This is a genomic window from Dehalogenimonas sp. THU2, from assembly GCF_039749495.1.
Lineage (GTDB): Bacteria > Chloroflexota > Dehalococcoidia > Dehalococcoidales > Dehalococcoidaceae > Dehalogenimonas.
Map to the genome: position 1 here is coordinate 1 of NZ_JBDLLU010000008.1, position 55,756 is coordinate 55,756.

Below are 55,756 nucleotides of genomic sequence, written 5' to 3' on the forward strand. Positions count from 1 at the left end.
CACCAATGTACCGGTCAAACCGACGTTTGACTGGGCTGACGTCCCCGGTGCCGTCTCCTACGAAGTCTGGGTTGACACCAAGGCTGACTTCAGCACCGCCGTCAAGGCCACCACCCCGATCTCGGCTTACGCCTGGACCGGCGCTAACCTGGCCAACAACACCTCCTACTACTGGCAGGTACGCGCGGTAACTGGTTCCGGTACATCCGGATGGGTAACAAGCGTGTTCACTACTGAACTGGCTGCGCCTCCTGTGGTCACCGTGACCCAGCCAGCCCCCACTCAGACGAACATCACCCTGACCGTTCCCGCGACTGAGACCCCCAGCTACATCTGGATCATCGTCGGCATCGGCGCACTGCTGACCGTCCTGGTGATCGTGCTCATCGTCCGCACCCGCCGCGTAGTCTAACTCGTTAGACTAAACAGCAACGGATAACCAGAAGGCCCCCCGGGCAACCGGGGGGCCTTCTCTATTTTCCCCCCCACGTCATTGCGAGGCCTGTCCTGTGCTTGTCGAAGGGCTCCCGGCGAAGCGGTCTTGGTTTCTGGTTTTGACAATTAAGCCTTGGATAATGGATATTGTTCTAAGACGTTAGATATGAGGGATTGGATAATTCATGTCAACCGGTTACGTCCATCATCCCGCTTTCCTCACCCACGACGCCGGCCCTTCCCACCCGGAATCCCCGGATCGCCTGCGCGCGATAATGGGGCGCCTTGGAAGCGGCGGCATAGCTGACCGCCTGACATCCGTCGAGGCACGCCCCGCCACTCGTCTGGAACTTCTGGCCGTCCACGACGATACCTACCTGGAAGAATTGGAGAAAATGGCTGGTCAGGGCGGCGGATGGCTGGACGCGGATACGCACGTCTCGCCGGGGTCCTGGAAGGCAGCGTTATATGCTGCGGGAGGCTCTGTGGCGGCTGTAGAGGCGGTCATGGAGGGCAGGGTGTCTCATTGCATGGTATTGGCCCGCCCGCCCGGCCATCATGCCTTCAGAAATCGAGGCTCGGGTTTCTGTCTGTTGAACAACGTCGCCATCGCCGCCACCGCAGCGCGGCGAAAATACGGCCTCAACCGCGTCGCTATCATCGACTTTGACGTCCACCACGGCAACGGCACACAGGCCATCTTTGAAGGCGACCACGGCGCGTACTACGTTTCGACCCACCAGTACCCGCATTACCCGGGGACAGGGGGATTGGGGGGAGTTGATAGTTACCAGTTTCCACTTTCTAATCAATCGGAACGATCAACTATGAACTATAAACTATCAACCCCGCTAAACATCCCCCTGCCGTCCGCCTGCGGCGATAAGGAATATCTGCGAGTCTTCGACGAGATCATCCTGCCCGCCGTCCGCCGCTTCAATCCGGGCCTGATCCTCGTCTCCGCCGGCTACGACGGCCACTGGGCGGACCCTCTGGCGGGCATGAACCTGCCCGTCTCCGGCTTCGCTGCGATGGTCGGGAGGATCAAAAACCTGGCGGAAGACCTCTGTGGTGGCCGCCTGGTCTTATGCCTGGAAGGCGGCTACCACCTGGAAGCCCTGGCCGCGTCCGTCGCCGCCACCTTCCAAATCCTCCTCGGCGATTCCCAAATCGACGACCCACTCGACCCGCCCCCGGACAGGTTGAAGGCATCACCCGACATATCGACTCTCATCGCGGATCTGAAGAATATCCACTACCTCTAACTTCCAACCTCCCTCTCCCTTGATGGGAGAGGGAATGAGGGTGAGGGTGAAGGGGCGGAGGGTGCGTTTGGAGATTTAGGTTTGGAATTTGGAATCTATTTTGGATTTAGAAATTAGATATTAGGATTTCACCCGTCGCGTCTTTCCCCACACTCCATCTCGCACTCATCGCACTCCTCATCACAGGGCTCCACGTGCAGCGTGATCTCCAGCCGCGGCAGGCGCTCCCTGAGGTCAGCCTCCAGGTGGTCGCACATCCGGTGGGCTTCTTCGACGGAGGCGGCGCGCGGCATCACCAGGTGCAGTTCGGCGAAGCGCTGGGCGCCGGCCTTGCGGGTGCGCAGGCTGTGGAACCCGGTCAGTTGCGCCCGGTGCTCTCGCAGCACGTCGGCGATGAGCTTTTCCTCACCGTCGGGCAGTCCCGTATCGACGATGCCGCCGAAGGACTTTTTGAGGATGTCGTAGGCCGCCTTGATGATGATCAGGGCTACCGCCATGGCGATGATTGGGTCCAGGACGGTCAGGCCGGTGAATTGTACCAGCGCCAGGCCGGTTAGAACCCCCGCGGAGGTCATAACGTCAGTCCGCAGGTGCTGGGCGTCGGCCTCCAGGGCGACAGAATCGGTGGCTTTGGCGATCTTGAAGAGGTGGCGGCTGACCAGCGTGTTGGCGATGACGGAAACCAGCATCACGGCGATGCCCCAGCCCAGCAGTTCGACCTCGGCGCCGTGGAGAATCCGCTTGACCGCCTCGTAGATGATCCAGATCGCGGCCACAAAGATCAGCACGGCCTCGACAGTGCCGGAGACGTTCTCCCACTTGCCGTGACCGAAAGGGTGCTCCCGGTCGGCGGGTTTGTCGGCGGCACGTACACCGAAGAAGGCAATGATGGCGGCCACCAGGTCCAGCGCGGAGTGGATGGCCTCTGCCAGCACGCTGACCGCGCCGGTCAAGAGCCCCACCGTCACCTTGAGGACGATGAGCAGGGTGTTGGAAGCTACCGAAAGTGACGCGGCGCGGGTTTTAGTGTTTACCATCAGCGATAATTCCTAAGCCTAAGCGCAAAATCTTGGATAAAAACACCCGGACCAGTTTTGATATTTGGACTTTGGAATTTGGATATCAGGAATCGGTGATTAAGATTTGGCCCCGATGCGTTTCTTGTCGAAATTGTCCCAGATAACCAGTATCGCCGGCGCGACAAAGACCGAATCATAGGTGCCCACTATGATGCCGATGAGCATGACCACCGCCAGGTTCTGGATGGTGGCGCCCACGAAGAGCATCAGCGCCAGCACCACGATGATGGTGGTCAGGGAGGTATTGATGGAACGGATCAGCGTTTCGGCCACGCTGCGGTTGACCACGCCCTCGAAGGTCGGGGCCACGCCGCGCAGGGCGTTCTCCCGGATCCGGTCGAAGACGACCACCGTGTTGTTGACGCTGTAACCGATGACCGCCAGGATGCCGATGATGAAGACCAGGTTGATCTCCCAGCCGAAGGCGGCGGCCAGCACGGCGTAGATGCCCAGTACGGCCACGACATCATGCAGCACCGCCACCACGGCGCCGGTGCCGTAGTGCAGCGGTTTGGGCATGCGACGGAAGGCGTAAGTCAGGTACAGCAGGATGCCCACGGAAGCCAGTCCCACGGCGATCAGGGCGATCCGGGAGGTCTGGCTGGCGATGATGGGATCCACGGATTCGAAGCTGCGTTCGGTCAGAGCGCCGAAAGCTGTTTCCAGCCCGTCCTCGAGGGTGTTTTTCTGAGCGTCGGTGATGGAAGGCAGGCGGATGATGAAATCCTCGCTGCCGGTCTCCTGGATGATGGCGGTGCCGTAACCCAGGTCTGAAAGCTCACTTCTGAGGTCGGAAAGCTCAGGGGCCGAGTCGAAAGCGACAGTCAGCAGCGAACCACTGGAAAAGTCGATACCGGATTTCAGTCCGAAGGCGCCCAGGAAAATGAGCGAGAGGACGATCAGCGCCCCGGAAAGACTGAGAAAAAGTTTACGTTTACCGATGATATTAGGCATTCTGGTCCCCTGTTTCGGTGGTGAATAGTTTGAGATTTTTAGCAGCTTTGGAGCCGATGAGCGCCCGGAGGAAGGTGCGGGTGATGAACATGGCGGTAAACATACTGGCCAGGACGCCGACACCCAGCGTCAGGGCGAAGCCCTGTACCGGGGCTCCGGCGGCTACGCTGCCGCCGACCCAGACAAGGATGGCGCAAACGATGAGGGTGGTGACGTTGGCGTCCCAGATAGCACTCCAGGCGCGGGAGAAACCGGCCTCGATGGCGGCGCCCACGGTGCGGCGGGCCCGGAGTTCCTCTTTCATCCGCTCGAAGATAAGCACGTTGGCGTCCACCGCCATGCCGATGGACAGGATGAAGCCGCCGATGCCGGCCAGCGTCAGCGTCACCGGCACCAGTTTATAGATGGCCAGTACCAGCACGACATACACCAGGAGGGCCACGCTGGCCATCAGGCCGGGCAGGCGGTAGAAGACGGTCATGAAGATCATCACCAGGATGATGCCGATAATGCCGGCCAGCAGGCTGAGATCCACGAAATCGGCGCCCAATATCGGGGAGACGGTATTCTCATAGATGACTTCCAGCGGCACCGGCAGGCGTCCGGCATTGAGCTGACGCGACAGGAGCTGGGCTTCGTTGGTGGACAGCCCGGTGATAACGCCGGAATCCGTGATGACGGTGTTGACGGTGGGGGCGATGGGGAGACCGTCGTCGCCGATGAGCGCCGTGTCGCCTTCGAAGATGCCTAGCCTGTCACCTACCAGGCGAGTGGTGACTGCCTCGGAAATGGCGGAGCCTTCACCGTTCCACTCGAAGTTGAGTTCGATGCCGCCGAACTGCCCGGTGGTGACGAAGGTGTTTTCGTTGAAATAGCTGGAATTGAGTTCCTTGACTACGCCGTCGATCTCGGCGGTGGCCGGTTTCCAGCGGCCCAGTTCGTTCACCCAGGTGGCCTCTTCATCAGCCCCGGCGATCTCACCGAAGACCAGCAGGGCGGTGGAGCCGATGCGCTGTTTCTGGGCATCGGACAGTTCCGTGCCCGGCAGTTCCACGACGATGCGGTTCTCTCCCTGGCGGGCGATATTGGGTTCGCTGACGCCCAGGGGGTTGACCCGGTTATTGATGACGCCCAGGATGCCCTCGATGGTGGCGTCCTTGTCCTCGTCGGCCACGCCGGACAGGTCGGCTTCGTAGACCAGGTGGATGCCGCCCTGTAGGTCGAGGCCGAGCTGAACAGGCTTGCCGAACAGGATGCCGTCGCCCATCGGCAGGACCACCAGCGCCGATAAAATCAGGAGCACCAGGATGGTGATAAGTCCGGGAAGATGTTTTTTCATTCTTTATTCCGAATCCAGATTAAAATCGATATTTTAGTTGGCCACAGTTTACCAGAAAATGGCGGTCTGAGCAGCCGCCGCGATTTCCTATCAGGTTAAAGTTTCGTTATCGTGTCGCCGCTCTCTGTTTAATTATTGTTAAGACCCGTTCGCCCCGCGTTCGATCAACCGGCGAGCGAACTCGATGGCTTCCTCCGGCGTGCTGATCTCCCCGGTGGCCTGCGCTTCTCCGGCGGCGGTGAGAATCGTCCCCATTTCAGGCCCCGGTCTCAAGCCGAGGCGTGATTGTAAATCGGTTCCGGTCAGGAGCCGCGGCGTCCGGGATTTTTCCAGTTGCCGACCGCGTTCGGCCAGAACATAGTTCACTATTGTAACATGTTCACGAAAGTTATCAAGCGACAGCGTCGGGCCGCGGGCGGCCAGGTGGTCGGCCAGGCTGAGATAAAGGGTGGCGACAGCCGCCTCGCCGGTGTCCCGCAGGTAGCGATAGACCGCCTTGGGGGTGGGTAAAATCGCTTCTGGACCCATCTGGTTCGGCCGCATGTGGGACTCCACCATGGCGGCGACGAATTTGGTTTCTTTTTGTGAAAATCGCAGCCGTTTCAGCATTTCCTGCGCCGTCACCGCGCCGCGGCCGGCGTGGCCGTAGAAGCGGACGCGGCCGTTGGGCGCCAGGACCTTGGTCTCCGGTTTGGCGATGTCATGGATGAGCGCGGCCAAACGGGTGAGGGCCAGCCGGGTGGTGCCGCCGTTCAGCGGGGATTCGAAATATGCGGCGGTCGATGCATCCCAGGGGATGATGCTTTTCGCTTCAGGCATAGCGTATGACCAGTCACCTCGTCGTAATACCCAGTCCAGAGAGGATACCGTTTTAAGCTGGTGACCCAGTACGTCCCAGGTGTGTTCTTTAGGTTGATCGACGCCTCGCGACGGCTCCAGTTCCGGGAATATCCGGGTCAGGAGGGAGAGCCGGTCAAGGTACTCGAATACGGCGCCCGTCGAGGGCAGGGAAAGCAGTCTCACCAGTTCTTCCCGGGTTCTTTCGCCGGCGACATTTGCGACCGATTCGGCGTCGGCGGTGATGGCAACCTCGGTGGCCGGTTCGATGGTAAATCGGAGTTCGGCGGCCAGTCTCACCGCCCGGAGTAGGCGTGCCGGGTCCTTTTGGAAAACATCGGGAGAGACGGCGCGGATGAGTCGCTTTTCCAGGTCTCGCATCCCACCCCTGGGATCTATTACCGGCAGTTCCCCTGTCGCGATGTCGAAATTTTCGAGCGGGCAGGCCAAAGCGTCGATGGTGAAGTCCCGCCGGGCGAGGTCCTCTTCCATAGTACCCCAGGCATCGCCGATATCCACCTGGCTGAAGGCGCCGCCGGCCGGGAGGGTGATGCGGAACATGCCGGCTCCCTCGTCCAGCGCGAAACAGGCGCTGCCGAGCTTGTCCGCCAGGTCGGTTATTAGGGAGGCGGTATCGCCGGATACGGCGACATCCAGATCGCACACCGGTAATTTGAGCAAAGTATCGCGGATGAATCCGCCGGCGATGAACGCCTTGACGCCTTTGGTATGAATCACCGCCGCAATGGCGGCAATGACAGCCCGCTGGCCGGGATCGTTTACGCTGATGAACGAGGGTGTTGTATCTGCCATGACGAATGCTCTAACTATACAAGCATCGGCGGGGTGGGGCAAGGGTCTTCGGATTAATTCACGTATTTCGTGTCTCTCCTTTTCGTAAAGAGCCTGTCCTGAGCGAAGTCGAAGGAGAGACTAAGAGGGATTTCGTCTCTGCCGTGCCCGCCAGGTTAAATCAGACTTAGTCCAGACCCAGTGGATCGACATCGATACCGATCCCCGCGGGGAGTCCGGCGGTTGAAAGGAATTCGGATACGCCGCAGCCTTTCACCATCACCTGCCAGCGGTAACGGCCGCCGCGCCGCGGCACGAAAGCTGGCGCCGGGCCGAGAAAATCGATGCCGGTCAGACCCCGGGCATCCCGCTCCAGGGTCAATTTATTTTTCAAGGTGGCGGCTACGGCGCGGCCTGTGCCTTCATCGACATGTTGAATCGTCAGCACGGCCAGTTCACCGAAAGGCGGGTAGCCCAGCGTTCGCCGGAATTTGATCTCCTGTTGAAAGAAACTCGGGTAGTCATGTTTGACGGCGGCGATGACGGCGTAATGCTCCGGCTGGTAGCTTTGCACCACCACCCGGCCGGGGAATTCGCCGCGCCCGGCCCGTCCGGCTACCTGGGCCAGCAACTGGAAAGTGCGTTCACCGGCGCGGAAATCCGGTAGATTGAGCGCCGTATCGGCGTTGATCACGCCCACGAGCCCGACCCGGGGCAGATCCAGCCCGCGCGCCACCACCTGGGTGCCGATAAGGATATCTGCCCGTCCGGCGCGGAAATCGTCGAAGATCTGGTATCCGGCATCCTTGCCGCGAGTGGCGTCGGAATCCCAGCGCAGGATACGGGCTTCCGGGAATTCCCGCTGTGTCTCCTCCTCCAGTTTCTGGGTACCCAGGCCCAGGTACTTGATGCGGCGGCTGTGGCATACCGGGCAGATCTCCGGCACCCGGTAACCGGCGTTGCAATGATGGCAGACCAGCCGCTTCTCAACCGGGTGATAACCCAGCGGCAGCAGGCAGTTGCGGCATTTGAGCACCTCGCCGCAATCACGGCACTGGATGAAGGTGGCGCCGCCGCGGCGGTTGTAAAACAGGATGACCTGTTCCCTGTTCCTGAGGGCATCCGTGATTTCAGCCCGCAGCTTACGGCTGAAGATGGAGAGGTTGCCGCTTTTAAGTTCTTCCCGGAGATCGATCAGGGTGACCGCCGGCAGCGCTGCTCCGGGGTGGGGGGTGAGGCGGTCCGGTAGTTCCAACAGGGTGACTGTTCCGGTGGACACCTTATGATAGCTTTCGATATCCGGTGTCGCCGAACCCAGCAGCAAGGCGGCGCCTGACTCAGTCGCCAGACGTTCAGCGACGGTGCGGGCATGATACAGGGGAGGAGTGTCCTGCTGTTTGTAGGCCCACTCGTGTTCTTCGTCCATTACGATAAGGCCTAGTTGACTCACGGGGGCGAACAGGGCGCTCCTGGGGCCGATTACGATGTCGAAGACCCCTTCGGCGATAGCCCGCCACTGGTCGAAACGTTCGCCCAGGGACAGTTTGCTGTGCAAGACCGCCACACGGCCGGGGAATCGGGCGGTGAAGCGTTCTATGATCTGGTGGGTGAGGGCGATCTCCGGCACCAAGACGATGATCTGTTTCCCTTCTTTCAAGGCATGGGCGGTGGCGTGAAGATAGACCTCCGTTTTACCAGAGCCGGTCACCCCGTGCAACAAAAACGCGGGCGTTTTGCCGGGCATTGCCGTATCGATGCCTCGGATGACAGCTTCGACGGCGGTGGTTTGGGCGGGGGTTAGGGTGGGGGGCAGCGGCAGTTCCATCGCGGCGGGCAGGCGTGGGGCGCGCCGGGATTCTTCTTTGACGGTTTCGATCAGGCCTTTCCGGGTCAAGGCAGCCAGCGCCTCGGAAATATCGCCGATCTCATCGCGCAGTGCGGCGGCGGTGTTGTTGCCGCGGGAGTTGATCAATTGAGACAAGATTGATGCCTGTTTAGGGGCTTTCGCCATCAGTTTCCCGGCGATTGCCTGCGCGGCATCGAAATCGATGATAAGGCGGACCACTGTTTCCAACCGGGGTTTGATCTTGAGTGGCTGAAGCCGGTAGCGCCGGTCGATTAGATTGTTATCGAGGAGGTGCCGCAGCGCATTGCGCGCCGCCGTTTTTCCGAAGCGTTTTTCCAGCGTTTTTTGTTCGACGGTATCGTCAAGCCTGATGTCTTCTATGATGGCGCACTCGGTCGGGGATAGGGCGACATCGCAAGGGAGTTCTGTGGTTTTGAAGATGGCTTCCGCCTTTCGTTCGAAACCGGGAGGCAGCCACAGCGCCAGCGAGGGGAATAACGGCGCCAGGTAATGGCGGCTGATAAACAGACCCGTCGCCATTTGCGCCGGGGTGAGACAGACGAGAGGATCGGTGACTCCGGCCAGGAGGCGCGTCTCGGCGAAGCGGGGGATATCGCCTACTTCCACCACAATGCCCTGGAGAGTCTTCGGCCCGAAGGGTACCAGCACAGCCTGACCCGGCCGGATATTCAACCCGGCCGGTATTTCGTAGCTGTAAGAGTTACGACCGGCGGCCGGTGAATTGACACTGACCTCGGCGTAGCGCAAGCGTTTTCTCGCTGCTTCTATTCGGTGGCTTTAGGTTCGCGCTGTTCCTTGATGCGGGCGGCCTTGCCGGACAATCCGCGCAGGTAGTATAGCTTGGCGCGGCGGACCCGGCCGCGGCGAACCACTTCGATCTTATCGACCAGCGGAGAGGCGAAGGGGAAAACGCGCTCTACGCCCACGCCGTAGGTGACACGGCGCACGGTGAAATTGCCGCCGTCTCCGCCGTTACGGGTACGCAGCACAACACCCTGGAACATCTGGATGCGTTCTTTTTCGCCTTCGACGATCCTGACATGTACTTTAACGGTATCACCCGGGTTTACCTCGGGGAAATCGGTTTTGACCGCCGCCGGTACCAACTCTGAAACTTTCATATGGGACTCCTTGTCATACCGCGCCGGGTCAACACCCGCCGGAAAAATCAGCAATGTTACAGACTGAATAGTAAATCACAAAAGGGCATTGAATAGCAAGTCGGGCTTAATCGGTGCCGCTTTCGCCGCTATCGAATTCGGCTTTTAGCTCGATCAACGTCTTCCGGTCGGTTTTCGACAATTCTGCTATATCCAATAACTCCGGTCGTATCGCCAGGGTGCGTTTCAATGATTCCCGCCGCCGCCAGCGGGCGATCTCGGCGTGGTTTCCGGAAAGCAGCACCGGGGGCACCGCCATGCCGCGGAATTCCGGCGGGCGGGTATAGTGGGGATATTCCAACAGTCCCTGGCTGTGGGACTCATCGACTTGGGATTCGCTCGAACCCAGGACGCCGGGCAGCAGGCGCGCCACGGTGTCGGTCAACACCATGGCGGGCAGTTCTCCGCCGGAAAGGACATAATCGCCGATGCTTATCTCATCGTCGATGATCGCCCGCAACCGCTCATCGATGCCCTCGTAATGCCCGGCGATGAGGATGAGGCGCGGCTTTTGCGCCAGTTCGGCGGCGATGGCTTGGGTGAACAATCGACCCGCGGGTGAGAGCAGGATGACTGGAGCCCTGGCATCGTCCAAAGCCTGCACGGTCTCGACGGCCTCGAACACCGGCTCCGGCTTCAAGACCATGCCAGCACCGCCGCCGTAGGGCGTGTCATCGACGACATGATGGCGATCATGGGTGTAATCCCGGATGTTGTGGAGCTGCATATCGAGCAGGCCGCGGTCGATAGCCCTCTTCAGGATACTGGAACCGAACGGTCCGGCGAACATCTCCGGGAACAGGGTCAATATATCGATGCGCATCGGCTGATTTTAACATAAACGCAACCCGGAAGGCGTCCCTGTTCAGTCCGGGATCCATCGACCAAGGGTATTGCTACCTGAATCGGGCGAAATCTGGAGTTTTGAAGAGCCTGGGTGAGAGGCTGAAATACTATTGACAGGATTTACTGGCTGTAACAATGTCGCAGACCGCCGCTGGGCGCGGTTAACCTGTCTTGACCTAACCCGTATTTGAGAGTATATTGAAAATGTGAGTACCGGTACTAGTACTCGCAAGGATCGAAATAACGAAAAAGGAGGATGAATGGTAGAAAGGCAAGCCGTTCTTGGGATTTGGCTCTTTCCTCAGGCACACTCCTCGCTCGGAGATGGAAAATCCTAGGTGATGTCCATAGCGGGGAGTCAGAACGAAGGTTCTTGAGCTTTCCATAGGCTGGGTTGAAATCCATCTGGTCGTATGATCAGGACGGGAAAGTAAAGAGCGAAGCAGCACTAGAGGACCAAAAAGGATCCCAGGTAACGAGAAAAGAATAAGGTTTACCAAGGTTTACACGGGCGGGTGCCGATAGCGGACTAGCTAGGCACCCGCCCTTATTTTTATATCATCGCCGACCCGGGTGCTGCACAGGGCCGCGGCACTGCCGCCTTTCAAGGCGATCTCCAGGTATCCCGCGGAACCGATGACAGCCATCAGGCCGCTGCCGTCCGCGTAAGCGTGTTTCAAGCCCTGTACCAAATGGCCGCCGAGATCGATGCGCAGGTTGGTCCCGGCTGGGAGGTCTTCGGGGCGAACGTCGGTGATGACGTTGCCGAAGTTGTCGATGTGCAGGACGTGGCCGGTCACCCCGCCGCCCGCGAGAACTTCCGGCTGGGGCAGCTTCAGCATGTTCAACCGGTTGACCGTTTCGCCGAAGGCGTTTATCTGAAACCCCTGGGACAGGAGCGCCGCCACAGGGGCCATGATGTCCCGGCCGTGGAAGGTGTCCGATACCGGCTGGCGGAAGAAACGGCTGTTGGTGACTTCCACGGCATGCGCCTCCGGGTTCAGTTTGACCTGGCGGAGGCCGCCGCTGGCTTCGACGAAATCGCCCGAGGCATACTCCTGGATCGCGTAGGAGAGCACACCGTTGTCCGGCCCCACAAAGGTCCCTGACGGCGTCCGGAGAATGACGATACGCCGGGTGGTGCCGACGCCGGGGTCCACCACCACCAGGTGAATGGCGGAACGGGGGAAGTAAGGATAGACGGTGGATAGGACGAAAGCCGCCTGAAACACATTTTGGGGCGGGATTTCATGGCTGATATCTACCAGCAGGGCCTCCGGGTTGGTGTCCAGGATGACGCCCTTCATGGCGGCGACATAGCCGCCGGCGACGCCGAAGTCCGTGGTCAGGGTGATGACGGAGTTCATTTCGCCCCCGTTCGACAATCGTTCGGGATACTAGATTATCAGCAGCACCCAGATGGACACCAGGACGAACATGATCACCAGTGCGATGGTCAACTGGAAGAGCGATTTCTCGATGCCGCGCTTGGTGCGGAAGACCGTGTCCGACTGGCCGAATATGCCGCCCAGGCCGCCGCCCCGCACCTGCAGCAGGGTCGAAAGGCCGAGGGTCACGGCGATGATGATCTGGGCGATAAGTAAAAAGGTGAGCATTGTTTTAACCTTCCTTGAGCTTCTGTTGAATTATATCGGCGGCGAGGGCCGGATTAGCCCGGCCTTTGGACAGTTTCATCATCTGTCCGACCAGGAATTTGAGCGACTGTTCTTTACCGGCGTGATAATCAGCGACGGCGGCCGGATTGGCGGAGATGATGTCCGCGGCCATGTCTTTGAGGGCGGAGTCGTCGGAGATCTGGGCAAGTCCTTTATCCTTAATGATGTCCGCGGCGGACTTGCCGGAATTGTACATCTCCTCCAGCACGGTCTTGGCGGTGGCGCTGTTGATAGTGCCTTTGGCGGTGACGACGGCCAGGCCGGCCAGGGCGGCGGGGGGCACCTTTTCGCTGAAAGCGGCGATGTCGATGTTGGCCGCGTTCATGATGCGGGAGATCTCGCCGTTGACCCAGTTGGCGGCGTCCTTGGCGGTTGCCGCCATATCCGCGCTGAGGACGGCTTCGAAATAATCCGCCGTCTCGCGGGCGGAGGTCAGCAGGGAGGCGTCGTAATCGGACAGGCTGTAATCTCGCATGAAGCGGGCCTGGCGGGCTTCCGGTAGTTCGGGCAGCCGCGACCGGACATCCTCGATCCATTTGTCGTCGAACTTAAGCGGCGGCAGATCGGGTTCCGGGAAATAGCGGTAATCGTGGGCAAACTCCTTGGAGCGCTGCGAGACCGTCTCGCCCCGGTCGTCCAGCCAGCCGCGGGTCTCCTGCTTGGCGCTGATGCCCAGGTCATAATCTTTGGATTGCCGGCCGACCTCGTACTCCAGCGCCCGGAAAACGGCGCGGAATGAGTTCATGTTCTTGACTTCCACCTTGGGGTAGAACTTCGTCTCACCAGCCGGTCTGAGCGAGATGTTGGCGTCGCAGCGGAAGGATCCCTCGTCCATGTTGGCCACCGACACGCCTAGGTAGCGCAGGATGGTGCGGAGTTTCATCAGGTACTGGCGTGCCTCTTCCGGCTCCCGCATGTCCGGCTCACTGACGACCTCCATCAGCGGCACGCCGGAGCGGTTGACGTCCACCAGGGAGTGCCCGCCGCCGAGTTCATCGCGGTGGATGAGCTTGGACACGTCTTCCTCGAGGTGAACGCGGGTGATGCCGATACGCCGCACCTCACCGTTGACGGTGACATCCAGCCAGCCGTTACGGCCGATGGGCTCGTCGTATTGGGATATCTGGTAACCCTTCACAAGGTCAGGGTAGGGGTAGTTCTTGCGGTCGAACTTGGAGTGCGGCGCGATGGTGCAGTGGAGCGCCAGCGCCGTCATCATGGTGAACTCCACGGCGCGCTTGTTGATCACCGGCAGGACGCCGGGCAGGCCGAGGCATACCGGGCAGACGCGGGTATTGGGCGGCGCGTCGGCATAGTCCGAGGCGCAGCGGCAATACATCTTGCTGGCGGTGGCCAGTTGGGCGTGGACCTCCAGCCCGATGACCGTCTCGTATTTGGTAATCGTCGTCGTCATGAAATTAACCTTGTAAGTATAGCAATACAGCCGCAGAGCGGCAACAGGCGCTCAATCACTTGTCATGACCTAAAAATAAATATGCCAAACCCGCCAAAATCCTATTGACAGCCCAGGAGTGCCGGTGTGCTACAATGCACTCTCTGATAAGCGTGTTACAGGATGAACTTGCTGATTTTGCGTTGTTTTGCCGCCTCTCGGATTTCTTCGCGTGGTTCTCCCGGATCGTCGCCTGAATTGTTTGGATTGTTTTTACTTGTCACAACGAAACAATCTCACGTTTGGCGCCTCGGATTCCAATCGTGGAAAATCGGGATTGTTTCCGAAAATAGCATCGGCGAAAAAACAAAAACCGTCATTTGCTCTCCTATATCGGTCGGCCCGAAGCTGAAACTGAAAACACCTTATTCACCTCCCTTGAGAAAATTTACAAACATTTTACATTCGGCTAATACTTGGATAATACTGGGAGTGTAGTATGGGTGTCACAAGGAGGACGATATGTCAAAGACGATTTTGAGACTGGTTTCAGGTACCGTGGTTCTGGCCGTGCTGGCTACAGGCGCGGTGGGAGTGGCGGCGGCGGATAGGACCGCAAGGGAACCGGCGCCGGCGGTCGAACGGACACAGCGTCCGGACGCCAGTGTTGCGGCGACGATCGATCAGATCATCGAACGCATCATGGAGATGCGGAACCGCAGCAATGTGGTCGCGTTGCTCGACCGGCTGGTGAAGAACGACCGGATCACCCAGGGCGAAGCCAATCAGATCCTTAAAGACTGGGACGAAAAGCATCCGCCACCGTCCTTCGCGGACATCGAAGCCCGGATCATGGCGATGAAGAATCACAATAACGTAGTCGCCGTCCTCGACCGGCTGGTGGCCAACGGCATCATCACCCAGGGCGAGGCAAACCAGCTCCTCAAGGCATGGGAAGAGGCGAACCCGCCGCCGTCCTTCGAGGATATCGAAGCCCGGATCATGGCGATGAAGAACCACAATAACGTGGTCGCCGTCCTGGATCGGCTGGTGGCCAACGGCATCATCACCCAGGGCGAGGCCAACCAGCTCCTTAAGGTCTGGGAAGAGGCCAACCCGCCGCCGTCCTTCGAGGACATCGAAGCCCGGATTTTGGCGATGAAGAACCACGACAGAGTGATAACCGTCCTCGACCGGCTGGTGGCTAACGGTATCATCAGTCAGGGTGAGGCCAACCAGTTACTTAAGGCATGGGAAGACCAGCATCCTGACTGGCAGACCGCGCCGACTCCTCCTCTGCCTACCACGTCCGCACGGACAGCGTGACCGGTAATCGCGTAGAAAGAACAGGCCGGGAGGGGAACCTGCCGGCCTGTTTCATTTACCAATCCTGCCCGTTATAATGTCGCAAAAGCCAGATAATATTATGGAAACGATCTTCATCATCGACGACGAGCCCAATATCGTCGAACTGGCACGGCTTTACCTGGAACGCGATGGTTATAAGGTACTCTCCGCCGGGAAAGGCCGCGACGGCCTGGACCAGATCGCCGCTGCCGGTCCGAATCTGATAATACTGGACGTCATGCTGCCCGACATCGATGGGTTCGAGGTCTTGAAACGTATCCGAAAAGGCAGCCAGGTACCCGTGCTGATGCTGTCCGCCCGGCGTGAGGATGTGGATAAGATCGTCGGGCTGGAAATGGGAGCCGACGACTACCTTACCAAGCCGTTCAATCCCCACGAATTGCTGGCGCGGGTCAGAGCGGTGCTGCGCCGCAGCAAGGTGATGGAACCGGCGGCCGAAGTTATCGAACTGGGCAACCTCAGGATAGACGCAGACCGCCATGAAGCCGCGGTGGCGGGATCGAAAATATCCCTGCGCAGCAAGGAATTCGCCCTGCTGCTGGCTATGGCCCGTCATCCCGGCGTGGTATTCAGCCGGGAGAAGCTCCTAAACCAGGTCTGGGGGTACGACTATTACGGCGACACCCGGACCGTGGATGTTCACGTAAACCATCTGCGCGACAAGCTGAAAGTCTCCGGCGTCGACATCGAAACGCTTCGGGGCACGGGGTACAAACTGGTGGCTCGCGAGGAGGCCGGGTGAGCCTGCGGCTGAAGCTTTTCTTCACCTATGCGCTGGTGGTGGTCGTTACCTTGCTCATCGCCGCGCTGGGCAGCGCCGTGCTGGTTCGCCAGTACGCCGACAACCTGGCGCTGGAGCGGCTCGACGATGCCGCCCGGCCTATTTCGGTGCAGGTGACCGCACTGATACGGGGGAATGTCACCCTGCCGGAACTCATCCAGAACATGCAGGAACAGGCCGATGCTTCCGGTATGTATATCCTGTGGTCTGATACCTCCGGCGACTTGGTGCGCCAACTGACGCCGCAAGGCCGGGCGATATTACAGTTTCCCGAAGGCACATTGCCCCACGGCGTCCCGCAGGGAACTACCGGACAACTGACCGACAGCACCGGGGGAGAGTATTTCTACTCGGCCTACCCGCTGGCCCGAGCGCCGGCCGGTCTGGCGCGGGCGCAGACGCTGATCCTGACGGTGCCCCGGCCTGAGGCTGCTGTGGCCTTGGCCGGGATTTTTCGCCCCTTCGCCTGGGCTGGTATCATCGCCCTTTTTGCCTCGTTGCTGCTGGCGCTCTGGCTGTCGCGTTCGGTTTATAAGCCCCTCGGCGATATCACCGCCGCCGCCGGGAAGATCGCCCTTGGGGAATATGCCCATCGCATCGATTCGAAAGAAACCGGTGAGATCGGCAAGCTGGCGAAAAGCTTCGACCGTATGGCGTCGGAGGTGGAGGCTTCACAGCTGAAGCTAAGGCATTTCGTCGCCGATGTCTCCCACGAACTGAAAAGCCCGCTGACCGCCATCCAGGGTTTTTCCCAGGCGCTCCTCGACGGCACCGCCGCCGATACGGCCACCCGTGACAAGGCCGCCAGGGTCATCAACGAAGAAGCCCGGCGCCTGCGCCGGCAGGTGGACGAACTGCTGGACCTGTCCCGCTTTCAATCCGGCCAGCTCAGGATGAGTTTCGAAAATGTGGACCTGGCTGAGGTGCTGACCCATTCGGTCGAACTCTTCAGCCTGCCCGCCGCCGACAAATCGGTAGCGCTGAAGCTTGATGTCGCGTCAGGCCTGACGGTACGGGGCGACGCCGACCGGCTGGAACAGGTCTTCAACAATCTGTTGGATAACGCCGTCAAGAATAGCCCTCAGTTCTCTACGGTCAGGGTTGCCGCACATAAAAACGGCGCCCGTATCGAGGCCACGGTCACCGACGAGGGTCCCGGCATTCACCCAGACCAGTTGGAACGCGTCTTCGACCGTTTTTACCAGGTGACCGGGGTGAGGACGGGGGTGGGGCTGGGGCTGGCCATCAGCCGCGAGATCGTGCTGGCCCACGGGGGCGGCATCGAGGCGCGGAGCGCGCCGGGGGCGGGGGTGGAGTTTGTGGTCATATTCCCGGCCGGATAAAAGACCCGGTTTACCCCGTTACATCCCGTTTACGGAACAGGTAGAAGGCGTAGGTTACGAACGCCACGCTATAAATACTTAAGACGACGGTGGCGTGTGTCACACTGGGGAGCGCATCCGACTGGCCGAAACCCATCCCTCCACTGAAGCTTGCCGGTAGATCGGCCAGCGCGGTGATGGCGCTGACATTGGCGGCCAGCAGATAGTTGGGTATATCGGCCACCCAGCCTCCGGCCAGTCCCATCAGGCCGGTTATGATGGGTTCGAAGAAGAGCACGGCGATACCCAGGGCGATGCCCGGCATAGCCGAACGTCCGGCGATGGACAGTAAGAAAGCCATGAAGATGAAAGGTATCATCACAAAGAATGTACGCCAGAACTGCAGGAACTGGTCAAAGATGTAGTCGCCGGTGATGAAGCCGAAGTCGAAGGCATTGCCGCCGATGGCTGTGGTCAGGAGGCTCATCAACATTCCGGTGAGCACGCCCACGACCATGCCGATGAGGACGAGGATGAGGACCGCGATGATCTTGGAGCCCAGCAGTTTGAACCGGCTTTCACTGGCGGTGACGGTGGTGCGGATGGTGCGCCAGTTGTATTCGCTGCCCATGGCGCTGGCCATCAGGATCACGGCCAGTATCGCGCCCAATGAGGATATCATGTTGAGGGCAAATGGCACGGCCACCGGCAGCCCCAGCACGGTCTGGATGTCGCCGCTACCCGGCCCCTGACCGCCCGGCCCGGCCGGCAGTTCGACGTTGGAAACGGCGAACAGTATCAGGTACATGATCGCCATGATGCCTATTAGAACGAAAAGCAGGGTACGGGTCATGCCGCGCTTGCGCAGCTTGAACAACTCGGCGCCGATCAGCCTATTCATGGCCTTCACCTCCGGTAAGCTCCAGGAAGACGTCCTCAAGGCTGGCGACATGTTTGACCAGCTCCGATGCGAAGATATTATTTTGGGCCAGCGCCTGGTTCACCTGGGCGCCGCTGTCCGGGGGCGCATCCACCACCAGGTAACCGGCCTCGGCTCTAACCGATTTGACCCACGGCAGACTTTGCAACACTGCTGTCGCCCCCGCCGGATCGTCCACCCGGACATGCAGCACCTGGCCGTTGGACACCAGTTCGCGGACCGGTGCGGAGGTGAGCATCTCACCCTTCTTGATGATGGCCACCCGGTCGCATACCAGTTCCACCTCGTGCAGCAGGTGACTGCACAGGAAGATAGCGCGGTCCTCCTGGGCCAGCTCCGGGATGAGGTCGCGGATCTCCTTGGTGCCGGCCGGGTCCAGGCCGTTGGTCGGCTCGTCGAGGATGATGAGCTCCGGATCTCTGAGCAGCGCCGCGGCGATGCCGAGCCGCTGTTTCATGCCCATGGAGTACGTCTGGTACTTATCCTTGGCGCGGTCCAGCAGGTTGACCCGGTCCAGCACCTGGTTGATCTTGCCGTCGGCGATACCGCCGATGCTTTTACCCAGGGCGATCAGGTTGTCGTGGCCGGAGAGGTAAGGGTAAAAAGACGGCTCCTCGATGATGGCTCCGACCCGCCGCAGGATCGCCCAGCGGTTTTCCTTGAGTTTCAGCCCGAAGATCTCGATGTCTCCGGCAGTGGGGGCGACCAGCCCCAGCAGCATGCCGACGGTGGTGCTCTTCCCGGCGCCGTTGGGCCCCAGGAAGCCGAACACTTCCCCGCGCCTGATCTCCAGGTTCATATTCTTGACCGCCGCCAGTGTGCCGAAATACTTGGTGAGGCCTGAGGTGCGCAAGATGACATCGCATGCTTCCGGATGGGGGTTGTAGCCGGGTGGTATGATCATATTCCCTTCCCTTCGATTATGGACTCGATATCCCGGGATGCCCTTTTGATCGTTTCACGTATCGCGGCTTTCTGTTCGGGATTGAGCCGATCGATCTTCCGGCCGAAGAGCTGGCGCAGATGCTGCAACTGTTCCACGGTGTCTTTCCATTCGGCCTGGTTGAAGTGACCTTTGTGCGCGGCGATATTGTTCAAACCGTCGATGATGTCGGAGTGTTTGGAAAGATATTCCAAGCCCTGCGCGGTGATGGTGTAGGTCTTTCGCCCGGTGTTTTCCACCGAGGTGACGTATCCCTGCTCCTGGAGCGTTTGCAGGATGGGATATACGCTGCCGGGGCTGGGTGTGTAGAAGCCATGGGAGCGTTCCTCCAACGCCCGGATGAGCTCGTAGCCATGCGCCGGTTTGTCCTTGAGCAGGTCGAGCAGAACGAACCTGAGGACGCCTTTTTCAAAGAACCGTTTGGCTCGCGCCGGCCCGAACGACGGCCAACGGGGCGACATGTGGCAACAGATGTGGAGCCTTTTGAACAACTTCATGCGATATATCGTAACATATCGGAATACATCGGTCAATCGTCGGACTGTGCGCTTGCCGGGAGGGGGAGAGTACCAATACTACCAATTCAAATACTACCAATGTGGGACGGCGGGACCGGGTTTGGTTAGGTGTGGGCTCACATGCGGTGATGAACTAAAAGGGAGGGGCTTTTTACCCCTCCCTTTTAGATTCGATTCTATTTCGGGTTAAACCTCGCGGAATTCACCCTCTACAGTGCCTTCGTCCTTGGGCTTTTCGCCGCCCTCGGCGCCTTCAGCGCCGGGCGGAGGCTGCTGCGCCTGCTGCTGGCTGTAGATGGCGGTGCCCAGTTTCTGCATGGCCTGGTTCAGGTCTTCCGTGGCGCTCTTGATGGCGGAGGTATCGGAACCCTGGAGTGCCTGCCGTACCGCTTCTATCTTGCCGGTGATCTCGGTGTTGAGATCTTCCGGTACCTTGTCCTTGTTGTCCCGGAGCATCTTCTCCGCCTGGTAGGCCATGGTATCGCCTTGGTTCTTGGCCTCGACCTGGTCCTTGCGGGCGCTGTCCTCGGCGGCGTGAGCCTCGGCGTCCTTCTGCATCCGCTCCACTTCTTCCTTGGATAGGCCGGAAGAGGCGGTGATGGTGATCTTCTGCTCCTTGCCGGTGCCCTTGTCCTGGGCGCGGACCGACAGGATACCGTTGGCATCGACGTCGAAGGTCACTTCCACCTGTGGCAGGCCGCGGGGGGCGGGCAGGATGCCGTCCAGCATGAAGCGGCCCAGGGTGCGGTTGTCGGCGGCCATGGGGCGTTCGCCCTGCAAGACATGGATCTCCACGCTGGGCTGGTTGTCGGCGGCGGTGGAGAAGACCTGACTCTTGCTGGTAGGGATGGTCGTATTACGGGGGATGAGGGGGGTAGCCACGCCGCCCAGCGTCTCGATACCCAGGGTCAGTGGGGAAACATCGAGAAGGAGGATGTCGGAGACCTCGCCCTTGATGACGCCAGCCTGGATGGCGGCGCCGATAGCTACGACCTCGTCCGGGTTGACGCTCATATTGGGATCTTTGCCGAATAGTTCCTTGACCTTGGCGCGGACCAGCGGCATGCGGGTTTGACCGCCGACCAGGATGACCTCATCGATCTGGGCGATGGTTTTACCGGCATCCTGAAGCGCCTGTCGAGAGGGGGCGACTGTTTTCTCGACCAGGTCCGCCACCAACTGCTCCAACTTGGAACGGGTCAGTGTAATGTTGAGGTGCTTGGGGCCGGAGGCGTCGGCGGTGATGAAGGGCAGGTTGACCTCGGTCTGCTGCACCGTGGACAGCTCCACCTTGGCCTTTTCCGCAGATTCCTTCAGGCGCTGCATGGCCGTCTTGTCCTTGGACAGGTCGATGCCCTGATCTTTTTTATACTCGGCCACCAGCCAGTCGATGATCTTCTGGTCGAAGTCATCGCCGCCCAGGTGGGTGTCGCCGTTGGTGGACTTCACCTGGAAGGTACCTTCACCCAGTTCCAAGATGGAGACATCGAAGGTGCCGCCGCCCAGGTCATAAACGGCTACCGTTTCTTCTTTTTTCTTATCGAGACCGTAGGCTAAAGCTGCGGCGGTCGGCTCGTTAACGATCCGGAGCACCTTGAGGCCGGCGATCTGGCCTGCGTCCTTGGTGGCCTGGCGCTGGGCGTCGTTGAAATAGGCCGGGACGGTGATGACCGCCTCGGTGACTGTTTCACCCAGGAAGGCTTCGGCATCGGCTTTTAATTTCTGCAGGATCATGGCTGAAAGTTCCGGTGGGGTGTATTCCTTACCGCCGAGCAGCACTTTTACCTCGTTATTAGCGCCTTTGGTCACCTTATAGGGCTTGCGCTTGGCGTCCTCTTCCACCGGCAGTTCGCGCCCGGCGGGCTCACCCCATTTGCGGCCCATGAAGCGCTTGATGCTGTAGATGGTGTTTTCCGGGTTCAAAACGGACTGGTTCTTGGCCTGGCGGCCGACCAGTCGCTCGCCGTTCTTATTGACGGCGACCACCGAAGGCACCAGTGTGCCGCCTTCGGCGGAAGGGATGACTACCGGTTCGCCAGCCTGAATGACGGCGACCTCGGAATTGGTGGTACCCAGATCGATACCGACTACTTTACCCATGATTGAGAATCCTCCTTAATAATTGCACTATTCGATTATACTACCCAGAATTATCAGTACCAAGCCTTCAGCTTTCAGCCTTCAACCAAACGACTAGGATATATCTTCGCAGGACACCTTGACCTGTGCCTGCCTGAGTACCTTGTCTTTGAACATGTAACCGGCCATCAGTTCTTCAACGATGATGCCTTCCTCACCGGCGCAGCGGAGCACCGCTTCATGGAGGCCGGGGTCGAAGTGTTCGCCCACAGTTTTCATGGGCGTCACGCCCTCCCTGGCTAGGAGTTGTCGGAACTTCTTTTCGATCAGCGCCATGCCCTGTACCCAGGACTCGCCGGCCAGATGCTCCGGAACCGCCGCCAGGGCGCGGGAATAATCATCCAGCACCGGAAGTATGGCAAGGAAAGCCAGGCTCTTGCCCAGACCGACGGATTCCATTTTTTCCAGATCGGTGCGGCGTTTATAGTTAATGAAATCGGCTTGAGCGCGTTTGAAATTGTTGAGATTGTCCTCCGCCCGAGCCTTTTCCTGCTCCAGCGTCTTCTGAAGAGAATCGAAATCTTCCTGTAGCGCTTCGCCTCCATTCTGTTCCTGTTTATCCTGTACCATCGATACCCCTTTTCAAAAATTCGAAACACGAATTACGAAACTCGAAACCAGCTTCCAAGTAGCCGTATTCGCGATATGGATACGGATCCCGGTACTCGAACTTCGGCTCTATTATAAATATACCGCTACCGGCGGTGCCGGGCCAAACGCTATTTTCAGGCTGCTTCATCGACCGTGGCGCCCGGTCCCCGCCCGTAGAGCTCCGCGACCAGGGCGCTCATCACCAGAGACAGGTAGCGCACCGCGGCGATGGTCTTCTCATAGTTCATGCGGGTGGGGCCGATGACCCCCAGCATGCCGTGGGCTTCGTCGGGGAGGCCATAGTTGCCCAGCACCACAGAGTAATCCCGGATGCTCTCTTCCCGGTTCTCCTGCCCGATGTAAACCTTGATCTCCTGGCCTTCGAACTCTTCCTCGCCCAGCATCCGGCCCAGGCGGCGCTTCTCCACTAGTTCCATGAGAGACTGGGCGCGCTGGCTTTTAACGAATTCCGGCTGCTCCAGCAGGTAGTTCAAACCCTCCAGGTAGGGCTCCTCGTTGCGTTGCTCGTCCTCGGTCTGAAGCATCTTGACGACAGCGTCGCGGACCTTTTTTTCGGTCTCATTCAGGACCTGACTGTTTTTCTCTATCTGCGACCGGGACTGGCCGTCGAATGCCTCATTCAGTTTGCCGGACATGGAGTTCAGCTCGAATTGGCCTACCGGCGTCTCGAAGCTGATAAGCTGCTGCCGCACCCGGGCGCCACGCATGATCAGCACCGCCAGGGCTAGGCTTTCCTGTAATGTCACCAGTTCCAGGCGATGGAACCGGGCGCTGGTCTGCCGGGGTTGGGTAACTACGGCGACGTTGTGAGCCCGCTGGGATACCAGGCCCACGGCCAGGGAAAGCCAGTTCTCCATTTCCTTTTCCACCTGGTGGAAGAGGTGATTGATGAGGACCTGCTCCGTCACTGGCAGCCTGGCGTTCTTGATGCTTTCCACGTAGTAGCGGTAGCCCTTGTCCGAAGGGACACTGCCGGCGGAGTGGTGGGGCTTCAGGATATAGCCCTCTTCTTCCAGTCGGACCATCTCATTGCGAACCGTAGCGGAGCATACATCCAGTCCGCACTCGGCGATGACCGACGCCGATGATACCGGCGCGGCTCGCTCCACGTACTGGCGGATAATGCTTGAGAGTATAATCTCAGTTCTTGGGCTGAGCATCTTTTTACACCTGTTAGCAGTCAACTGGCTCGATTGCTAACAATCGTAATTTAGCACTTTTAAGGTGAATTTGTCAAGATGCCGGGATAAAACGGGGTCGTTTTACCGGCATGCCGAAGCTGCGGCGGGGCAGCAATCGCAGATGCGAAGTGGGGGGAGCTGAATCGGATGAAAGCGTCTCCAGATACCTGACGCTGGAGATCGATGCCGGAAACGGCATACTGCAGCTTTAACCCGTCGTGGCGGCCATGTTATAATCGCGGCATGGAAATTAAATATCTCGGCCATTCATGTTTTCGGATCAAAGGTAAGAACACGACCGTCATCACCGACCCGTACGCGCCGGAGCTGGGTCTGACGCTGGGCAAGCAGACAGCCAACATCGTCACGGTGAGCCACCAGCATGCCGGTCACAATTTCGTCGAAGGCATCGGCGGGGCGCCGCGCGTGGTCACCAAGCCGGGAGAGTACGAGATCGGCGACGCCATCATCATCGGGTTATCGACCTTTCACGACTCTGAGAAGGGCATGATCCGCGGCAAGAACGTCGTTTTCGTCATCGAGATGGACGAGCTGTCCATCTGCCACCTGGGTGACCTGGGAGTCACGCTCAAGGACGATGAGATCGAAGAACTGGGCAAGGTGGACATTCTCCTGGTACCGGTCGGCGATATGAGCGCCCTGAACGCCACCGCAGCGGCGAGGCTGGTGCGCCAGATAGAACCGGGCATCGTCATCCCGATGCATTATAAGCTGCCGGACAGCACCCATGAGCTCGAGCCGGTGGAGCGTTTCCTGGCTGAAATGGGTTCCAGCCCGGTGATGCCGCAGGCGAAACTCAGCGTCACCCGCGCCAACCTGCCGCTGCCGACCCAGGTGGTGCTGCTGGAGGCTTAACCCGGTACCTCGTCTCTTCGAGATTCAATAGACCCCTGCCATGCCGGGGATCTATTCTTTTTGAAACCGTTCGTCGCAAGAGTAAGATGTGGACACCCGCGGCGATGATTTTAATCGTCGAGGTCAGCCGGTGGAGGAAGCCGCCGATGCCGGTGCCAAAGTACCCCCAATCCGATTATGACCGCGGCGCCGGTGATCCAGCGCGCGGTGGGGATGCCGCCCAGTGTCCAGACCTCGATCTTGAAGCCTTCCAGAATGAAGCGCCCGACGCCGTAATAAATGAAATACAGCAGCATTATATCGCCGTCCCTGAGGCGGTCGCGCCATTTACGCCCGATGATCATCAGGAGGGCAAAGCCGGTGATGTTCAATACGAATTCGTAAAAGAACATCGGGTGGAAATGGGTAAACTCCTCAAATTCCGGCAGCCGGTTGGCCGGGTCGATGAAAATGCCCCACGGCAGGTCGGTGGGGTAGCCGTAGAGCTCCTGGTTGAAATAGTTGCCCCAGCGCCCGATACCCTGGGCCAGGATGAGACCGGGGGCCAGGATATCGAACCAGCGCAGGGCATTGATCTTTTTCCAATAGGTGTAGATGAGGACGCCGACGACACCGCCGGCGATAGCGCCGAAGATGCCCAGGCCGGCGCCGCCGATGATCTGCTCCGGGTTTTGAGAGTAGAAATCCCATTGGTCGATAACATGGTAAGCCCGCGCCCCGATGATGCCCAGCGGCAGGACGATGAGGGCCATATTGAAAAGATGCTCGGGGTTCTCACTGCGGCGTTTGGCTTCGATATACGCAACGGCTACCCCCGCCGCCGCTCCCAGCGCCAGCATCAAGCCGTAAAGATGAACGGTCAGGGGACCGATTTCAAAAGACATCCGGGCTCCGTCCCTATGATTTCGTGGCAGGGGCGACCCCTGCCGGTTTCTCTTATTCTAACGCCTCGGCGACCTTTTCGGCTAGATTTGACATAAAGGTGAAGTAAGAACCGTCAGCCGGCAGAATGACCGGAGATAGTTCCACCACCCTGGCCCCGGTTTCCCGGGACACCGCCTGGACCAGGGCCGCCGAAGTTCCGGTCTCGGTGAAGATGGCTTTCACCTGATTCTCCCTGATTTGCGTGATGAGCGCGGCGAGGTCCGCCGCGGAAACTTCCGCCTGGGTGGAGAGGCTGGGGATGACAGCCCCGATCAACTGAAAACCGTAGCGCCGGGCAAAATAGCCCATGGAATCATGACCGGTCACCAGCTTGCGGCTGCCCGGCGCCACCTGGCTCATCTTCAAGGCGATATCGGAATGCAACGCATCCAGGCGGGACTCCAAATCACGGGCGCGACTATCGACATCGAGACCCAGTGTCGCCTTCATCTCAGCGGCCAGGGCGGTGACGACGCTCTTCATCGCCAGGGGATCGACCCAGAAATGGGGGTCGGGGGCACCGGCTTTCAGTTCGTGTTCTTCACCTTCTCCACCGTTTTCGTGTTCGACGATCTCGCCCTCGCCGACATAACGGATGACGATATGGTCGGTGGCGGTAAAAAGTTTTACCCCGCGGCTCACGGCTGTTTCTACCGCGGCTTCGATGCTTACTTCCAGGTCCAGCCCGTTCCAGACGATTAAGCCGGCCTTGTTAAGCCTCTCGATATCGCGGGCTGAAGGCTCCCAGTCGTGAGGATCGGCGCCATCAGGCATGAGCACGATGACCGGGACTTCATCGCCAGCCAGTTCTTTGACGATAGACCCAAGGATAGAATGGGTGACGACGATCGATTTTTCATCGCCACCGTCCTTACCGCAGCCGCTCACCAGAGCCGAACCCAATATTATTACCAGCGCCAACGATGCGGGTAACAACCGGTTTTTCATTCTTCCTTCACCTGGCAACCACGGCAAATCCCTTGGAATTCCAATTTGTGATCGGTGATGCGGAAACCGGTTTCCCGCTCCAGCGCTGATTCCAGCTCCACCGGGCAATGTCCGGTAAAATTCACCACATCCCCGCAGCCACGGCACACCAAATGGTGATGATGCTCCGCCGGCCCGGCCTTGAAGCTGGCGGCGGCGCCTTCCGGCTGGAAGCGGCATAAAAGCCCCAGTTTCTCCAGCAGGTCCAGCGTCCTATAAACTGTCACCAGCCCGATTTCCGGATGTTTCTCCAAAAGGGCGGTGTGCAGGGCCTGGGGGGTAGCGGGAGTGTTGTCGTTAACCATAGCCTCGACAATAGCCCGCCGCTGCGGCGTGAGCTTGAATCCCGCGCTTTTGAGTTCGTTCAGTATCTTCTGATTGGGTGTCATTGATTCACCTAAATGAAAAACGTTTTCAGTTACAATCTAGCAAAGGCCTCGAGTTGTGTCAAATGAGAAATCAAACCCAGGCCGAAGCCCCTGACATCAAGCGTATTTTGATTCAAGACAGTCGAGTACTAGAATAAGCGTGCGGGAATCTCCTCAGAACGTCAGATGTACACCGTTTATATCCTGCAGGAGGCATGTGATGAGAAAGTCGACCTTGGTGATAGCGATTACCGGCGGCGTCCTTTTCCTATTGGGGGTGGGGGTGATGGCGGAGGTATTATCCGAGGGTTTTTGGATTCTGGCTTTTTTCGGGCTGCTGATACTGGCTGCCGGTCTGCTTATCGCCGGACTGAGCACGCGGGGAGAAACAAGATGGCTGAATTTCACCATGGCATCGGCCATGTTGATCGGCCTTGGAGTCATCTACATTTTCAGCCTGGGATATTTCATTTTTCCTCTAGCCGTCGTTTTCCTCATCGTTTCGCTTCGGAAATGGTCTCGCTTTCATTCCGCGTGAATCGGATCGGATCAGTTCGATCGGGATCAATTCCCGTTGTTAACCGGAAGACCTCGACCCCGTGGTAATGAGGCGAACACCCCCAGAACGCAAAGAACGGTAAAGATGCTGAAGGCCACCCTCAGGCTGGTCACCAATTCCGCGTGAACATCCGGTGATAACTGGACGCGGCCGATAATGAGGGCGAAGAGCAGGAGCGCGATACCCAATGACAGCATCTGGCCGACAAGGCGCATGGTAGAAAGCGTCGCCGAGGCCACCCCGTAATGCCGCCGGGTCACCGATCCCATCACCGCCGAGGTGTTAGGTGAGGAGAAGAGGCCGAAACCGGAGCCCAGCACGACGAGCGCGGCCACGATGTAGACCATCGAAGTATTCTCACTGATGAAGATGAGAAGTCCCAAGCCTGTTGCCGACAGAGCCATTCCCGCCGAAGCTAGCAACCGTGGTTCGAAACGGTCGGCTAGGCGTCCGGCGAACGGAGAGATGGAGGCCATCAGGATCGGCTGGGCAACCAGGATGAGCCCCGCTCCCGCCGGTGAAAAACCCTTGACGAATTGCAGGTACAGCGACAGCAGGAAACCGGTGGCGAAGGTGGCGGAGTAGTTGATCAGGGTGGCCACGTTGGACAGAGTAAAGACGGGGTTGTGCCGGAACAGCTCGATCGACAGTATAGGATGGGTCGTCCGGGCTTCCAGCAGGAGGAACACTATTAAGCCGACGGCGCCGCCGCCGATCAGGATAAAACCGTCTGGATCCGGCAATTCCGAAAATCCCAGCATCAGGGAGATCAGCGCTAAGCCGTACACTACTGCGCCTTTGAGGTCGAAACGTTCGTCGCTGGCTTCCTGCCACTCTGTCTTCATTCTGGTAATGATGAAGTACAAGGCGAACAATCCCAGGGCGGCGGTGGTCAGAAAAATGCTGCGCCAGCCAAAGGCGCCGGTGAGCAGACCTCCCGCCGTCGGTCCCAGCGAGAGTCCGATATATACCGCGGCGGCGTTCAATCCCAGCACCTTGCCCCGTTCCGCCGGCGGGAAAACAGAGGTCAGAACGACCACTCCGGTACCGAAGAGCATAGCCGCTCCGATACCCTGGGCTACCCGCAAGGCGATAAGTTGTGAGCCGCTTTGGCTTAATGTGATCGCTATGGAGACGACGACGTAAACTGCTAACCCGGAGATGAAGATGCGCCGCCGTCCCTTGATATCGGCCAGGCGCCCGAAAGGCAGCAGGAACACGACGGCGGCCAGGATGTAGGCAGTGGCCACCCAGCCCAGGTTTACGGCATCGAGGCTAAATTCCCTGCCGATTACCGGCAGGGCGATATTGACCGCCGATCCCATGAAAGGTGTCAGGAACGATGCCAGGGTAGCCGCCACCAGCGCGGCTCTTCTGGCGGAACTGGCGGTGGCCGGCGGCAGTGTGGAATGCGGCAGCATGCCTTATTTGGCGTCGGGGTCCGATTGCATCATGCCGAAGGGGTTGCCCTCGGTGTCGGTGAAATAGGCGAAGTAGCCGATGCCCGGCACCGTCTGGTTGGGGCTGAGGCGCTTTCCCCCGGCGGTGATGACCTTGTCCGCCGCGGCATCCAGGTCTGCCACATCCAGTGTGTTGACTGTTTGCTTGATCGGCCCGGTCTTGTCTGTAATGGCGCCGTTGATGCCCGGTTCGGAATCGGGGCCGGTGGTTATCATCCAGTAGTCCATCGGACCGCCCCATTTTTCAACTTTCCATCCGAAGGCTTCTTGATAGAACTTGACTGCTCGTTCCGTTTTTTCCGCCGGAATCTCGAAATGGATCATTCTGCCCATGGCAGGCCTCCTGATTAGCGCCTGGCGGCACCGATTAACTGAGACATCTCAGTCAATTTCCATTCTAGCATGTAATTTTCGATACTCTTAACAATTTCGATGGGCGCCCGCGGGTTTACCAGCGCCGCGGTGCCGACCTCTACCGCTGTCGCCCCGGCCATTAGAAACTCGATGGCATCCTCTCCCGTGGTGATGCCGCCACAGCCGATGACAGGTACCTTGACCGCCCCGGCGACCCGGTACACCATGGCGAGGGCTACCGGTTTGACCGCCGAGCCGGACAGGCCGCCGGTGATATTGCCCAGTACCGGTTTTCGTTTCTTGATATCGATGGCCATGCCGCGCAGGGTGTTGATGAGGGATACGGCATCGGCTCCCGCGCTTTCGACCGCCTGCGCCAGGGCGACGATGTCGGAGGTGTTGGGGGTGAGTTTCACGATGACCGGGAGCGAAGTCGCGTTTTTAACGGCGCGGGTTACCGCTGCCGCGGATTCCGGCGTGGAGCCGAACTCCAGACACCCCGCCGCCACGTTAGGGCAGGAGATATTCACTTCCAAGGCCGCAATGCCGGGCACTTTATCCAGCCGATGAGCCAGTTTGGCGTATTCATCGACGCTCTCGGCGGCGATATTCACGAAGATCGGCGTCGTCCATCCGGCCCATAACGGGGCGTATTTTTCGATGACCGCCTCGACGCCCGGATTTTGCAGCCCGATAGCGTTGAGCAACCCATAGGGGGTTTCCATGATGCGGGGCTGGGGGTTTCCGGCGCGGGGTTTGAGTGTGGTGCCCTTGCAGACGAACGCGCCCAGGTCTGCGATATCACACAGGCGGTTAGGCTCATCGCCGTAACCGGCGGTGCCGGAGGCGGCGATGACGGGGTTCTTGAGTTTCAGGCCGGGCAGTAATTGGATAGAAAGGTCAGGCATAAGTGTGATTATAGGGGAGGGGGTGGGGGAGCGCAAGGAGCCGTTATCCTCGGTTCTGGCGGACGGGTTCGGCGTGTGTCAAAGGGTAATCCCGAACCATTAATGTCAGGAATTATCGTCGTGGTGCCTTCCCCCGTCGTGCCCGTGATGGCATTCAAGCACTGTGAGGTGTTTCTGGTCGGGACCGATAACGATGCCGAAGGTTTCCAGGAGCGCCTTGGGCGTGATCACCTCGTCCGGCGGACCCAGGGCAACCACCTTATGCGCCAGGAGCATGACCTGGTGGCAGAGTGCCGCCTCTTCCTGCACGTCATGGGTGGCTACTACAACGCTGGCGCCGCGGCAGAGTTCGTCCTTCACGGCCTGCAGGTAAAGCTCACGGCTGCCGACGTCCAGGCCGGAGGTAGGTTCGTCCATTACCAGGAGGTCGGCGCGGTGAGCCAGCACCTGGGCCAGGTAAACCCGCTGCTGTTGACCGCCGGAAAGAGAACGCAGGGGGGTATCGGCCAGCTTTTCAATGTTCATAGCCCGCATCGCCTCGCCGACGATGTCGTTGTCCTTTGCGGTCAGGCGTCCCAGGAGACCGCGACTGGGAAAACGGCCCATGCGTACCACGTCGATGGCGCGCAGCGGCAGCACGAAGCCGGAGGCATGGAACTGGCCGAGGTAGGCGATACGCCGGGGATTGGACCCCGGTTTGGAACCAAAAACCCGGACCTCACCCCCGATGGGTGGCAGCAAGCCGACGATGGTTTTGAGCAGGGTGGATTTGCCTGAGCCATTGGTGCCGATGAGGGCGATGGCCTGGCCTTCCTTAAGTTCAAAATCGATGCCGGCCACCACCGTTTTTCCATTGTAGCCGACGTCCAGCTTGCGGGCGGCGATGTCAGGGACTGTATTAGCCATGCTGTGCTTCCCCCGTCTGGTTCGCCCCACGGGTTCTCAGGTTGGATAAAGTGAAAACGGTGAAGAAGATGAGTGTGGCTACCAGGATGACCGAGGCCCCGGCAGCCAGGTTGAAATGGTAACTAAGCAGCAGCCCGGCATACATCGAAACTGAGCCGAAGACGGCCGCCCAGGCCATCATGCCGCGGATGCGCCGTGCCAGTAGCGCGCCCGCGCCGGCCGGGGCGATGAGCAGGCCGAAGACCAGCAGCGTACCCACCGTTTGGAAAGAGATGATGATGGTGGCGGCGATCATGAAAAGCATGATGTTGTGGTAGATCTTGGACGGAAAACCGGCCACCTCCGCTTGTTCCGGATCGAAAGCCAGCAGCATGAAAGGCCGCGCGCAGATAAAAGCGGTAATGCCGATGACGATGGTGGCGATAAATTGAATCAGGATATCTCCCCAGCTTATGCCCAAAAGTTCGCCGAAGAGGATACGGGTGAGGTCGCCGGAAAAGGAACTGGAACGGGAGACGATAACCACACCCAACGCCAGCATGCCGACGAACAATAATCCGATAGCCGTATCCGACGACAACCGGGAGCGCCGGGTGATCAGTGTCACCCCGCCGATCATCACCGCAGCCCCCAGCGCCGCCCCCAGGATGCCGGAGAACCCCATCAACACCGCCAGGGCGATGCCCGGCAGCACGCCGTGAGCCAGCGCGTCGCCGATGAAAGCCAGCCCCCGGAGGATGATGAACGTCCCTGCGATGGCACAGGCGACGGACACCAGCACTCCGGCCAGCAGAGCCTGGGTCATGAAGGGGTTGTCGGCAAAGGGCGAGACCAAAGCGTCGATCATGCTGTAATTATCGGTTCTTTACGTCTGACTTACAATGTCCGCTTTCCTTTGACCACTATCACCAGCGCCAGGAGCAGTAAAACCACGGCTCCACCCATACCGGCCAGGGAGAAAGCCAGCCAATCCGGCATGGTCATGGTTGGCGCTATCGGCACTGTGACCGTGGGTGCCACCGGAGATGTCACCACCGGACTGGTCGGTGCTGTGGTCGCGGGAGCTGCAGTGGTGAAGGCGGAAACGGCGCTCCAGGCGGAAAAGCTGTTCTCACTGACCGCCCGGATCTTCCAGTAGTAGGTAGTGGCCGAGGTCAACGCAGCCGGCGGTTGCCAGGCGTTGCCGACGATATTAGCTGGCGAGGCCGTGATGTTCTGGAATCCGGCATCCGTGGCCAGTAGAAGTTCATAACCGGTGGCGCCACCGACCGGTTGCCATTGAAAGAGGGGCAGCGGCGTCAGATTGGTGGCGCCGGGAGTGGGGGTTAAGAGTTGCGGTACGGCGACCACACCGCCCAGGGCGGTGGTGAAGCTGCGTTTTTCCGACCACGGACCCGGCACCGGCGCCACGGCGCGTACCCGCCAGTGATAGGTGACACCGGGCTCCAGCAGGCTCAGCCGAATGCTGCTGGCGGTCGAGTTGCCGCTGAAAAGTGGTGACGTCATATCGGCGGAATCATTCATTTGCCATTCATAGCCTGTGGCGCCGCTCACGGACTGCCATTTCAGGTCGATGCCACCGATGATTCCGGAAGGGTAATAGGTCCCCAGTCCCGGGGCGGATGCGGGGGGTGAGGTCAGAGCGACAGCGCTGGCGATGGTATCGGTGTAGGTCATTATGCGGTTATTGGTCGTATCCAGCGACCAAAGCTGGTGGCTATTCCTCGACAAACCCCATAGTGTGACACCGTCCGTCAATCCTTCGCTCGCCAAGTCCCAGGCGGCGGTTTCGGTCAACACCCGCGCCAGGCCACCGGTGGAGGTGCTGACGTTATTGGCGGATGGGGCATAAATGAAGCCGTTCGGTGCGACATCCAGGTCGCTCAACAGGGTCCCGGCGGGCAGGCCGGAATCGATGCGTTTCCAGGCGGCATCACCGATCTTATAGCGATAGATGCCCGTGTTGGCGTCGGTCGAAGAGGCATAGATCTTATTGCTGTCGCCGAAGTCAGGATCGAAGGTGAGGAGAATACTGCCGGTGAGCGAGGTTGCCGGTAGGGTGGAGAAAGTGACTCCGGCGTCGGTCGAAATATACGCGAGACCGTTCGATGCTGCGGCGATCAGGGTTCGGTCGGTGCTGAAATCCGGCGACAGTTCTAGCGCGTTGAATTTCACACTCCCGGTGGCGACATTCTCAAAGAAGATGCCGGTGCCTGTTCTCCAGATGGTCGCGATATTACCATCACCGTCGAACGATGTGAAAAAGAAATTGTCCTTATCCAGTGCCGCGAAACCGGCTGTGGTGTCGATGCTTACGGGCAAACGGATGAGGCTGAATGTGGTTCCCTGGTCGGTGGACACCAGGCACAGAGCGCCATCGGCGTCGGTGGCGGCAATGAAGAGTGAACCATCCGCAGCGGTGATCAAACGGTCGATGGTCAGGATACGGTAATCTCCGATGCCGAGCAGTTTCCGCCATGTAAGCCCGTCATCGTCGGTGCGCCATACGCCGTGAACACCGTTGAAGGCGAGGAGGTACAGTGTGTTGTCAGATTCATAGGTGGGTGACGCCACGACGGTAACCAACGTTCCGGCGCCTGTTTCGTCGATGAATAAGTCTGGGAGCCAGTTCATTCCCCCATCGATCGATGAAAAAACGCCGCTGCCCGTGCCGGAAGTGGCGGCGAAGGTCATATTATCAACGGAAGCGATGGCCGTCACCCGCTGTCCGCCAGGGTTCCTGACAGCCGATTGCCAGCTAATCCCGCCGTCGCTGCTGCGAAAAATCTCCCCGGAAGCGCTCCCAGCCAGCAGACTGTAAGCTCCTGATGTGCCGCTGACCGACAGGCTGGAGAAATCGGTGGGGCTGGAAAACGGTAGTGCGTAAGCCGCGGGCGCTTCGGCCGGCCGGGCGTAACACAACCATAAACCGCCCGCGTCCGCGCCGGTATCGATAGCAACGTAGAATTGCGGATTGGTTGTCAGGTTGAAATCCTGGGGTAAGGTGATGGCGCCGGACGTGGCCGGTACGATTGAGCCGTCGCGGTGCTGAAGCGCCGCTGCCCGCCAGGTGCCGCCGTTGTAGAGCAGGATGTAGGCATCGCCGGCGCTTTCTCCCAGAGCCAGGAGTTCCCGGTCGACCGCGAAGGTTGGAGAGAAACCTACATCGAAGACGTTGTAAGCGATGAGGCCGCTATCTATCCAGCCGCCGAAAAACTCCGCCTCGTTGATAAAATAGACGCCGCCCCACTCGTTCGCATCATCGTCGGCCACGGATACGGCGATGATGTTGGCGCCGGTAGTGCCATCGACGCTCAAGCCGGTGATGCGTTTACCCGGACCTCCCGGATAAGCGGCCACGGTTTGGAAGCTCAGGCCGTTGTCGGTTGAACGGTAAAGGGTGGTGTCCGTGGCGTAATAGAATTGCCCGGCATCGGTCAGTTCCAGAGCTACCGGGGTGTGGACCGAAGCGAAGACTCGGGTAATATTTTCACCGGAAGCGTCGGTGCGGAAAAGGCCGCCCTCAGTGCCGGTAACCCAGGCATAAACCTGACTGGCGCTGTCGATGACGAGGTGTTTTACGTCGGTTTCCGGGGTCAGGTACCAGCTTCCGGCAGTGCCGGTCTGGGGCAAAGGAACCTCAGACCACTTGGCGTCAGCGGCAGCGGTTGGTTGTGGGGTCGGGGTTACCAACAGAGCTAGAGCGATGAGAAAAGTGGCGGTGCGGCGGACAGAAAAAATAGTCATGCAGCGCATTGTAAAGAGCATTTCACGGTGCGTCAACATGGAGGACTCTCAAGTCACTGAAAGAGGTCTTTAATTTGGTCCTCCGCCTGTGTGAAAAGCACATATTCGATTCCAAGACGGATTCAAAGTATTAATGGTCTAGCTGGTCTCCACCTCAGCCTCGACCGGGGTTCCCAGCGAGGCTGCCAGTTCCTCGAACAGCCTTTTCTGTTTCTTGTTGAGTTTTTCGGGCGTCACCACCTTTATCTCCACCCATTCATCACCGAAGGTGGAAGCCCGGTTGAGTACCGGCATGCCTTTGCCCTTGAGGCGGATGACCTTGCCCGTCTGCACTCCAGCCGGCACCTTGAGCTTGGCCGGGCCATAGAGGGTGGGTACTTCGAGTTCGATGCCGAGGGCTGCCTGCGCGAAGTTGAGGGGCAGTTCATAGACGACATTATCGCCGTCACGCCGGAACTGCTTGTGGGCGGCCACATTGACCGTGAGGTACAGGTCGCCGGCGCTGCCGCCACGCTCGCCCAAATTACCGCCACCGCTCATGCGGATCTGGTTGCCGTTGTCGATCCCCGCCGGTATTTTAACCTTGATAGTGCGGGTCATCCGCTCACGCCCGCTGCCCTTGCACTTGGCACAAGGGTCGGCGATGATCTGCCCTTCACCGCGGCAACGGGGACAGGTCACTACATTGGTGAATCTTCCGAAGACGCTTCGCTGCACTTGATAAACTTTTCCCTGACCGCCGCATTCGGTGCACTTTGTCGGGGTGGTGCCTTCCTTGGCTCCGGTGCCCTTGCACTCTTCACAGGCTTCCACCCGCTGGATGTTGACCTCTTTTTCGATACCGGTGGAAGCCTCTTCAAGGGTGATGCTCATGCGGTAGTTCAGGTCGGTACCGCGGCGGGGAGCTTGCCGCCCGGCACCACCCATACCCCCGAAGAAAGTCTCGAAGATCTCGCCCAGGCCGCCTCCAAAACCGAAGTCCTCGAAACCACCGGCCCCGCCGGCAAACGGTCCGCCGTTTGCCCCGGCATGGCCAAAGCGGTCATAAGCGGCGCGCTTGTTGGCGTCGCACAGGACTGAATAGGCCTCATTCAGTTCCTTGAACTTGGCCTCGGCATCATCTTCCTTATTGCGGTCCGGGTGGTACTGGAATGCCAGTTTGCGGAAGGCTTTTTTGATTTCATCATCAGAGGCACCGCGGGCAATGCCCAGCACCTCGTAATAATCACGTTTTGTCGCCATGGTCGATTAACCTCTTTTGGAAATTGCTTTAAACTACAATTTTATCGCTTTTTGGCAAAAAAAGCCATCGATAAACGTAGCGGGGGTGAAAAACGGTGATTAACGCTGATCGATTTCAACAATCGGCGGGGCAGGGTGTTCCGATTTAAATGATCGAAATATGCCTGATAATACGATTTCGCCGCGATGCCGGGCGGAATACGGTGCCGGCTATCCCTTGAGTTCGTTGCCTACGCTGAAGGCTTTACCGACTACTGCTCCCAGTGTCTGGTACTGCGACTGGGCGGTAGTATAAATGAGAGGATTGATCTTGGTCACGTCGGGACGACCGTTGGTGAGACATTCTTCAGAGATGTGTGTTTCTGTGATGCGGCCGATGACTAGCACGTGACTGCCGAGATCGATGGTATGGTGCAGTTCGCACTCAAGGTTCACCGGACAGGCTTCGATGAGCGGCGCGCCGCAAAGTTTACCGGTAACGACTTTGAAGTTACAGACAGACGCTTTATCCGCTTTGGCGCCGGAGACAATACCGCAGTAATCCACTTCCTTCACCAGACCGGCGCCTGGAACATTGACCGAAAAGCATTTGTTCTCCATGATGCCCTTGAGGGTGTGACGGGTATGCCGGATAGCTACCGAGACCATCGGCGGGTCGCCGCAGGCGATACCGCCCCAGGCGACAGTGATGAAGTTCGGCTTTCCATTCACCTGTGCACCAACCAATAAGGCAGGCATGGGATATAGCAGTGATTGGGGACCGAGTTTGATTTTGGCCATATACGCTCCTTGGCGAATCCGGCGTTATTCTACCAGCTTCTCGCCGGCTTCGAAAGCCTGCTTCAGCGCACCGGTTACACTGGTGATGGCGCCAGCCTCATCGACACCGGTGAAAAGAAGCTCCCCGGCATATTCGATATCGAGCACGGTAAAAAGAGCCTTGACTGTAACCCTGGCCGGATCGAACAAATTAGGCACCCTGCGCCCGCCCACCGAGATAAACAATCCTTTGCGCGGCTTGGCCGGTTCCAGCGGGGGCAGTTTCATCTCATATTTTTTAACCCAAAGACACTGGCAGCGGTCAATGGCCGCTTTCAGTTGGGAGGTGACTGACATGAAGTGCAAAGGTGAGGCGACGACTATTCTGTCCGCCCAGTGGAGCGCTTCGTAAACCAGGCGCATATCGTCGTTTATCTTGCATTCGCCGGTGCGGCGGCAATAGTCACAATGAGTACAACCTGAAATATCCAGTTCAGCGACTTCAATAATGCGGGTTTCGGCCCCGCGGTTTTTTGCTCCGCGCATGACCTCATATAGCAGTTGTTCCGTATTGCCACCCAGGCGGGGGCTGCCGGAAAGGCCGAGAACGTTCACGCCAGCGAAGGCTCCAGAAGTTTCAGTATCTCCTGTTCCCGCGACTCCATTATCTCCGCGTCGGCGTCCACCTCATGATCAAATCCCAGGAGATGCATGATTCCGTGTATGAGGAGACGCGCCAGTTCGGTCTTCAAGGGGTGCCCGTATTCCGCTGCCTGAATTTCGGCTTGAGGCAAAGAAATGACGAGTTCGCCAAGATGGATTATCCCGTCCTCGGCTGGCGGAAAATCGCAATCGGTGGTGGCGTCCGAGGCTGCTTCTTTGACGTAGAAAGAGAAGGAGAGCACATCGGTTGGTTTGTCTTTCTGCCGGTAGAGGCGATTCAACTCCCGGATTTTATCCTGTCCGGTGATATAAATACCCATCTCCGACCCTGCTTCGGCGCATTGGGCTACCAGTATCTGCCGGGCGATGCTTCGCAGCCATGGTACAGAGACCGATTTCTTGAATTCTTTGTCAACGGTAATATCGATTTTCATGGCTGTTGTATCATAACACAACAGGGCTTTCTGGTCAGCTTGTCTGATAATGGCTCTCTGCATGACAATCCAAATGGTGAACTTTTCCATTTGGTGCGCGGACGAGCGTAGGTTATTATAATAGTGAAATGACACATCGGGAGGATTATCATGGGGACGACCGAACAGAACCTTGCCGCAGCATTCGGAGGCGAGAGCCAGGCAAACCGCAAATACCTCTTCTTCGCCGAGAAGGCCGATACTGAAGGGTTCCCCCAGGTAGCGCGCCTTTTCCGGGCTGCCGCCGAGGCCGAAACGGTGCATGCCCGCAATCATCTCCGGGTAATGAAAGGCATTGCCAGTACTTCGGATAATCTCAAGGCGGCCATCAATGGCGAACATTATGAGTTTAACCAGATGTATCCGGGTTTTATAGAACAGGCGAAAAAGGAAGGATCGTCCCAGGCTGAAATGAGCTTCTTCAGTGCCAATTCCGTGGAAAAAATCCACCATTCGTTATTTCAAAAAGCTCTGAACGACACCGAAATAGGCGTGAAAACAGAAGAGCGCCCTTATTTTGTGTGTCAGGTATGTGGTAATACGGTTCTGGGAGAGGCTCCGGACACTTGCCCCATTTGCGGGGCTCCGAAGTCAGCGTTTAGACAAGTCGATTAGCGCCGGGAATCGTTGAAGTGCTCCTAAAATCCGGTCGGTTTGAAAAGCAGACACATGGCGTAATTGTCGCAGGATTTCTGACGATTAAACCGATTCCCTCGGAATGCAACACCAATCACGCACGATAGATTCCTCCTGTCCACGGTTGGTGATGGCTCCATCGAGTCGCCGGTCTCTGAGATCGTCAAGTAATCGCTTAATCTCCGGTCCCTGGGGCACGCCCATCAGCTTTAGATCTTCACCGGTGAGTTCAGGGACTACGTCACGCCATCTCTTCATGAAGCGGGTTATGTTGCAGCGGGCTGTTTCCGAATCTATAGCTGCTAATCCGGCAAATAACGCCTCATCGCAAAGACCTCGCAGAAGTCCGGAAATACGGCTTGGTGCCGTGTTTGGTGAAGCCAACAATGGCATCCCTTCGATAATAACCGAACTGTCATGGAGAGTCCGGCTCTGGCGTCGCGTTAGTCTTAATCCGGCGATGAGTTCTTCTTTCTGAACCGGCGCCAACCGCCATCCAAGCAGTGCCAGATAGACCTCCGGACCAGGTTTGGTTTGAGCAGCACGCGCCCGGTTGCAAACGGCGGTCAACCATTTGTCACCCTGAAGCGCTGGGTGCCAGTATCTCAATAGGCCAAGCTCGCAGGCTCTCCAAAACACCTTCTCCGGTTCCAATTCACCCAAAACACACTCAAGTTCATAACGCTGCCGGTCTGGGGTAATTGATTCGATCAAGGGTAGATCTCGGCGAAATAGTGCTAATGTCTTTGGTTCGATATCAAAACCCAATCGTTGTTCGTAGCGGATCGCACGCCAAAGGCGGGTGGCGTCATCGATAAAACTCGCCGGATGGAGCACCCTGATACAACGGTGCTCCAAGTCATATTGACCACCGTGTCTGTCGAAAAGACGACCCCAATCGTCGTGGTTGAGTGATATAGCCATGGCGTTGACACTGAAATCGCGGCGAGCTAGATCATCTTCGACGCTACCGGGGCGAACCACGGGAAGTACACCTGGCCTGGCGTAAGTCTCCTGGCGGCTTCGTGCGATATCGATGATATGATCATTCCACTTCAATCGTGCAGTACTGAAACGATGGTGTATCATGAGGTCATCGGGGTTTTCAGCCAGCGACCGCGCCAGATGGATTGCATCACCCTCGACCAACAGGTCCAGATCGATAACTGCGCGATCCAGCAGAATATCCCGCACCCCGCCGCCTACCAGGAATAACCGGGAATTCAGTTCTCTCGCTCTGGCCCCTGCATTTTTCAGAAAATCATGAACCTCGGGAGGAAGCGATTCTGTCAGTTTAGCGGGTAGATCAGTATTCTTTGCCATTTCCGTCACCGGCCAATTATAGCATGGACGAAAGAAAGACAATCATATAGAAAATCGTTTCAGGTTGACATCACAAGCTGGAGAAAGGATAATATGAATAAGTCTCCTAAGTTGCGTATCATTATTCGCTTTCAATGTTTTCACCATAAACGGAGGCAGCCAGAATGAAGTTATCAGCCCGAGGTCGGCATTCAATGGAAGCCATGTTCGATCTCGCCATCCATTTCGGCGAAGGTCCCATTCTAATTCGTGACATTGCCATGCGCCGCCGTATTTCCGAGCAATATCTGGCCCAACTTTTTATCCCATTACGAATTGCCGGGTTGGTACGTAGTGTCCGGGGTGCTAACGGCGGTTTTGTTCTAGCCAAGGACCCGGTGGAAATCCGGTTGTCGGAGATTGTAAAAGCCACGGAAGGCTCAACCGCTCCTTCCGAATGTGTCGATGATCCCCGTGTCTGTTGGAAAGGCGAACACTGCGTCACCCGCGATATCTGGGCTGAAATTAAGCGCGCCACTGATAATATTTTAGACGGCGTCACACTGTCCGTTATGGTGGAGCGTTGGCGCTCCAGCGGCATACCGGAAGTACCGGAAGAGGTTGCCTGAACGAGGTGGTTGGGTGAGCGAACGCTCTTGTCATTGTTACGGTTGCGGTCGCAACCAGGGTGTCGAACCTTCCGAATTGCCCTGCCTTGCCCTTCAGGGATGGTATATCCTCTCCCACCTGGCTGGGCCTGAAGACATCAAACGTTTCGGGTTTTGTTCCCTTACCTGTTTGCAGCGATGGGTGAACGAGCACACCCCATCCGTTCCGGAAGTTTTCCTCAGCGGTCTGGACGAATACTAAAACCAAAATAGCCATTTCGATCAGTTTCCTCTTAAATCCTTCGACTCTGATATAATCAGCCTGTTATGAAGCGAATCTACCTGGACTATGCCGCAACTACTCCGGTCGCTCCGGAAGTCCTCGCGGCCATGCTGCCATACTTTCATGAAACGCCAGGCAACCCCTCCGCTATCTACGCCGAAGGGCAACAGGCGCGACAGGCGGTGGAAACGGCTCGGAACTCTGTTGCCCGGCTGATTAACGCCCGGTCTGATGAGATATTTTTCCTGAGCGGCGGCACCGAGGCGGATAATATGGCTCTCTCAGGCCTGGTTCTGGCTGAAGGGTGTAAAGGCCGTCATATCATTACCACATCCATAGAACATCATGCCGTGCTGGAAAACTGTCATTTCCTTGAAAAACAGGGCGCAAAAGTCACGATTCTGCCGGTGGACGGCGACGGGATCCTTGACCCGAAGGCGGTCGAAAACGCCGTTCAGGCTGACACCGCGGTGGTATCTGTCATCATGGCTAACAACGAGATCGGTACCATCCAGAATATCTCAGCCATCTCCCGGATCACGAAACAGGCAGGAATTTATCTTCATACTGATGCCGTTCAGGCAATTGGACGGGTGCCGGTGGATGTGCAAGCGCTGGGTGTTGATTTATTGAGCATCTCCTCCCATAAGCTTTATGGACCCAAAGGTATAGGGGCGCTCTACATCCGGAAGGGTATCCGGATATCGCCCATATTGTGGGGAGGTGGTCAGGAGCGGGGCAGACGTTCCGGCACCGAGAACGTGCCCGGCATCGTAGGCTTGGGAAAAGCTGCGAAACTCGCCCAATCATCGATGGTTGCCGAAGCCGAGCGTCTCACGATTTTGCGCGACCGCCTCATCGCCGGGGTGCTCACGAGGATTCCCGGCTCACGTCTGAACGGTCATCCGACCCAAAGATTACCCAACAACGCTAACTTCAGTTTCGACTACGTGGAAGGAGAATCTGTTTGTCTGAACCTGGATCTGGCCGGCATCGCTGCCTCGCCCGGGTCAGCTTGTTCCTCCACCAGCACTACCCCATCTCATGTCCTCCTAGCCCTTGGTTTGCCGCAACACCAGGCTTTCGGTTCACTCCGGCTGTCGCTGGGGCGCTGGACGACCGAAGCCGACATCGACCGGGTGCTGGAAGTGCTCCCCGGAATCATAAGTCGCCTTCGTGCGATGTCGCCGATGCTTAATAAGGGATGACCTGCACCAAGCTTGACATCAAGGCATAATCTAGCCTATAAAAGTACTTCGACAATATAGCCTGAAAAGGAGAAATTATGGGAGCCGATTCCGAAACACGCACCGCCATCAACGACCTGTTGGAAGAGTTTAAATATGCTGTTGAAAACAAGAACGTCGAGGCACTTCTGAGCACGACTACCAAAGACGCCAATATGCTGAACATCGGTCCCGCTCACGATGAGATGAGCATAGGCCCCGCTCAGCTCAAAGAGCGCTATGAGAAATATTTCGCCAGCGTGGATTCCATAACGGTGAAATATGGGTATACCACCATTAAGGCTAACGGTCCGGTTGCCTGGGTATCTAGTCACCTCTATCAAACCCTCAAGAAGGGATCGAGGCAGCTTGTGCTGGATATGCGGATGACCCTGGTAGCCGAGAAGATACAAGACGATTGGAAGATCAGTGAGATGCATCTCTCCATTCCCGGCGAGGTCAAGCTGCCCGAACCGACGCCAGAAGAAAAAGCCGCCGAAGAGGCAGCCGCCGCTGCCGCGAAAGCCGCTGAAGAAGCTAAAAAGAAGGAAGAAGAGGACAAGCGGCAAGCAGCTCTGAAGGCTGACGAACCTCCGGCGGACCAATCGTTCTTCGATTATTTTTAAAAAAAGCCCCAAAGAATACAAGAGGGAGTGTCGCAAGGCACTCCCTCTTTTTCTTCAAAGATGTGTGCCCGCGGATTTATGGACCACGGCGATAGCTGGTTCGCTTGAAAACTGCTCCTTTACGTGATAGATTATTACGGCCGCTAGTTCTTTCGGACTAGTTCTTTTTGAACAAGGAGTGCGTTTGTATCCCATCATCGCTACCGAAGAACTGGTGCCACGGGTGCGCCTCTACACGATCCATGCGCCGCTGGTGGCTAAAAAGGCCGCCGCCGGGCAGTTCGTTATTCTCAGGGTAGATGAATCCGGGGAACGCATACCCTTGACCATCGCCGACTGGGATGCCATCGCCGGCACCGTGTCGGTGGTCTTCATGGAAGTGGGAACCACTACAACCAAACTTGGCCGGCTCGGCGTGGGCGACGCAATCGTCGATTTTGTCGGGCCGCTTGGCAATCCCACCGAAGTGGAGAAATTCGGCACAGTCTGCCTGATGGCTGGAGGCTTCGCTACAGCCACTATCATGCCTATCGCCCGCGCCATGAAAGCGGCGGGCAATCACATCATCACCATCGTCGGCGCGCGCAACAAGGATCTGCTTTTCTGGCAGGATAAACTGGCGGCGGTCAGCGACGAACTCATCGTTACCACCGATGACGGCTCAGCCGGCCGGAAAGGCGTGGTCACCGAGCCCATCAAGGAAAAACTGGAGCGCGGGGAGCGAATCGACCGGGTTATCGCCATCGGCCCCAGCATCATGATGAAGTTCTCCTCTTTAACGACCAAACCCTTCGGTGTTAAGACTATCGTGAGCATGAACCCCATCATGGTGGACGGTACCGGCATGTGCGGCTGCTGCCGCGTTTCGGTGGCCGGTCAGACCCGCTTCGCCTGCGTCGACGGGCCGGAGTTCGATGCCCACGCCATAGATTGGGACTCCTTCATGTCGCGCCAGCGAACCTATATGGACGAAGAAAAACGGTCGCTGGAGAAGTGCCGCTGTCCCACTGTTTAAATCCGAAATCCCTTCGACAGGCTCAGGACAGGCCGAATATCGAAATATGAGACAATACCAAATGATCGAAATGCTCCATGGCTAAACTGGATCTCAACCGTACCGGCATGCCCAAGCAGCCGCCGGAAGAACGGCGTGAGAACTTCCGTGAAGTGGCCCTCGGCTACTCCGCTGATGAAGTGCTGAAGGAAGCCTCCCGCTGCATCGACTGTAAGGCCCGCAACTGCGTCGCCGGTTGTCCGGTAGCCATCGACATTCCGGAATTCATCCGGGCGGTGAAGTTCGGGGATCTGCCGGAGGCGGCTAAAATCCTCAAGCGCACCAACGCCCTCCCCGGCGTCTGCGGCCGTGTCTGCCCCCAGGAAAGCCAGTGCGAGGCCGTCTGCACCCTGGCTAAGAAAGGCGCCCCCATCGCCATCGGGCGCATCGAACGCTATATCGCCGACTGGGAACTGGGGCACAAGGACGCCGTCGCCGGTACCGAGCGCCGCCCGCCGACCGGCAAGCGCGTCGCAGTCATCGGCGCCGGCCCGGCCGGCCTGACCGCCGCCGCCGAACTGGCAAGACTGGGGCACGAGGTCACAATCTTCGAATCCCTACATATCGCCGGCGGCGTGCTGATGTACGGCATACCGGAATTCCGGCTGCCTAAAGCCATCGTTCAGACCGAAGTCGAATACGTTAAAAGTCTGGGCGTAAGGATCGAACTCAACGCCGTCATCGGCAAGACACTTACTATCGACGAACTTTTCACCGACGGGTTTCAGGCCGTCTTCCTGGGCACCGGCGCCGGTCTGCCGCTCTTCCTCAATATCGAAGGAGAGAATGCCCCAGGCATATACTCGGCCAACGAGTTCCTGTCCCGGGTCAACCTGATGAAAGCCTGGAGTTTCCCGGATTACGACACCCCTCTCAAGGTCGGTAAAGAGGTAGCGGTCATCGGCGGCGGCAACGTGGCCATGGACGCCGCGCGCTGCGCCGTCAGGCTGGGCGCTCATGTCACCGTGGTTTACCGGCGCAGCCGGGATGAGATGCCCGCCCGCGCCGAGGAAGTGGAGAACGCCGAAGAGGAAGGCATAGATTTCCTGTACCTGACCAATCCCATCGGTTTCCAGGTCAACGAGCATAAATGGGTCTCCGGCATGACCTGCCAGAAGATGGCGCTGGGAGAGCCCGACGCCTCCGGCCGCCGCCGCCCCGTGCCGGTGGAGGGCTCCGAGTTCGATCTGCCCGTCGATATGGCCATCATCGCCCTGGGCACCCGTCCCAACCCCCTAATCGCCCGTTCGACGGCCGACCTGGAATTCGCCAGTAAAGGCACCGTCGTGGCCGATGAAACCACCGGACTGACCCGGAAACAGGCGGTCTGGGCGGGAGGCGACATCGTCACCGGCGCGGCCACCGTCATCTCCGCCATGGGCGCAGGCAAAGCGGCCGCCCGCGACATCGACCGGTACCTGGCCGGGCTTTAATTCTCCCATACATACATCTCCTCTTCATTACGATTGCTGTTCGCCCCCCAGGTTCTTGCCTCAACGGTAAGCTCGCGGTATAGTTTTATCATTGATCTCTCATTTACACCCACAGGAGGCAGGATATGATGATTATCGGACTGGTGCTGGCTGTGGTGGTAATCTGGCTCATCATCTCTTCAGTACAGAAGGGTTCGTCGTTCACCCTCGGCGGCAGTGAGAAGAAGACGCCTCTGGAGATCGCCCGGGAGCGTTACGCCAAAGGCGAGATCACGTCGGAAGAGTTCGAGTCGATCAAGAAGAACCTTTCGTAGGTCCTGCCGGAGTATTTGTTTTCCCCCGCCCCTTTTTTAGGAAACAATTACTGGATATCAGCTTTGTAAAACCGGGTTCCAAACGTAAGGTTATTTCGCAAAATCAATTCAATCAAATAAAACAAAATCTTTAGCAGCTTCTCAATCGCTCCAACGTCTCCGGGGGCAGGGCAAAGTCATGGCGGACCTTGTTCATGGCGGCCGCCAGATCGTTTACATCACGGTGCCCGACGTCGTATTTTCTCCTGACCATATCCATGAAGGACGCCATTGCCCTCTGCTGAACGCGGACATTATCCGGGTCATGCTTGATGACGAGTTGCATACGATAGATCGACAGAAAAAGCTCACCATCGATACCGGTGAATCCGGTCACTTCCTGAATTCTCCGACGGGCGTTCTCGATAAAGCCTTTTGAATAGTAACCATGGGTACAGGCGTTCCTGTTTCCAGCCGGAGCGCCGCGGCGTTTGGGGGCGGGTGAATTGTTTCGTTGAATCAATTAATGCTCCTTATGTTCTTATATTCGGGAAATCCATGATAATACGGCGCAGGCCGATTGTCAATGGGATTTTGGCGGGTTTTCAAAATATATATTGAGGTTTCAGCTATCAGCTATCGGCCTTCTTCTTTGGACAGACGGAGGTCGTGGGACGAAGATGTTGCGACAGCAGCCCTTCGGAGCGCTCTGAAATAAAGCCTCGTAATAAGATCAGGGGAGGACATAATAGCCCATTCAGAGAATGACTATATGAAATTTGCGACGATACATCGCTATGGCGGATCGAAGGCTGGGTCACACCCGGCCTTCGGTCCGCGCTTTATTGCCAATTTAAAAATCGGATAACTATTACGCCCAGTCGTCCGTGCCGGCACCCAGTATCGTGTCGTGTTTCCAACTAGACAGGTCGCGGTTCCACCAACCTTCGTAATCGGTGGAATCTCCATAACCGAATGTGCGGTCCATTTGAGCGAAAAACCCATTGAAGACTGAAGTGGCTGCCACAATAGTCCTCACAGTGGTATGAATTGACGCGAAGTTCTTCTGGCTGAAAACGCAGTTAGCGTCGCAGAAGTTGCAACCGTGGCACTTGGGGAAATTCATCTGCCAACGTTTAACCCCGGGACGATTCCAGTTATTTTGTTCCCCGTTAGGACCGACATCGTTAGTATCCCACGTCGGGTCGGTATCCATGGGGATGCTGCCCCACGGACAAACCTCGGCGCAGGTCTTACATTCGTAACAAAACTTGTGCATACCAGCGTCGATCGGTGTCGTTTCCGGAAGCGGCAGGTCGGTTACTATGCTCGGCGTGTAGCGGATGAGAGTCCCTTCTTCCGGAGTACAGTTGTGAGCATTCCTGGAAAGTTCCGACAGGCCCGCCATGACGCCGTTGGCAACATTGTAGGATTCCAAACCTGTGAGAGCATGGTAGCCAAGTGACTTGAGAAACCTCTGAGTCCGGTTCTGAATGATCGGGCCCACCGCGTATCCTATCGTTGCGCCGATATTCAGCGCCGAAGAATACTCCAGCTTGGGAGCGGTATGATCGCCGAAGTTGGACATCTCCATGGGTTGCTTGACGACATAGACAATTGCAGATTTACAGGATTGAGGCACTACCCTGACACTGCCGTCGTCGCTTGGTTGATCGGTATTTTCTACTCTTATCCGACCAGCTTGAACAGAAAGATCAATATACCGCTGGTTGAACGCCAGGAAACCCTGACGGGGAGAACCATAGAAATGCATGGCAGCGCGCACCAGTTTAGCGTTTTCTTCGGCTGTTCCCTGCCATCGAGCAACGCCCCGCTGCTCAGGGGTAGTCACTTCGATCCCATACCAGGGGACTGACGTCAGTCCAGCGCCAAAGCTTAAAAATCCTGCACCAGCGCCAAAGGCGATGTCTTTCAGGCTATTACCGGGTGCGTTAGCCTTGAGTTGCTGCGCTTGCCAGGCTGCCCTCTTCTCCGCCTGGCCGTCGCCGGCTTTCACACCGAAGTTATACCCATGGTTGCCCAATTTGAAAGGCTTGATCTGATCCCAATCAACATCGACGGTGGGATTATAAGCCTCCCGCTGTTTGACGAACCAGGGGTGCTTGGCATCAACCGACGAAGCCATCATCTCATCCAGATCATGGAAACGGGGTGCTGTCAGCGCTGCGCCGCCGAGGCCGGCACCAGTCAGCCCGATACCTTTCATGAAATCTCTGCGTGATACAGTGTGATGAAAAGTAGACATTTTTCCCCTCTCAATTTTCTCTACGGTCTTTCCCGTCCGTCACCCGGTCTCTCCCGAATGTCAGGATGGTTGCTTATACCCCCTTAATACTCGCCGGTGCTTACTTACTGTTATGGTACATCTATAATAAAATGTATACATCGTACTAAAGTATTAGTCAACCTAGTACTTTATGCGTATATTTTACCCTATTATGAATTTATTATCAGCGCCTAACAGTGACCTAGAACCTGCCCGTCCTCTTGACACCCCTGGACCTAACCGTTTATAATAAATGCAAATGATTACTATTTGCGTAATATTCAACAGCCGGAGGAACCATGTCGCCGTTATCTAATACGGATCTGAAAGCCACCGGACAGCGGGCGGTCATCCTAGAAATCATCAAGAGCGGAAAAGGTCACCTGGACGCCGATGAGATCTATCGCCGCGCCCGGAAGAAACTGCCTCGACTGTCATTGTCAACGGTTTACCGCGCGTTACAGAAGTTCAAAGAAAGCGGCCTCATCGAGGAGTGCCACCTGGACGAGAACCATCATCATTACGAAGCGTCCCATAAGGGCGAACACCATCACCTGATCTGTTCCGGCTGCGGCAAGGTCGTTGAATTTACTCTGCCGCTGTCGCAGATCGTCGCTGAATGGGTGCCGCAGGCTGAGGGGTTCGAGATCACCGGCAGCGAGGTATCCCTCACCGGGTTGTGCCCGGATTGTAAGAAGAAGAAAGCGGAATAATCCATGCGGAAATCCAACCACTCGAAAAACGAAATCGACGAATCGGTGTATGGCATTCCGAGTTGCCATCAGCCGCGTCAGCAACATCGCCACCGTCATGGTCAAACCCCTGATGAGCCGGCGCTCAAGGTTGCCCTGGTCGGCAGCCCCAACGTCGGTAAGAGCTCCGTCTTCCACAGCCTGACCGGGCGACGAGTCATAATTTCGAATTACCCCGGCACTACGGTGGATATCTTCCGCGGCCGCACCGTTCTCGACGGGCGGACGGTGGAGGTCATCGATACCCCCGGCATGTACTCCCTCCATTCGATTACCGAGGAAGAACGGGTAGCCCGGGCTATCCTGCTCAAGGAGAAGCCGGATGTGGTGCTGCACGTCATAGACGCCAAGAACCTTGACCGCATGCTGCCCATCACCTTCCAGCTTATCGAAGCCGGACTGCCGATCATCGTCGTGCTCAATATGACCGATGAAGCCGACGCCCATGGCATCGTTATCGATGCCGAAAAACTGTCCTCGGAGCTTGGAGCGCCCGTAGTGGCCACCGCAGCCAACCTGGGGCGAGGCATCGCGGCACTGAAAAATGCCATCCTCGAATACCAGCCGGTTTGCCTGGCCCTGCCCGTCTTTTACGACGAAAGGATCGAACATGGTGTTGCCGCCCTCCTGCCCCTGGTCAAGGACAGCCCCCCGGCGGCCAGGATGTCGCCGAGATCCATCGCCCTGCTACTGTTACGTGAAGACGAGCAGATGCGACGGCTCGTCGCCGGTGAAGGGTATGATCTGTCTCGCATCGACGAAATAGTTTCCGGCACCCGTTTGGAATTGTCGCATCCCCCCGCTTACGTCCTGGCGGTGGCCCAGCAGCGGGCGGCGGGTAAACTGGCTGCGACGGTGATGACCCAGCGCGCCGAGGGGAAAATAAAATTCGGCGAGCGATTATCCCGCGCCATGATGCACCCGCTGAGCGGGGGAATCATCCTGGCGGCGGTGCTGTACGCCATGTACTGGTTCGTCGGCGTCTTAGGCGCCGGTACGCTGGTCGGCTGGCTGGAAGAGGTCGTCTTCGGCGAATACATCAATCCCTGGGTAACCGGGACACTGCAAAACATCATCCCGGTGCAGGTAATCTCAGACCTTTTCGTCGGGGACTACGGCATCATCACACTGGGCATAACCTACGCCATCGGCATCATCCTGCCCATCGTGACCACCTTCTTCATCATTTTCTCCATTATCGAAGACTCCGGCTACCTGCCGCGGCTAGCCATGCTCATCGACCGGGTGTTCAAGTTCATCGGCTTGAACGGCCGGGCCGTCATCCCTATCGTCCTCGGGCTGGGTTGTGACACCATGGCCACCATCGTCACCCGCACCCAGGAGACCAAACGGGAGCGCGTCATCACCACCCTGCTCCTGGCCCTGGCCATCCCCTGCTCCGCCCAGCTCGGTGTTATCTTTGGCATATTGTCGGTGTCTACCGGCATGCTGCTGACCTGGGTTGGCGTCGTCGCCCTGGTCTTCGTATTGGTCGGCTGGCTGGCATCGAGGATCATCACCGGGGAACGCGCTTGTTTCTATATGGAGATACCGCCTTTGCGGCTGCCGCGCCTCTCGAACGTGTTGCAGAAGACCTATGCCCGCCTCGAATGGTATCTCAAAGAGGTCATCCCCTTCTTCGTCGTCGCCAGCGTGGTACTGTGGGCTGGTGACATCGCCGGTCTGCTGGATGCCATGATCGCCGGGTTACGGCCGATCGTCGAGTTCGTCGGAATCCCCGGTGACGCGGCGGTGGCCTTCGTCATAGGCTTCTTCCGCCGCGACTTCGGCGCTGCCGGACTTTACGACCTGACCACCCAGGGACTGCTCACCGGTAATGCCCTCCTGGTATCGGCGGTGGTCATGACTCTGTTCGTGCCGTGCATCGCCCAGTTCATGGTCATGATCAAGGAGCGGGGATGGAAGACAGCCGTGGCTATTGCCGCTTTCATCTTCCCGTTCGCATTCCTGGTCGGCCTCGGCCTCGACCGGTTACTGAAAGTGCTCGGAGTTAACTTATGACCGACGAATCAACCGACAAAATGAAATGCCCCTTCTGCGGCTTCGAGTTCGATGCCGCTGCCGGTACCGGTTACTGCGGCTCCTGCCCGATGGGGAAAAGTTGTAAACTGGTACGCTGTCCCAACTGCGCCTACGAGACGCCGGCCGAACCGAAACTGCTGGCCGCTATCAAGAAACTAAGGAGAAAATAATGATTATCGACGAACACGGCGAAGAAATATTGGAAACACTGTGGATCAAGACCCAGGAAGAGAAGACCCGCGCGGAAGCCGAAGAGTTCCAGTCGCAGCAAGCGCTGGAGCAGCTTATCGAGGACGGTTTAGTGGTCAGCGCGGGAAACGGCACTCTGACCTTGACCGCCAAGGGTCTGCCGGAAGCCCGCAGCGTGGTGCGCCGCCATCGCCTGGCGGAGAGACTTCTCTACGATGTCCTGGGTACTCGGGATCGTGTAATGCATGAAAAAGCCTGCAAGTTCGAGCATCTGCTGGACAAGGGCCTTGACGAGAATATCTGCATCCTGCTGGGCCACCCCAAGGTCTGCCCTCACAACAAACCCATCCCCCCGGGTAAGTGCTGTGAGGCGGCGGCGGGGCAACCACAGAAGCTGGTGGCGCCCCTGTCTGAACTTAAGCCGGGACAAAAAGGCCAGGTGGCTTATATTTACGCCGTAGAATCCGACAAACTGCAAAAACTGATGGCCATGGGCGTCCTGCCCGGCGCGCCGGTGCGGCTGGTTCAGACCTTCCCGTCCTACGTCTTCCAGGCGGGCAACAGCCAGTTCGCCATCGACCGCGAAATGGCCGATACTATTTACGTTCGATTATCTGAAATTTAGCTAACGATTGCGCGCGGTTCTACGCGGCTGCTATAATCTAAGTCCGCATGGGGCTGTAGCTCAGCTGGGAGAGCGCCTCCTTTGCAAGGAGGATGTCAGGGGTTCGAGTCCCCTCAGCTCCACCAAAGAGGACGATACCGAGAACCACTCGGAAGACTAAGAAAGATTGGCTGGGGAGAGTCTTTTCAATAACCTTCCCTTGGCGGACGCCAGCTGACTCGAAACCGATCTGCTAGCAGTCTAGTTAAGCAATGGCAGGATGAGCTCCGCAGCAAATTCGCCCTGCCTTTCGATATCCTCACAAACGACAACCTGGAAGCCGCCAGGACCGGTAACTGGTTCCGGGAGACCGATTTCGCCATCGCCAGGTTGGACAAACTGTCGCGAAACGAAGACGTCCAACCGAAGCTCGCCGCGCCGGACTGTCGCTGGGATCTGATTGTTTGCGATGAAGCTCACAAGATGTCCGCTAGCTTCTTCGGCGGCGAAGTCAAATACACCAAGCGCCACAAGCTGGGTCAATTACTATCGACCCTCACCCGTCATTTCCTGCTTATGACCGCCACTCCGCACAACGGCAAAGAAGAAGACTTCCTGCTATTCATGTCACTGCTCGACGCCGACCGCTTCGAGGGCAAGTGCAGGGACGGCGTCCATTCCGCCGATGTCTCCGATATGATGCGGCGCATGGTCAAAGAGAATTTCCTCAAGTTTGATGCCACGCCGCTTTTCCCAGAGCGGATCGCCTACACGGTGCCCTATAAGTTATCCGACGCCGAAGCTAAATTGTACAAGGCGGTCACGGACTACGTCCGTAACAAGTTAGACAGAGCGCAGAAACTCCAAAACGAGGGACGAGCGGGCACCGTCGGTTTCGCTTTAACCATCCTCACAGCGGCGCCATTGTCAACCGACCTTCCCCCGCTACCTTTTCGACATTATATTTAGTTTAAAACCCCTGATAGCTAATCCAACATTTTGTTAAATCGTGTAATCCAAGCTCAACGATCCAACAACCTCTAGCATTTCTGGCCTACAAGATTGTCCAGTTTAAAGCCCGACCCGTGCCCATATCAACCTTTATTTTACGGTTGCTGGAAACATTCACAATCGGTTGATCGAGCAATTGGTGATGAGGGTTCCTCTGCACGAGATTCGTTTAGAAACCATTTGCTAATCACCAATTTGTGATCTAGATCGTCTTTCACGATTCCAGCCATTTTAAGCGATCTCATAACGTTTGTGACCATCACCCGGGAAGCTCCAACAAGAGCCCCAAGATCTTCATGTGTAAGTCTGAAATTCAATTTGGTTCCATCCGGCGTTTCTTGACCGTGCTCCCGGGCCAGTCTCACGAGGGTCCGGGACAGGCTTGAACGCGTATCGTAGATGGCGACGTCGGCAAATTGCTAAGTAATGCGTCGGATTTTGTCACCCAAGCCTTTGATCACTTTCAGAGAGAGTTGACTGTTCTGCGTCAACAGGCTCTCAAAGTCACTCTTATAACAGGCGCACAACCGTGTATCTTCAACAGCGATAGCTCCAAAAGAACGTACCGAGTCATCGAACAGCACTTCTTCGCCAAACAATTGATTGGCGGTTAAATATCCGAGGGCGACCTCCCTCCCTACTTCTGAGGTCTTTATCAGTCTGACCCGACCCTTGGTGATCAGAAAAATCGAGTTTGCCGGTTCTCCTTCGAAAAACAAATATTCGTTCTTAAGGTACTCGGGTCGACGAAAAAGCTTTCGAATATCTTTTCGTTCCTTTTCGGACAGAGAGTCAAAGAGCCACAGATCTGCCATGCAATTTAGGTATGTCACGGTCCTCCTCCAAACGCTCGGAGGTATTTTACAACAATCTTTACGACTACCTTTGTAAAATATTATACCGACTAAGCATCCATTTGATGCCAGAATAGGGAAAATTGGGAGGTCGGTTCATGGCAACCTGGTTAAGTATTTTCATCTTGGCGGCTGGTATATGTGGTTTCATGTTGAAAACGGCTAATAACCCCTTTAAAGGATTTATCACAATCAAGTTGTTTTGGGTTCATCTCCTACTGGGGCTTTCAGCTATGGTTTTAGCTTTACTGACATTATTTGGATAGTCGGTTTTGGTAGGTACACGTAAAGTCAAAAATAAATAGGAGGAACGCTAAATGGCGACAATGCCCAAAGAAGTAATCGATCTATTCCAGGATCCCGCGGTACCCAAGATGGTCGCAACAATCAGCCGTGATGGCGAACTCAATGTCACTCCCAAAACCAGTATGACCGCGGTGGATGCGGAAACCCTGGCTTTTGCCGACCTATATGGCTTGACGACAAGGACTTTCAAAAATCTTCGGGATACCAAAAAGGTGGCCATTGTGGCTATGAAAATCCCGCTTGCACCTCCTTTTACTACGATCCAAGTCAAAGGGACTTTTCAGAAGTATGAAACTTCAGGCCCGCTGTTTGAAAAGTTTGCCGAAGGCCTGAAGAAGGCGATGGGGGTGGATATTACCGGGATCGGTATTGTCCAAGTGGAATCGATTTTCTCTCAAGCCCCCCAGGACAAAGGTAAAAAACTAGCGTAATTCGGATTAGATGCGAACACAAGGCCTTGTATTAATAAAAGTGCCACCACAAATAAGGGAAGAAGTCAACACTGCCCCCCATCTATTAGTCGGTCGAAGGAATTGGAATGTTTGATGCAGATAATCTAAACAAGGCAATAGATGATTTTCGCCAAGGCAAGTTTGTAATGATAGTTGATGATGATCGCCGTGAAAACGAGGGTGATCTGGCGATAGCCGCAGAGGCGATTACACCTGAAGCCATCAACTTTATGGCTAAAAATGCACGCGGTCTAATTTGTGTCTCCATGGATCCGGATCGTTTGGAAAAGCTTAATCTTCCGCTGATGGTTCATGAAAACACGTCTCAACATTCTACTGCTTTTACAGTTTCAGTGGAGGCTCGTTTTGGCGTTTCAACCGGAATTTCTGCAGCCGATAGGGCCGCAACGGTGAAGGTGTTGATCGATCCCGCAACTCAACCAAATGATTTGGTGAAACCAGGGCATATTTTCCCGTTAAAAGCTTTGAAAGGAGGAGTCTTAAAGAGGGCTGGACACACTGAAGCTTCGGTAGATTTGGCGAGGTTATCAGGATTGTGTCCAGCCGCAGTAATCTGCGAGATTATGAACCCTGATGGATCTATGGCCCGTCTTCCCCAACTCGAAGCCCTAGCTAAGGAATGGGGCTTCACTATGATTAGTGTTGCCGAACTGATTGCGTATCGTCGAAGGACCGAACATCTAGTTCACCGAGTTGCAGAAACCAAAATGCCGACCCGCTATGGGGTATTTCAAGCGATAGCTTATCGTAGTGAAGTTGAAAGCGGCGAACACGTTGCCTTAGTGAAGGGCAAGATCGATGGAGATGAGCCTGTTTTAGTCCGGGTGCACAGCGAATGTCTTACCGGAGAAGTATTTGGTAGCCTGAGGTGCGATTGCGGTGAACAGCTGGACATGGCCATGAAAGCGATTATCAACGAAGGTTCTGGGGTGCTACTATATATGCGTCAGGAAGGTAGAGGCATCGGTTTCCATAACAAATTGCGAGCTTATTCTTTGCAAGACCAAGGACTGGATACGGTCGAAGCAAATCACGAGTTAGGTTTTAAAGATGACCTTCGTGATTATGGAATTGGCGCTCAAATCTTATCCGATTTAAGATTGACTCGTATCAAATTGTTGACCAATAATCCGCGGAAAGTGGTCGGACTTGAAGGATATGGCTTAACAATAACAGAAGTATTGAATATCCAAACGACTCCCAATTCTCATAACTATAGCTACCTCGGTGCCAAGAAAAACAAACTTGGGCATCATCTCGAATTGGGGTATTGAAGAAGATGCGGTCAAAATGATAGCCCGGTTAAAGAGTTCGAGCCGGGAGTTGACATGACTGTACGGAGGGGCACTTTCGTTGGCAAGATTCAAAAACGGCCACTAGCAGCTTCGGATCGGTGCTTTGAATCGATCAAAAAGGGGATGGATAGGGCGATTCATGCTAATACTCGAACTGGTTGCGGATTTCGCTGAAATCGGCCACCGATTTCGGTCCAAATCGGCCACCGTCACGGTGAATTCGGCCACCCCTGAGACGTGACCTTTTAGGGAGAGCGGTGTCGGGTTGGGGTCAGTTTAGCTTAGCCTCATTCTATCCGCAAGCTCCTCCTTCTTCCCACCAGGTTCTTGGGTATTCGCCTCTCTTTTCCGCCGCATGGAATCGCCCTTGAGGGTGAGGCGGTAGGCTTGTGCAGCAGACGATCACAGATGGCGTCGGCCATGGTCGGGTCGCCAATCGCCGGATGCCAATCCGGGATGGGGCACTGGCTGGCCACCACGGTGGTGCCGGCGTCGCTTACCCTTTAGGGATGGCCGATTTGGTCCGACAGGGTGGCCGGTTTACTCCGACAGGGTGGCCAATTTGCTCCGAGACGGCGGCCGATTTAATCCGAAATACGCACTGGTGCCTATTTTGAGTCAGGTCGTCCAACGTAATCGATTCAAGGATGCTTTTTGTGATATGTCCAACCTTATTCCAGATTCACGAATCGTGCAGTATTTGCCTCTCCAGGAGTCCCGCGGGTCTTGTGCGAAGTCAGTAGGTGATATAGACCCTTCAGTAGCCGCCACGATATCGGAAAGCGTTATCTCTGAGGGGGGCGTGTCA

The 55,756-nt window shown here is 57.2% G+C and carries 57 protein-coding genes, 1 tRNA gene and 3 pseudogenes (1 of these 61 cut by a window edge); 25 read left to right on the forward strand and 36 right to left on the reverse strand.

The window, feature by feature from the left end; genetic code table 11:
* Positions 1 to 412, forward strand: a pseudogene (locus ABFB09_RS05380) (hypothetical protein); the annotation flags it as partial.
* Positions 413 to 620: 208 nt separating this feature from the next.
* Entirely contained in the window at positions 621 to 1,700 is a 1,080-nt protein-coding gene (locus ABFB09_RS05385; protein ID WP_347000479.1) for a histone deacetylase, read from the forward strand.
* 128 nt (positions 1,701 to 1,828) lie between these two features.
* Here the strand turns inward: ABFB09_RS05385 and ABFB09_RS05390 are convergent, their stop codons facing one another.
* From ABFB09_RS05390 to gatB, 10 genes are all read right to left on the reverse strand, one after another.
* Positions 1,829 to 2,737, reverse strand: coding sequence for a cation diffusion facilitator family transporter (locus tag ABFB09_RS05390; RefSeq protein ID WP_347000480.1), 909 nt, complete (start codon positions 2,735 to 2,737; stop codon positions 1,829 to 1,831).
* A gap of 99 nt (positions 2,738 to 2,836) precedes the next feature.
* Complete coding sequence (gene secF, locus ABFB09_RS05395; protein ID WP_347000481.1) at positions 2,837 to 3,733, reverse strand: protein translocase subunit SecF; 897 nt, start codon at positions 3,731 to 3,733, stop codon at positions 2,837 to 2,839.
* A complete protein-coding gene (gene secD / locus ABFB09_RS05400) occupies positions 3,726 to 5,072 on the reverse strand; it encodes a protein translocase subunit SecD (RefSeq protein ID WP_347000482.1) in 1,347 nt (448 codons plus the stop codon). Before secD ends, secF begins: the two co-directional genes overlap by 8 nt.
* 138 nt (positions 5,073 to 5,210) lie before the next feature.
* Positions 5,211 to 6,722 (reverse strand): HD domain-containing protein, encoded by a 1,512-nt coding sequence (locus ABFB09_RS05405; RefSeq protein ID WP_347000483.1) that lies wholly within the window; start codon positions 6,720 to 6,722, stop codon positions 5,211 to 5,213.
* A gap of 166 nt (positions 6,723 to 6,888) precedes the next feature.
* Complete coding sequence (gene priA / locus ABFB09_RS05410) at positions 6,889 to 9,315, reverse strand: primosomal protein N' (RefSeq protein ID WP_347000484.1); 2,427 nt, start codon at positions 9,313 to 9,315, stop codon at positions 6,889 to 6,891.
* A gap of 17 nt (positions 9,316 to 9,332) precedes the next feature.
* Entirely contained in the window at positions 9,333 to 9,689 is a 357-nt protein-coding gene (rplS, locus tag ABFB09_RS05415; protein ID WP_347000485.1) for a 50S ribosomal protein L19, read from the reverse strand.
* Positions 9,690 to 9,795: 106 nt separating this feature from the next.
* Positions 9,796 to 10,551 carry a tRNA (guanosine(37)-N1)-methyltransferase TrmD gene (trmD, locus tag ABFB09_RS05420; RefSeq protein WP_347000486.1) on the reverse strand — a complete coding sequence of 252 codons (756 nt, stop codon included), beginning with the start codon at positions 10,549 to 10,551 and terminating at the stop codon, positions 9,796 to 9,798.
* 556 nt (positions 10,552 to 11,107) lie between these two features.
* Positions 11,108 to 11,941, reverse strand: a complete 834-nt coding sequence (locus ABFB09_RS05425; RefSeq protein ID WP_347000487.1) for an SAM-dependent chlorinase/fluorinase — start codon at positions 11,939 to 11,941, stop codon at positions 11,108 to 11,110.
* A 30-nt stretch (positions 11,942 to 11,971) separates the two neighbouring features.
* Positions 11,972 to 12,190, reverse strand: a complete 219-nt coding sequence (secG, locus tag ABFB09_RS05430; protein WP_347000488.1) for a preprotein translocase subunit SecG — start codon at positions 12,188 to 12,190, stop codon at positions 11,972 to 11,974.
* 4 nt (positions 12,191 to 12,194) lie between these two features.
* Complete coding sequence (gene gatB / locus ABFB09_RS05435; protein WP_347000489.1) at positions 12,195 to 13,664, reverse strand: Asp-tRNA(Asn)/Glu-tRNA(Gln) amidotransferase subunit GatB; 1,470 nt, start codon at positions 13,662 to 13,664, stop codon at positions 12,195 to 12,197.
* A 501-nt stretch (positions 13,665 to 14,165) separates the two neighbouring features.
* Between gatB and ABFB09_RS05440 the strand changes: the two genes are divergently transcribed.
* The 3 genes from ABFB09_RS05440 to ABFB09_RS05450 all read left to right on the forward strand — a co-directional run bounded on the left by ABFB09_RS05440 (position 14,166) and on the right by ABFB09_RS05450 (position 17,135).
* Positions 14,166 to 14,969, forward strand: a complete 804-nt coding sequence (locus ABFB09_RS05440) for a hypothetical protein (protein WP_347000490.1) — start codon at positions 14,166 to 14,168, stop codon at positions 14,967 to 14,969.
* Positions 14,970 to 15,069: 100 nt separating this feature from the next.
* Positions 15,070 to 15,753, forward strand: coding sequence for a response regulator transcription factor (locus ABFB09_RS05445; RefSeq protein ID WP_347000491.1), 684 nt, complete (start codon positions 15,070 to 15,072; stop codon positions 15,751 to 15,753).
* Complete coding sequence (locus tag ABFB09_RS05450; protein WP_347000492.1) at positions 15,750 to 17,135, forward strand: HAMP domain-containing sensor histidine kinase; 1,386 nt, start codon at positions 15,750 to 15,752, stop codon at positions 17,133 to 17,135. Before ABFB09_RS05445 ends, ABFB09_RS05450 begins: the two co-directional genes overlap by 4 nt.
* A 10-nt stretch (positions 17,136 to 17,145) precedes the next feature.
* Here the strand turns inward: ABFB09_RS05450 and ABFB09_RS05455 are convergent, their stop codons facing one another.
* The 6 genes from ABFB09_RS05455 to hrcA all read right to left on the reverse strand — a co-directional run bounded on the left by ABFB09_RS05455 (position 17,146) and on the right by hrcA (position 23,426).
* Entirely contained in the window at positions 17,146 to 18,015 is an 870-nt protein-coding gene (locus ABFB09_RS05455) for an ABC transporter permease (RefSeq protein WP_347000493.1), read from the reverse strand.
* Entirely contained in the window at positions 18,008 to 18,958 is a 951-nt protein-coding gene (locus ABFB09_RS05460; RefSeq protein WP_347000494.1) for an ABC transporter ATP-binding protein, read from the reverse strand. The genes ABFB09_RS05455 and ABFB09_RS05460 overlap by 8 nt, the downstream gene beginning before the upstream one ends.
* Positions 18,955 to 19,494: a PadR family transcriptional regulator gene (locus ABFB09_RS05465; protein ID WP_347000495.1), complete on the reverse strand. Its 540-nt coding sequence runs from the start codon at positions 19,492 to 19,494 to the stop codon at positions 18,955 to 18,957. Before ABFB09_RS05465 ends, ABFB09_RS05460 begins: the two co-directional genes overlap by 4 nt.
* A 207-nt stretch (positions 19,495 to 19,701) precedes the next feature.
* A complete protein-coding gene (dnaK, locus tag ABFB09_RS05470) occupies positions 19,702 to 21,615 on the reverse strand; it encodes a molecular chaperone DnaK (RefSeq protein WP_347000496.1) in 1,914 nt (637 codons plus the stop codon).
* A 93-nt stretch (positions 21,616 to 21,708) separates the two neighbouring features.
* Positions 21,709 to 22,224: a nucleotide exchange factor GrpE gene (locus tag ABFB09_RS05475; protein ID WP_347000497.1), complete on the reverse strand. Its 516-nt coding sequence runs from the start codon at positions 22,222 to 22,224 to the stop codon at positions 21,709 to 21,711.
* 155 nt (positions 22,225 to 22,379) lie between these two features.
* Entirely contained in the window at positions 22,380 to 23,426 is a 1,047-nt protein-coding gene (gene hrcA, locus ABFB09_RS05480; RefSeq protein ID WP_347000498.1) for a heat-inducible transcriptional repressor HrcA, read from the reverse strand.
* 110 nt (positions 23,427 to 23,536) lie between these two features.
* On the opposite strand from hrcA, the gene ABFB09_RS05485 reads away from it, so the two are divergent.
* Both ABFB09_RS05485 and ABFB09_RS05490 read left to right on the forward strand, forming a co-directional pair.
* Positions 23,537 to 23,659: a hypothetical protein gene (locus tag ABFB09_RS05485; protein WP_347000499.1), complete on the forward strand. Its 123-nt coding sequence runs from the start codon at positions 23,537 to 23,539 to the stop codon at positions 23,657 to 23,659.
* A 31-nt stretch (positions 23,660 to 23,690) separates the two neighbouring features.
* Positions 23,691 to 24,323 carry an MBL fold metallo-hydrolase gene (locus ABFB09_RS05490; RefSeq protein ID WP_347000500.1) on the forward strand — a complete coding sequence of 211 codons (633 nt, stop codon included), beginning with the start codon at positions 23,691 to 23,693 and terminating at the stop codon, positions 24,321 to 24,323.
* Between the two features lie 110 nt (positions 24,324 to 24,433).
* Here ABFB09_RS05490 and lgt read toward each other — a convergent pair whose 3' ends face one another.
* The 3 genes from lgt to ABFB09_RS05505 are packed head-to-tail and all read right to left on the reverse strand — an operon-like array spanning position 24,434 to position 26,623.
* Entirely contained in the window at positions 24,434 to 25,207 is a 774-nt protein-coding gene (lgt, locus tag ABFB09_RS05495) for a prolipoprotein diacylglyceryl transferase (RefSeq protein WP_347000501.1), read from the reverse strand.
* Between the two features lie 52 nt (positions 25,208 to 25,259).
* Positions 25,260 to 26,195 carry a metal ABC transporter substrate-binding protein gene (locus ABFB09_RS05500; protein ID WP_347000502.1) on the reverse strand — a complete coding sequence of 312 codons (936 nt, stop codon included), beginning with the start codon at positions 26,193 to 26,195 and terminating at the stop codon, positions 25,260 to 25,262.
* The gene (locus ABFB09_RS05505; protein WP_347000503.1) at positions 26,192 to 26,623 is read right to left on the reverse strand and encodes a Fur family transcriptional regulator; all 432 of its coding nucleotides are present in this window, start codon (positions 26,621 to 26,623) and stop codon (positions 26,192 to 26,194) included. The genes ABFB09_RS05500 and ABFB09_RS05505 overlap by 4 nt, the downstream gene beginning before the upstream one ends.
* 199 nt (positions 26,624 to 26,822) lie before the next feature.
* On the opposite strand from ABFB09_RS05505, the gene ABFB09_RS05510 reads away from it, so the two are divergent.
* The gene (locus tag ABFB09_RS05510) at positions 26,823 to 27,140 is read left to right on the forward strand and encodes a hypothetical protein (protein WP_347000504.1); all 318 of its coding nucleotides are present in this window, start codon (positions 26,823 to 26,825) and stop codon (positions 27,138 to 27,140) included.
* Positions 27,141 to 27,166: 26 nt separating this feature from the next.
* Here ABFB09_RS05510 and ABFB09_RS05515 read toward each other — a convergent pair whose 3' ends face one another.
* From ABFB09_RS05515 to ybeY, 10 genes are all read right to left on the reverse strand, one after another.
* The gene (locus tag ABFB09_RS05515) at positions 27,167 to 28,582 is read right to left on the reverse strand and encodes an MFS transporter (protein WP_347000505.1); all 1,416 of its coding nucleotides are present in this window, start codon (positions 28,580 to 28,582) and stop codon (positions 27,167 to 27,169) included.
* 3 nt (positions 28,583 to 28,585) lie between these two features.
* Positions 28,586 to 28,954, reverse strand: coding sequence for a VOC family protein (locus ABFB09_RS05520; RefSeq protein WP_347000506.1), 369 nt, complete (start codon positions 28,952 to 28,954; stop codon positions 28,586 to 28,588).
* Positions 28,955 to 28,968: 14 nt separating this feature from the next.
* The gene (locus ABFB09_RS05525) at positions 28,969 to 29,883 is read right to left on the reverse strand and encodes a dihydroorotate dehydrogenase (RefSeq protein ID WP_347000507.1); all 915 of its coding nucleotides are present in this window, start codon (positions 29,881 to 29,883) and stop codon (positions 28,969 to 28,971) included.
* A gap of 105 nt (positions 29,884 to 29,988) precedes the next feature.
* Positions 29,989 to 30,789, reverse strand: coding sequence for a metal ABC transporter ATP-binding protein (locus tag ABFB09_RS05530; protein WP_347000508.1), 801 nt, complete (start codon positions 30,787 to 30,789; stop codon positions 29,989 to 29,991).
* On the reverse strand, positions 30,782 to 31,636 hold the full coding sequence (locus ABFB09_RS05535) for a metal ABC transporter permease (RefSeq protein WP_347000509.1): 855 nt from the start codon (positions 31,634 to 31,636) through the stop codon (positions 30,782 to 30,784). Before ABFB09_RS05535 ends, ABFB09_RS05530 begins: the two co-directional genes overlap by 8 nt.
* 29 nt (positions 31,637 to 31,665) lie before the next feature.
* Entirely contained in the window at positions 31,666 to 34,536 is a 2,871-nt protein-coding gene (locus ABFB09_RS05540; RefSeq protein WP_347000510.1) for a hypothetical protein, read from the reverse strand.
* Positions 34,537 to 34,674: 138 nt separating this feature from the next.
* A complete protein-coding gene (gene dnaJ / locus ABFB09_RS05545; RefSeq protein WP_347000511.1) occupies positions 34,675 to 35,778 on the reverse strand; it encodes a molecular chaperone DnaJ in 1,104 nt (367 codons plus the stop codon).
* Between the two features lie 210 nt (positions 35,779 to 35,988).
* Positions 35,989 to 36,558, reverse strand: coding sequence for a flavin reductase family protein (locus ABFB09_RS05550; RefSeq protein ID WP_347000512.1), 570 nt, complete (start codon positions 36,556 to 36,558; stop codon positions 35,989 to 35,991).
* A 24-nt stretch (positions 36,559 to 36,582) separates the two neighbouring features.
* Positions 36,583 to 37,152: a flavodoxin family protein gene (locus ABFB09_RS05555; RefSeq protein WP_347000513.1), complete on the reverse strand. Its 570-nt coding sequence runs from the start codon at positions 37,150 to 37,152 to the stop codon at positions 36,583 to 36,585.
* A complete protein-coding gene (ybeY, locus tag ABFB09_RS05560) occupies positions 37,149 to 37,634 on the reverse strand; it encodes an rRNA maturation RNase YbeY (protein ID WP_347000514.1) in 486 nt (161 codons plus the stop codon). The genes ABFB09_RS05555 and ybeY overlap by 4 nt, the downstream gene beginning before the upstream one ends.
* A 150-nt stretch (positions 37,635 to 37,784) precedes the next feature.
* Between ybeY and ABFB09_RS05565 the strand changes: the two genes are divergently transcribed.
* A complete protein-coding gene (locus tag ABFB09_RS05565; RefSeq protein WP_347000515.1) occupies positions 37,785 to 38,288 on the forward strand; it encodes a rubrerythrin family protein in 504 nt (167 codons plus the stop codon).
* Between the two features lie 84 nt (positions 38,289 to 38,372).
* Here ABFB09_RS05565 and ABFB09_RS05570 read toward each other — a convergent pair whose 3' ends face one another.
* Positions 38,373 to 39,632 (reverse strand): CCA tRNA nucleotidyltransferase, encoded by a 1,260-nt coding sequence (locus tag ABFB09_RS05570; protein ID WP_347000516.1) that lies wholly within the window; start codon positions 39,630 to 39,632, stop codon positions 38,373 to 38,375.
* Between the two features lie 164 nt (positions 39,633 to 39,796).
* On the opposite strand from ABFB09_RS05570, the gene ABFB09_RS05575 reads away from it, so the two are divergent.
* The 7 genes from ABFB09_RS05575 to ABFB09_RS05605 all read left to right on the forward strand — a co-directional run bounded on the left by ABFB09_RS05575 (position 39,797) and on the right by ABFB09_RS05605 (position 45,155).
* Positions 39,797 to 40,240 carry an Rrf2 family transcriptional regulator gene (locus ABFB09_RS05575; RefSeq protein WP_347000517.1) on the forward strand — a complete coding sequence of 148 codons (444 nt, stop codon included), beginning with the start codon at positions 39,797 to 39,799 and terminating at the stop codon, positions 40,238 to 40,240.
* Between the two features lie 13 nt (positions 40,241 to 40,253).
* Positions 40,254 to 40,481, forward strand: a complete 228-nt coding sequence (locus ABFB09_RS05580) for a hypothetical protein (RefSeq protein ID WP_347000518.1) — start codon at positions 40,254 to 40,256, stop codon at positions 40,479 to 40,481.
* 65 nt (positions 40,482 to 40,546) lie between these two features.
* On the forward strand, positions 40,547 to 41,710 hold the full coding sequence (gene nifS, locus ABFB09_RS05585) for a cysteine desulfurase NifS (RefSeq protein ID WP_347000519.1): 1,164 nt from the start codon (positions 40,547 to 40,549) through the stop codon (positions 41,708 to 41,710).
* Positions 41,711 to 41,787: 77 nt separating this feature from the next.
* Complete coding sequence (locus tag ABFB09_RS05590; protein ID WP_347000520.1) at positions 41,788 to 42,354, forward strand: nuclear transport factor 2 family protein; 567 nt, start codon at positions 41,788 to 41,790, stop codon at positions 42,352 to 42,354.
* 184 nt (positions 42,355 to 42,538) lie between these two features.
* Positions 42,539 to 43,369: a sulfide/dihydroorotate dehydrogenase-like FAD/NAD-binding protein gene (locus ABFB09_RS05595; RefSeq protein WP_347000521.1), complete on the forward strand. Its 831-nt coding sequence runs from the start codon at positions 42,539 to 42,541 to the stop codon at positions 43,367 to 43,369.
* Between the two features lie 77 nt (positions 43,370 to 43,446).
* Positions 43,447 to 44,841, forward strand: a complete 1,395-nt coding sequence (gene gltA, locus ABFB09_RS05600) for an NADPH-dependent glutamate synthase (protein WP_347000522.1) — start codon at positions 43,447 to 43,449, stop codon at positions 44,839 to 44,841.
* A gap of 125 nt (positions 44,842 to 44,966) precedes the next feature.
* Positions 44,967 to 45,155 (forward strand): SHOCT domain-containing protein, encoded by a 189-nt coding sequence (locus ABFB09_RS05605; protein ID WP_347000523.1) that lies wholly within the window; start codon positions 44,967 to 44,969, stop codon positions 45,153 to 45,155.
* A 130-nt stretch (positions 45,156 to 45,285) separates the two neighbouring features.
* On the opposite strand, the gene ABFB09_RS05610 is transcribed toward ABFB09_RS05605, so the two are convergent.
* Positions 45,286 to 45,657 carry a hypothetical protein gene (locus ABFB09_RS05610; RefSeq protein ID WP_347000524.1) on the reverse strand — a complete coding sequence of 124 codons (372 nt, stop codon included), beginning with the start codon at positions 45,655 to 45,657 and terminating at the stop codon, positions 45,286 to 45,288.
* Positions 45,658 to 46,005: 348 nt separating this feature from the next.
* On the reverse strand, positions 46,006 to 47,361 hold the full coding sequence (locus tag ABFB09_RS05615) for a reductive dehalogenase (protein WP_347000525.1): 1,356 nt from the start codon (positions 47,359 to 47,361) through the stop codon (positions 46,006 to 46,008).
* 359 nt (positions 47,362 to 47,720) lie between these two features.
* Here ABFB09_RS05615 and ABFB09_RS05620 point away from each other — a divergent pair, with 359 nt between their 5' ends.
* The 6 genes and pseudogenes from ABFB09_RS05620 to ABFB09_RS05645 all read left to right on the forward strand — a co-directional run.
* Positions 47,721 to 48,134 carry a transcriptional repressor gene (locus tag ABFB09_RS05620; protein ID WP_347000526.1) on the forward strand — a complete coding sequence of 138 codons (414 nt, stop codon included), beginning with the start codon at positions 47,721 to 47,723 and terminating at the stop codon, positions 48,132 to 48,134.
* 3 nt (positions 48,135 to 48,137) lie between these two features.
* The gene (gene feoB / locus ABFB09_RS05625) at positions 48,138 to 50,195 is read left to right on the forward strand and encodes a ferrous iron transport protein B (protein ID WP_347000527.1); all 2,058 of its coding nucleotides are present in this window, start codon (positions 48,138 to 48,140) and stop codon (positions 50,193 to 50,195) included.
* Complete coding sequence (locus ABFB09_RS05630; RefSeq protein ID WP_347000528.1) at positions 50,192 to 50,386, forward strand: hypothetical protein; 195 nt, start codon at positions 50,192 to 50,194, stop codon at positions 50,384 to 50,386. The genes feoB and ABFB09_RS05630 overlap by 4 nt, the downstream gene beginning before the upstream one ends.
* Complete coding sequence (locus ABFB09_RS05635; RefSeq protein WP_347000529.1) at positions 50,386 to 51,030, forward strand: metal-dependent transcriptional regulator; 645 nt, start codon at positions 50,386 to 50,388, stop codon at positions 51,028 to 51,030. The genes ABFB09_RS05630 and ABFB09_RS05635 overlap by 1 nt, the downstream gene beginning before the upstream one ends.
* 49 nt (positions 51,031 to 51,079) lie before the next feature.
* Positions 51,080 to 51,155, forward strand: a tRNA-Ala gene (locus tag ABFB09_RS05640).
* Positions 51,156 to 51,267: 112 nt separating this feature from the next.
* Positions 51,268 to 51,921 (forward strand): annotated as a pseudogene (locus ABFB09_RS05645) (DEAD/DEAH box helicase); the annotation flags it as partial.
* Between the two features lie 194 nt (positions 51,922 to 52,115).
* On the opposite strand, the gene ABFB09_RS05650 reads toward ABFB09_RS05645, so the two are convergent.
* A complete protein-coding gene (locus ABFB09_RS05650) occupies positions 52,116 to 52,421 on the reverse strand; it encodes a helix-turn-helix domain-containing protein (protein WP_347000562.1) in 306 nt (101 codons plus the stop codon).
* Positions 52,422 to 52,439: 18 nt separating this feature from the next.
* Positions 52,440 to 52,853 (reverse strand): cyclic nucleotide-binding domain-containing protein, encoded by a 414-nt coding sequence (locus ABFB09_RS05655; protein WP_347000530.1) that lies wholly within the window; start codon positions 52,851 to 52,853, stop codon positions 52,440 to 52,442.
* Between the two features lie 119 nt (positions 52,854 to 52,972).
* On the opposite strand from ABFB09_RS05655, the gene ABFB09_RS05660 reads away from it, so the two are divergent.
* The 3 genes from ABFB09_RS05660 to ABFB09_RS05670 all read left to right on the forward strand — a co-directional run bounded on the left by ABFB09_RS05660 (position 52,973) and on the right by ABFB09_RS05670 (position 54,927).
* Positions 52,973 to 53,140, forward strand: a complete 168-nt coding sequence (locus ABFB09_RS05660) for a hypothetical protein (RefSeq protein WP_347000531.1) — start codon at positions 52,973 to 52,975, stop codon at positions 53,138 to 53,140.
* A gap of 51 nt (positions 53,141 to 53,191) precedes the next feature.
* Positions 53,192 to 53,611, forward strand: a complete 420-nt coding sequence (locus tag ABFB09_RS05665; RefSeq protein ID WP_347000532.1) for a pyridoxamine 5'-phosphate oxidase family protein — start codon at positions 53,192 to 53,194, stop codon at positions 53,609 to 53,611.
* Between the two features lie 107 nt (positions 53,612 to 53,718).
* On the forward strand, positions 53,719 to 54,927 hold the full coding sequence (locus tag ABFB09_RS05670; RefSeq protein WP_347000533.1) for a bifunctional 3,4-dihydroxy-2-butanone-4-phosphate synthase/GTP cyclohydrolase II: 1,209 nt from the start codon (positions 53,719 to 53,721) through the stop codon (positions 54,925 to 54,927).
* Positions 54,928 to 55,224: 297 nt separating this feature from the next.
* On the opposite strand, the pseudogene ABFB09_RS05675 reads toward ABFB09_RS05670, so the two are convergent.
* Both ABFB09_RS05675 and ABFB09_RS05680 read right to left on the reverse strand, forming a co-directional pair.
* Positions 55,225 to 55,433: pseudogene (locus ABFB09_RS05675) on the reverse strand (ATP-binding protein); the annotation flags it as partial.
* 300 nt (positions 55,434 to 55,733) lie between these two features.
* Positions 55,734 to 55,756, reverse strand: partial view of an Rrf2 family transcriptional regulator gene (locus tag ABFB09_RS05680; RefSeq protein ID WP_347000563.1) — the 3' portion only. The gene runs 124 nt beyond the window's last position; the window shows 23 of its 147 coding nt (coding positions 125-147); its start codon lies off the right edge, out of view; its stop codon occupies positions 55,734 to 55,736.

Coding starts and splice junctions, on each gene's coding strand:
- ABFB09_RS05385 (WP_347000479.1), top strand. CDS start 621: ATGTCAACCGGTTACGTCCATCATCCCGCTTTCCTCACCCACGACGCC.
- ABFB09_RS05390 (WP_347000480.1), bottom strand. CDS start 2,737: ATGGTAAACACTAAAACCCGCGCCGCGTCACTTTCGGTAGCTTCCAAC.
- secF (WP_347000481.1), bottom strand. CDS start 3,733: ATGCCTAATATCATCGGTAAACGTAAACTTTTTCTCAGTCTTTCCGGG.
- secD (WP_347000482.1), bottom strand. CDS start 5,072: ATGAAAAAACATCTTCCCGGACTTATCACCATCCTGGTGCTCCTGATT.
- ABFB09_RS05405 (WP_347000483.1), bottom strand. CDS start 6,722: ATGGCAGATACAACACCCTCGTTCATCAGCGTAAACGATCCCGGCCAG.
- rplS (WP_347000485.1), bottom strand. CDS start 9,689: ATGAAAGTTTCAGAGTTGGTACCGGCGGCGGTCAAAACCGATTTCCCC.
- trmD (WP_347000486.1), bottom strand. CDS start 10,551: ATGCGCATCGATATATTGACCCTGTTCCCGGAGATGTTCGCCGGACCG.
- ABFB09_RS05425 (WP_347000487.1), bottom strand. CDS start 11,941: ATGAACTCCGTCATCACCCTGACCACGGACTTCGGCGTCGCCGGCGGC.
- secG (WP_347000488.1), bottom strand. CDS start 12,190: ATGCTCACCTTTTTACTTATCGCCCAGATCATCATCGCCGTGACCCTC.
- gatB (WP_347000489.1), bottom strand. CDS start 13,664: ATGACGACGACGATTACCAAATACGAGACGGTCATCGGGCTGGAGGTC.
- ABFB09_RS05440 (WP_347000490.1), top strand. CDS start 14,166: ATGTCAAAGACGATTTTGAGACTGGTTTCAGGTACCGTGGTTCTGGCC.
- ABFB09_RS05445 (WP_347000491.1), top strand. CDS start 15,070: ATGGAAACGATCTTCATCATCGACGACGAGCCCAATATCGTCGAACTG.
- ABFB09_RS05455 (WP_347000493.1), bottom strand. CDS start 18,015: ATGAATAGGCTGATCGGCGCCGAGTTGTTCAAGCTGCGCAAGCGCGGC.
- ABFB09_RS05460 (WP_347000494.1), bottom strand. CDS start 18,958: ATGATCATACCACCCGGCTACAACCCCCATCCGGAAGCATGCGATGTC.
- ABFB09_RS05465 (WP_347000495.1), bottom strand. CDS start 19,494: ATGAAGTTGTTCAAAAGGCTCCACATCTGTTGCCACATGTCGCCCCGT.
- dnaK (WP_347000496.1), bottom strand. CDS start 21,615: ATGGGTAAAGTAGTCGGTATCGATCTGGGTACCACCAATTCCGAGGTC.
- ABFB09_RS05475 (WP_347000497.1), bottom strand. CDS start 22,224: ATGGTACAGGATAAACAGGAACAGAATGGAGGCGAAGCGCTACAGGAA.
- hrcA (WP_347000498.1), bottom strand. CDS start 23,426: ATGCTCAGCCCAAGAACTGAGATTATACTCTCAAGCATTATCCGCCAG.
- ABFB09_RS05485 (WP_347000499.1), top strand. CDS start 23,537: ATGCCGAAGCTGCGGCGGGGCAGCAATCGCAGATGCGAAGTGGGGGGA.
- ABFB09_RS05490 (WP_347000500.1), top strand. CDS start 23,691: ATGGAAATTAAATATCTCGGCCATTCATGTTTTCGGATCAAAGGTAAG.
- lgt (WP_347000501.1), bottom strand. CDS start 25,207: ATGTCTTTTGAAATCGGTCCCCTGACCGTTCATCTTTACGGCTTGATG.
- ABFB09_RS05500 (WP_347000502.1), bottom strand. CDS start 26,195: ATGAAAAACCGGTTGTTACCCGCATCGTTGGCGCTGGTAATAATATTG.
- ABFB09_RS05505 (WP_347000503.1), bottom strand. CDS start 26,623: ATGACACCCAATCAGAAGATACTGAACGAACTCAAAAGCGCGGGATTC.
- ABFB09_RS05510 (WP_347000504.1), top strand. CDS start 26,823: ATGAGAAAGTCGACCTTGGTGATAGCGATTACCGGCGGCGTCCTTTTC.
- ABFB09_RS05515 (WP_347000505.1), bottom strand. CDS start 28,582: ATGCTGCCGCATTCCACACTGCCGCCGGCCACCGCCAGTTCCGCCAGA.
- ABFB09_RS05520 (WP_347000506.1), bottom strand. CDS start 28,954: ATGGGCAGAATGATCCATTTCGAGATTCCGGCGGAAAAAACGGAACGA.
- ABFB09_RS05525 (WP_347000507.1), bottom strand. CDS start 29,883: ATGCCTGACCTTTCTATCCAATTACTGCCCGGCCTGAAACTCAAGAAC.
- ABFB09_RS05530 (WP_347000508.1), bottom strand. CDS start 30,789: ATGGCTAATACAGTCCCTGACATCGCCGCCCGCAAGCTGGACGTCGGC.
- ABFB09_RS05535 (WP_347000509.1), bottom strand. CDS start 31,636: ATGATCGACGCTTTGGTCTCGCCCTTTGCCGACAACCCCTTCATGACC.
- ABFB09_RS05540 (WP_347000510.1), bottom strand. CDS start 34,536: ATGACTATTTTTTCTGTCCGCCGCACCGCCACTTTTCTCATCGCTCTA.
- dnaJ (WP_347000511.1), bottom strand. CDS start 35,778: ATGGCGACAAAACGTGATTATTACGAGGTGCTGGGCATTGCCCGCGGT.
- ABFB09_RS05550 (WP_347000512.1), bottom strand. CDS start 36,558: ATGGCCAAAATCAAACTCGGTCCCCAATCACTGCTATATCCCATGCCT.
- ybeY (WP_347000514.1), bottom strand. CDS start 37,634: ATGAAAATCGATATTACCGTTGACAAAGAATTCAAGAAATCGGTCTCT.
- ABFB09_RS05565 (WP_347000515.1), top strand. CDS start 37,785: ATGGGGACGACCGAACAGAACCTTGCCGCAGCATTCGGAGGCGAGAGC.
- ABFB09_RS05570 (WP_347000516.1), bottom strand. CDS start 39,632: ATGGCAAAGAATACTGATCTACCCGCTAAACTGACAGAATCGCTTCCT.
- ABFB09_RS05575 (WP_347000517.1), top strand. CDS start 39,797: ATGAAGTTATCAGCCCGAGGTCGGCATTCAATGGAAGCCATGTTCGAT.
- nifS (WP_347000519.1), top strand. CDS start 40,547: ATGAAGCGAATCTACCTGGACTATGCCGCAACTACTCCGGTCGCTCCG.
- ABFB09_RS05590 (WP_347000520.1), top strand. CDS start 41,788: ATGGGAGCCGATTCCGAAACACGCACCGCCATCAACGACCTGTTGGAA.
- gltA (WP_347000522.1), top strand. CDS start 43,447: ATGGCTAAACTGGATCTCAACCGTACCGGCATGCCCAAGCAGCCGCCG.
- ABFB09_RS05605 (WP_347000523.1), top strand. CDS start 44,967: ATGATGATTATCGGACTGGTGCTGGCTGTGGTGGTAATCTGGCTCATC.
- ABFB09_RS05615 (WP_347000525.1), bottom strand. CDS start 47,361: ATGAAAGGTATCGGGCTGACTGGTGCCGGCCTCGGCGGCGCAGCGCTG.
- ABFB09_RS05620 (WP_347000526.1), top strand. CDS start 47,721: ATGTCGCCGTTATCTAATACGGATCTGAAAGCCACCGGACAGCGGGCG.
- feoB (WP_347000527.1), top strand. CDS start 48,138: ATGCGGAAATCCAACCACTCGAAAAACGAAATCGACGAATCGGTGTAT.
- ABFB09_RS05630 (WP_347000528.1), top strand. CDS start 50,192: ATGACCGACGAATCAACCGACAAAATGAAATGCCCCTTCTGCGGCTTC.
- ABFB09_RS05635 (WP_347000529.1), top strand. CDS start 50,386: ATGATTATCGACGAACACGGCGAAGAAATATTGGAAACACTGTGGATC.
- ABFB09_RS05660 (WP_347000531.1), top strand. CDS start 52,973: ATGGCAACCTGGTTAAGTATTTTCATCTTGGCGGCTGGTATATGTGGT.
- ABFB09_RS05665 (WP_347000532.1), top strand. CDS start 53,192: ATGGCGACAATGCCCAAAGAAGTAATCGATCTATTCCAGGATCCCGCG.
- ABFB09_RS05670 (WP_347000533.1), top strand. CDS start 53,719: ATGTTTGATGCAGATAATCTAAACAAGGCAATAGATGATTTTCGCCAA.